Here is a 57,671-nt window from a genome sequence, read left to right as displayed (position 1 = left end):
GCGGCCCAGTTGCACCTTGAGCGTGATATGCGCGCCTTTGGTGCGACGGAACAAGTCCTCAAGCGAAGCGACCAGCTGGTTCGGGTCCAGCGGGCGACGGTCCAGCGACTGGCGCCGCGAGAACGCCAGCAGCCGGTGGGTGAGGGCGGCCGCGCGGTGGGCCGATGAGACGGCGGCGTCGGTAAAGCGGCCGATTTCATCGCTGCGCCCGGCCGCGATGTAGCGCTGCATCAGGTCCAGGCTGCCGATGATGCCGGTGAGCATGTTGTTGAAGTCGTGGGCAATGCCCCCGGTAAGCTGGCCCACCGCTTCCATTTTTTGCGCGTGCCGCAGGGCATCTTCGGCCCGCTCGCGTTCGAACATTTCGTTCTGCAGGCGCTGGTTGGCTTCGGCCAGGGCCTGAGTGCGCTGGGCCACACGTTCTTCGAGGTTTTCGTTGAGGTGCCGCAGGGCTTCTTCGGTGAGCTTGCGTTCGGTTTCGTCGATCACAAAGATGTAGAAACCATTCACCGAGCCGTCATTGCTGAAACGCGGCAGGTACTTCATCAGCGCGTGGCGCGGGCGGCCGTCGCGGTGCGGGGTGATGGTCATGAAGCTGCACGCCTTGCCCTTGAGGGCGGCGGCGATCTTGTCGGCGCGCCCGGCATACACCTCGTCGCCGAGCACTTCGCGGATGGTCTTGCCGTACAGCTCCTGGGGCGTCATGCCATACCACTCCAGGTACGCGCTGTTGTTCAGGCGAAAACGCTGTTCGTGATCCACGTAGCCGATCAACACCGGCATGGCGTTGATGATCAGCTGCAATTCGGTCTGGCTTTGGCGCAGCGCCTGCTCGGTGTGCTTGCGCTCGGTCAGGTCCAGCGCGGCGCCGAGAAAACGCGCTGGGCGACCCTGATGGTCCTGATAGCAGCGACCCCGGGCGAATACCCAGCGCACCTGGCCGTCGGCCTGCAACAGGCGGTATTCCTCGGCGTATTCGGTGCCGAAGGTGATGCAATGCTTGATGCTGCGCGCCACCATCCCACGGTCTTCGGGGTGTACGCCTTGCAGGTAGTCACTGATGGGCAACAGCCCGGCGCTGTTCGGGTCGACACCGTGCAGGTAGGCGAAGTGCGCGTCGGCGATGAAGCGGTCTTCGCCGATGTCCCAATCCCAGGTGCCCACCGCGTCGGTGGCGGCCAGGGCAAGCTGCAGGCGTTGTTCGGTGTTGTGCTGGGCCTTGCGCCGTTCGTTGGTTTCGATGGCGGTGACCAGGATGCCGGCGACGGTGCCGCTTTCGTCGCGGATCGGGCTGTAGGTCAGGTCCAGCCAGATTTCGGTGTCGCGGTTGTTGCGCTGCAGCACGAAGCGCTGCTCGCTGAAGGTGCGCACCTGGCCGCTGAGCACGGCGTCGTAGATCGGCGCTGTAAAGCCCTCGAGTTCTGGCCAGGTCTGGTGCGCCGGCTGGCCCAGGGCCTCGGGGTGCTTGTTGCCCGCCAGTTGGGCGAAGCCGTCGTTGTACAGCTGGGTGAGGTGGCTGCCCCACAGCAGCAACATCGGCATGGGGGAATGCACGACGATATCCACGGCTGTGCGCAGGCTTTGTGGCCAATCGTTGGCCGCACCGAGTGGGCTTTGCGCCCAGTCCAGCCGCGCAATCAATGCAGCGGCCTCGCTACCGGTGGAGGTGTCCTTCATGAAAAAGCCCTGAGCGTAACGCTTTGAAAGATGACAACACCCATTATCCCGTGTGCCGGGCGTGGGTGACTACCCCCGAAAAATAGCATGCATTGGGGGTTTGTCTTCAAATCCGAGCATCAGGGCTGAAACCTTTCATCTTTACGCCAATTCCGGGCGGTCACGAAACTGCTCCAGCGCCTCCGGGTTGGCCAGGGCATCGGTGTTTTTCACCGGCTCGCCGTGTACCACGTTGCGCACCGCCAACTCGACGATCTTGCCGCTGATGGTGCGGGGGATATCCGTGACGGCAACAATCTTTGCCGGTACATGGCGTGGCGTGGTGTTGGCGCGGATCACCTGGCGGATCTGCTGCTCCAGGGCCTCATCCAGCGCGAGGCCGTCGGTGAGGCGCACGAACAACACCACTCGCACATCGTCCTGCCAGCGCTGGCCGATGGCCAGGCTTTCCAGCACCTGGGGCACCTTTTCCACCTGGCGATAAATCTCGGCCGTGCCAATGCGCACGCCACCGGGGTTGAGCACGGCGTCGGAGCGCCCATGGATCAGCAGGCTGCCGTTGGGGCGTTGCTCGGCGTAGTCGCCCTGGGCCCAGACCCCGGGGAACTGGCTGAAGTAGGAGGCGCGCAGCTTCTGCTGGCCGGGGTCGTTCCACAGGCCGATGGGCATGGCGGGGAAATGCCGGGTGCACACCAGTTCGCCTTTTTCACCGACCAAGGCTTGGCCCTGATCGTCCCAGACCTCAATGGCCATCGCCAGGCTCTTGCACTGCATCTCGCCACGGCGCACCGGCAGCACCGGGTTACCGATCACAAAGCAGGAGACGATATCGGTACCGCCGGACATGGATGACAGACACAGCTCACCTTTGATCTCGCGATACACATAGTCGTAGCTCTGGGGCGACAGCGGCGAACCCGTGGAAATCAGGCCCTTGAGGCTGCCCAGGTCATGGCTAAAACGCGGTTGCAGCCCGGCCTTTTCCAGGGTGGCGAGAAACTTGGGGCTGGTGCCGAACACGCTGATCTTTTCTGCGTCAATCAGGTCGATCAGGCGTTCGGGTCCTGGGTGGAAAGGTGAACCGTCATACAGCACGGCGGTGGCGCCGATGGCCAGTACCGACACCAGCCAGTTCCACATCATCCAGCCGCAGGTGGTGTAGTAGAACAGGCAGTCGTCCCGGGACAGGTCGGCGTGCAGGCCGTGTTCCTTGAGGTGGGTGAGCAGCACGCCACCGGTGCCGTGGATGATGCACTTGGGCACGCCGGTGGTGCCGCTGGAATAGAGGATGTACAGCGGGTGATCGAAGGGCACGGCGACGAATTCAGGCACGCCGCCCGGTTGGTAGAAGTTGCTCCACAGCGTCACAGTTGCCTGGGTTTGATAGTCCTCAACCCGCGCCTGAGGCCGGGCATACGGCACGATGATCAGCTGTTCCAGGGACGGCAGTCGTTCGAGGATTTCATTGAGCTTGGCGGTTTGGTCGATCTCCTTGCCGGCGTAACGGTAACCGGCACAGGTGATCAGCACCTTGGGTTCGATCTGGCCGAACCGGTCGATCACGCCTTGGGTGCCAAAATCCGGTGACGAACACGACCAGATCGCCCCGAGGCTGGTGGTGGCGAGCATGCCCACCAGGGTTTGCCAGGTGTTGGGCATGCACGCCGCGACGCGGTCGCCCTGAACCACACCGGCCGCCCGCAGGCGTTGTTGCAGGCCGGCCACGTGGGCGGCCAGTTCGGCGTAGGTCAGTTGTTCGCGTTGGCCGTCTTCGCTGATCGCCACCACGGCGGGGTGATCATCGCGGCGGCGCAGCAGGTGCTCGGCAAAATTCAGGGTGGCCCCGGGGAACCACTGGGCGCTGGGCATCTCGGCGTCTTCGATCAGTACGGCGCTGGGCGGGCTGCGAAATTGCACGTCAAAGAACGCGACGATGGCCCGCCAGAAATCAGGGCGCTGGTCGATGCTCCACTGGTGCAGGGCCGGGTAGTCGTTGAGCTGCACGCCGTGGCGGTCGTTGATGTAGCGACGGAACTGATCCATGCGCGTGGTGGCGATGCGTTCCGGGGAGGGTTGCCAGAGGATGTCGGACATTGCGAGATCTCTTGTTCTTATACAAATCTACGTAACTACACAGTTCTAAATTGTGGGAGCTGGCTTGCCTGCGATGGCGGTGTGTCAGTTGGCTAATTTGTCTCTGTTATACCGCCATCGCAGGCAAGCCGGCTCCCACATTCGATCTCCTGTGTTTGATCTATTGGGCCAACCAGCCCCCATCAATGTTCCACGCCGCACCCCGCACCTGGCTGCCGGCTTCGCTGCACAGGAACAGTACCAGCTCACCCAACTGCGGCGGCGTCACGAACTCCAGCGACGGCTGCTTCTCCGCCAGCAAATCATGCTGCGCCTGCTGTGGGTCGACGCCGTTGGCCGCACGGTCATCGATCTGCTTCTGCACCAGCGGCGTGAGCACCCAGCCCGGGCAGATGGCGTTGCAGGTGACGTTGCTGGTGGCGGTCTCCAGGCCTACCACTTTGGTCAGGCCGATCACGCCATGTTTGGCCGCCACGTAGGCCGCCTTGCCTACCGAGCCGACCTGGCCATGCACCGAGGCGATGTTCACGATGCGCCCCCAACCCTTGGCCTTCATGCCGGGCAGGCTCAAGCGCGTACTGTGAAACACCGACGACAGGTTGATCGCGATGATCGAGTCCCAGCGTTCTGCCGGGAAGTCCTCCACCGCCGCCACATGCTGGATGCCGGCGTTGTTGACCAGGATGTCCACGCCGCCGAACTCACGCTCGGCGTAGGCAATCATGTCGGCGATCTGCGCCGGGTCGCTGACGTCAGCCGGGTGATGCCCGACCTTGCCGCCAAAGGCTTGCACCTGGGCAATCACCGTGCTGGCGTCGCCGAAGCCGTTAAGGATCAGGTTGGCGCCGGCCTTGGCCAGGCTCAGGGCAATCCCCAGGCCGATGCCGCTGGTGGAACCGGTGACCAGGGCGGTCTTGCCATTCAACGTCGTCATACAAACCTCACACAATGCCGGTGGCGTAGAAAGTACCGATCACCACGAACACCGCGAGAGTCTTGATGATCGTGATGCCGAAAATGTCCTTGTAGGCTTCGCGGTGCGTCAGGCCGGTGACCGCCAGCAGCGTGATCACCGCGCCGTTGTGGGGCAGGGTGTCCATGCCGCCGCTGGCCATGGCTGCGACGCGGTGCAGCACTTCAAGGGGGATATTGGCCGCATGGGCCGCCGAAATAAAGCTTTCGGACATGGCCGCCAGGGCGATGCTCATGCCACCCGACGCCGAACCGGTGATACCGGCCAGCAAGGTCACGGTAATCGCCTCGTTGACCAGTGGGTTGGGGATGCCCTTGAGCCAGTCCGCCAGCACCAGGAAGCCCGGCAGCGAGGCGATCACCGCGCCAAAGCCGTATTCCGAGGCGGTGTTCATCGCCGCGAGCAGCGCACCGCTGACCGCGCTTTTGCTGCCCTCGGCGAGCTTGCTCTTGATGGCCGACCAGCCGAACACCAGCACCATCAAGATGCCAACCAGCAGCGCCGCCTGCACCGCCCAGATCGCGGTGAGCTTGGCAATTTCAGTGGTCACCGGCGCGCTCATGCCGGGTAGCGCGAGGCTGTGGGTCTTGCCGTACCACTGCGGGATCCAGTGGGTGAACAGCAGGTTCATCACCCCCACCAGGATCAGCGGCGACAGCGCGATCCACGGGTTGGGCAAGGCCAGGTTGTCGGCGGTTTCCGGTTCGTTGCGCAGTTCGGTGCCATACCCTTCACCGGCGCGCTGCGCCTTGTTGCGCTGGCGCGCCAGGTAGAGCATGCCGGTGCAGAACACGAAGATCGTGCCGATCAGGCCCAGCCATGGCGCGGCCCAGGCGGTGGTGTTGAAGAAGGTGCTGGGGATGATGTTCTGGATCTGCGGCGTGCCGGGCAGGGCGTCCATGGTGAACGAAAATGCACCGAGGGCGATGGTCGCCGGGATCAGGCGCTTGGGGATATTGCTCTGGCGGAACATCTCGGCCGCAAACGGGTACACCGCAAACACCACCACAAACAGCGACACGCCGCCGTAGGTGAGCAGGGCGCACACCAGCACGATCACCAGCATGGCCTGGCGCGTGCCCAGCAGACGGATCGCTGCGGCCACGATGGAACGGGAAAAGCCCGACAGCTCGATCAGCTTGCCGAACACCGCGCCGAGCAGGAACACCGGGAAATACAGTTTGATAAAGCCGACCATCTTCTCCATGAACACCCCGGTAAAGGCGGGCGCCACGGCAGACGGGTCAGTGAGCAGGACAGCGCCAAGGGCGGCGATGGGGGCAAACAGGATAACGCTATAGCCACGGTAGGCTGCCAGCATCAACAGCGCGAGGGCTGCCAGGGCAATGATCACACTCATGGTGTGTCTCCAAATCGGATTGTTATTTTTGTGGGGATGTTGCTGTGGGGAAGGGCTATAGCGAGATGCGTGCCAATAATAATAAGTTATTGAAAGTTAAGGTTTTTTTGTATTTTTTGAATGGCGAATCTGGATGGAGTCTCAAATTGGAGACAGATGAAGTTCAGGGGTGGGAGCTGGCTTGCCTGCGATAGCGGTGGTTCAGTTGACCATTAGCCAACAGATAGGCCGCCATCGCAGGCAAGCCAGCTCCCACATTGGATTGTCTTTAAGTTGAGATTTATGTCTCATTAATGAGATTGAGCGATGCCCAGTGCCACCATCTTCTTGTACAGCGTCGACCGTCCAAGCCCCAAACGCTTGGCCGCATCGACCACATTTCCCTCGCACGCCTGCAACGCTGCCGCAATGACCTGCCGATCAAACCGCTCCCGCGCCGCGTTGAAGCTTTCGCCCTCAACCGGCGCCACCGTCGTACGCTCCACCGGCGTGAATGTGCCGATGGCCGCGTGGATTTCCTTGGCATTCAACACCAGGTCATCACTGAGCAACGCCGCCCGCTCCAGTACATTGCGCAGCTCGCGGATGTTCCCCGGCCATGCGTGTTGTGCCAGCAGCGCCAAGGCCTCGCGGTCCAGTTCATGCTGGCTGCGCAGCTCCTCCAGGATCGCCTCGCTCAGCGCCGGAATATCTTCCAGCCGTTCACGCAAGGGCGGTACGTGGATGGGCAGTACATTCAGCCGGTAATACAGGTCGGCGCGAAACTCGCCGCGCTTGATCGCCGCTTCCAGGTCCATGGACGTGGCGGCAATCACCCGCACGTCACTGTGCAGCATCTCGTTGGAGCCCACGGGCTCGAACTCTTTCTCCTGCAACACCCGCAGCAGTTTGCTTTGCAGCGGCAGGGGCATGTCGCCGATTTCATCGAGGAACAGCGTGCCGCCCTGGGCAATCTGGAACTTGCCGGGACGGCCCTTGCGATCGGCGCCGGTAAACGCGCCGGGCGCGGTGCCGAAGAACTCGGCCTCCAGCAGATCCCCCGGGATGGCGGCGCTGTTGATGCTGACAAAGGCCTTGTGCGCTCGCGGCGAAGCACCATGAATCGCTTGGGCCAGCAACTCCTTGCCGGTGCCGGTTTCCCCCAGCAGCAACACCGGCGATTCGGCACTCGCACTGCGCCGTGCGCGACGCTTGACTTCAAGGCTGGCCGCGCTGGTGCCGATAAAGTGCGCAAAGTTGTACTTGCTCTGCCGTGAGCGCAACAGCGAGCGGGTCGAGGCCAGTTCCTGCTGCATGCTCAGGTAGCGCTCGATCAACGGCGACAGGTTGCGCAGCTCATCAAACAGCGCAAAGCCGATGGCCCCGATCACGGCACCGGCGTCGTCGTGGATCGGCAGGCGCATCACCACCAGCGGGCCTTTGGGCGTGTCCTGGATATCCAGCAGGATCGGCTGGTCATTGCGCACCACCTGGCGCAACAGGCTGTTGGAAATCACCTGCTCGCAAGGTTGGCCAATCGCCTCGTCGGCGCTCTTGAGGCCGAAACGCTTGGCGTAGCGCTCGTTCATCCAGACGATATTGGCGTCGCGGTCGACAATCACCGTGCCTTCGCTGGACTGCTCGATGATCTCGAACAGCGACTGGATGGCCAGGCCGCGAACCTGCTGGTAGTCCTTGAGGCTTTCGGTGATGTTCATAGTCAGGGCGTCAACACAAATTAGGGATGGGGTGTGATCCTGTGGGAGCGGGCTTGCTCGCGAAGGCGGTGTGTCAGCCAGTATATTCGGTACTGATGCACCGCTTTCGCGAGCAAGCCCGCTCCCACAAGGGGGCAAGCGTTTATAAGGGAATGTGCGCGGCAGCCAGCAGCTCTTTGGTGTACGGATGCTGCGGGGCTTCGAACACCGCATGGCTCGCGCCACGCTCCACCACCTTGCCGTCCTTGACCACGATCATGTCGTGGGCCATGGCCCGCACCACCGCCAGGTCATGGCTGATGAACAGGTAGGTCAGGCCATACTTTTCCTGCAGCTCGCGCAGCAACGTCACCACCTGCTTCTGCACCGTGCGGTCGAGGGCCGAAGTGGGCTCGTCCAGCAGCATCAGCGCCGGCTTGAGCACCAGGGCGCGGGCGATGGCGATGCGTTGGCGTTGACCACCGGAAAACTCATGGGGGTAACGATGCCGGCTCTCAGGGTCGAGGCCCACGTCCTTGAGCACCTGGATCACCTGGGCGTCGCGGTCGGCCAGGCTGCACGGCGCATGCACTTCCAGGCCCTCACTGATGATCTGCTGCACTGACATGCGTGGGCTGAGGCTGCCGTAAGGGTCCTGGAACACCACCTGCATCTGTTTGCGCCACGGGCGCATCTGCTGGTGGTTCAGCGGGTCGAGGGCCTCGCCCTGGAAACGGATGCTGCCGGTGGAATCCAGCAGGCGCAGGATCGCTTGGCCGAGGGTGGACTTGCCCGAGCCGGACTCGCCGACAATCCCCAGGGTCTTGCCGCGCTGCACGCTGAGGCTGATGCCGTCCACCGCGCGCAGGTAGGTCTTGCGTTGGAACAGCCCGCCACTCAACGGAAACTGCACGGTGAGGTCGTCCACTTGCAACACCGTCTCGTGGACGTCGCTGCACAACGGTTCGCCTGCCGGTTCAGCGTCCAGCAGCAGGCGGCTGTAAGGGTGTTGCGGCGCGTTGAACAAGGCCTGGCAGTCGGCTTGCTCGACGATTTCGCCTGCGCGCATCACGCACACCCGCTGGGCAATGCTGCGCACCAGGTTGAGGTCATGGCTGATCAGCAGCAGCGACATGCCCAGGCGTTGCTGCAACGACTTGAGCAACAGCAGGATCTTGCGCTGCACCGTCACGTCCAGCGCAGTGGTGGGCTCATCGGCGATCAGCAGCTCCGGCTCGCAGGCCAGGGCCATGGCGATCATCACCCGCTGGCGCTGGCCACCGGAGAGTTGATGCGGGTAAGCCTTGAGCCGTTCCTGGGGTTTTTGAATGCCCACCAGTTCCAGCAGTTCAAGGATGCGTGCCTGCGCCGCCTTGCCCCCCAGGCCTTTGTGCAGCAGCAGGGTTTCGCCGATCTGCTTTTCGATGCTGTGCAAAGGGTTCAGGGACGTCATCGGCTCCTGGAAGATCATCGCAATGCGGTTGCCCCGCAGCTTCTGCAGGGTGGCCGTCGACGCGCCGATCAGCTCCTGGCCGCGGTATTTGATGGAGCCAGTCGTCGTCGTGCCGGCTTCCGGCAGCAATTGCAGGACCGAGTGGGCCGTCACCGACTTGCCCGAGCCGGACTCGCCCACCAGCGCCAGGCATTCGCCGGGGCGCACGTCCAGGCACAGGTCCCGCACCACGGTCTGGCCGCTGAAGGCGACGCTGAGGTCGCGTATTTCGATCAGGTTCATAGGCGGTCACTCATGAGCGGGGGTCGAAGGCATCACGCAATGCCTCGCCGATAAAGACCAGCAGCGACAGGATCAGCGCCAGTGTGAAGAAGGCCGTCAGGCCCAGCCAGGGCGCTTGCAGGTTCTGTTTGCCCTGGGCGATCAGTTCGCCCAGGGACGCGCTGCCGGCGGGCATGCCAAAGCCAAGGAAATCCAGGGCGCTCAGGGTGGAAATCGCCCCGGTCAAGATGAATGGCAGGTAACTCAAGGTGGCGGTCATGGCATTGGGCAGGATGTGCCGGCGGATGATCTTGCCATCGCCCAGGCCCAGGGCCCGCGCTGCCTTGACGTATTCCAGGTTGCGCCCGCGCAGGAACTCGGCGCGCACCACGTCCACCAGGGCCAGCCAGGAAAACAGCGCCATGATCCCCAGCAGCCACCAGAAGTTGGGCTCCACGAACCCCGACAGGATGATCAACAGGTACAGCACCGGCAGCCCTGACCACACTTCCAGCACGCGCTGGCCGAGCAAGTCCACCCAGCCGCCGTAATAGCCTTGCAGCGCACCGGCCGCGATACCGATGGCGGCGCTGATGGCGGTGAGTGCCAGGGCAAACAGAATCGACACCCGCGCACCAAAGATCACCCGCGCCAGCACATCCCGCGACTGGTCATCGGTGCCCAGCCAGTTCACCGCCGACGGCGGGCTGGGGGCAGGGCGGGTCAGTTCGTAGTTGGGCGTGTCTTCACTGAAAGGAATGGGCGGGAACAGCATCCAGCCACCGTCGTGCTCGATCAGCTTTTTCACGTAGTCACTGCGGTAGTCGGCCTGGAACGGCAGCTGCCCGCCGAACTGTTGCTCGGTGTAGCGCTTGAACACCGGGAAATACAGCTCGTTCTTGAAACTCAGCACCAGGGGTTTGTCATTGGCGATCAGCTCGCCGCCCAGGGTCAGGATAAACAGGCCGATGAACAGCCACAGCGACCACCAGCCGCGACGGTTCTTCTTGAACCGCTCGAAACGGCGACGTGCCACAGGAGACAGATTGAGCATCAGGCGTTCCTCGCGGCAAAGTCGATACGCGGGTCCACCAGGGTGTAGCAGAGGTCACCGATGAGTTTGATCAAGAGGCCGAACAACGTGAAGATAAACAGCGAGCCGAACACCACCGGATAGTCCCGGGAGAGGGCGGCCTCGTAGCTCATGCGCCCCAGGCCATCAAGGGAAAAGATCACCTCGATCAGCAAGGAACCGGCGAAGAACACCGCGATAAACGCCTGGGGAATCCCGGAAATCACCAGCAGCATGGCGTTGCGAAACACATGGACATAAAGCACACGGCGTTCACTCAAGCCTTTGGCCCGGGCAGTCACCACGTACTGGCGCGTGATTTCATTGAGGAACGAGTTCTTGGTGAGGATGGTCAAGGTTGCGAACCCGCCGATGACCAGCGACGTTACCGGCAATATCAGGTGCCAGAAGTAGTCGGCGATCTTGCCCACGGTGCTCAGTTCTTCGAAGTTTTCCGAGACCAGCCCGCGCACCGGGAACCAGTTCAGCGAGGTGCCACCGGCGAACACCACAATCAGGAACATCGCAAACAGAAACGCCGGCATCGCGTAGCCGATCACGATGGCGGTGCTGCTCCATACATCAAAGCTGCTGCCATGGCGTACCGCCTTGCGGATACCCAACGGGATCGACACCAGGTAGGTGATCAAGGTGGCCCACAGGCCCAGGGAGATGGTGACGGGCATTTTTTCCAGGATCAGGTTGATCACCGTCTTGCCACGAAAGAAACTGTTGCCGAAATCCAGCTTTGCGTAGCTCTTGAGCATCAGCCACAGGCGTTCCGGTGCCGGCTTGTCGAAGCCGTATTGTTTTTTGATGTCCTCTATCAGTTTCGGGTCCAGGCCACGGCTGGCGCGGGAGCCCGTGCCAGCGCCATCACCCGCGGCACCGCCGACGCCACCGCCGCCGATGCCTTGCAGGTGGGCAATGGCCTGTTCCACCGGGCCGCCGGGGGCGGCCTGCACGATCACGAAATTCACCAGCAGGATGATCACCAGGGTCGGGATGATCAGCAGCAAGCGCCGCACGATATAGGCAAACATCAGCGGGTCCCTCCGCGTTTTTTCAACTCGGCTTGCATTTGTTCATTGGTCAACGGCACGGGACTGATTTCCCACCAGGTTTCCAGGGCCTCGTCGTTCTTGGCTTCAACGGCCGGGCGACCGAAGCGGTTCCACCAGGCGGCGGAGGTGCCGGGCGGGTAGTAGTTGGGAATCCACAGGTAGCTCCATTGCAGCACCCGGTCCAGCGCATGGGCGTAGGTGAGCATCTGCGCCTGGGTGTTGGCCTTGACCAGGCCCTGGATCAAGCTGTCGACGGCCGGATCCTTGAGCACCATGTAGTTGTTGGCACCCGGGTCGTAAGCCGCTGCCGAGCCAAAGTAGTTGTACAGCTCCATGCCCGGCGAGGTGGTGACCGGGAAACCGATGACGATCATGTCGTAGTCACGCGCCATGATCCGGTTTACGTATTGCGACGAGTCGATGCGGCGTATGTTCAGGGTGATGCCGATCTGCGCCAGATTGCGTTTGTACGGCAGCAACAGGCGCTCCATGCCGGCCTGGGCGTTGAGAAAGGTGAATTCCAGCGGCTCGCCGTCGGCGTTCACCAATCTGTCGCCCTTGGGTTTCCAGCCGGCTTGTTCGAGCAGGGCCAGGGCCTGCAATTGTTTGTCGCGAATCATGCCGCTGCCGTCAGTGACGGGCGCCTTGAACACTTGGGTGAACACCTCGTCGGGGATCTTTCCGCGCAGCGGTTCGAGGATGGCCAACTCTTCTTTGGTCGGCAGTTGGCTGGCAGCCAGCGGGCTGTTGGAGAAGAAACTCTGCTGGCGGATGTACATATTGCGCATCATCTGCCGGTTGGCCCACTCGAAGTCCCACAGCATCGCCAAGGCCTGGCGCACACGACGGTCCTTGAACATCGGTTTTTGCACGTTGAACACATAACCCTGGGCCGGCTGCGGCATCTCTTTGGCCAGGTGGTCGCGTTGCAGGCGGCCATCGTCGAGGGCCGGGCCGTTGTAGCCGATGGAATAGCCGGTGGCGGAGAACTCGCGGTTGAAGTCGTAGGCGCCGCCACGGATCACCTGGCGCGCCACTTCGGTGTCGCCGAAGTACTCCAGGCTCAGGTGGTCGAAATTGTACAGGCCACGGCTGACGGGCAGGTCCTTGCCCCACCAGTTGGGGTCGCGGGTGAAGGTGATGGTGCTGCCGGAATCGATCTTGCTGATCGTGTAGGGGCCACTGCCCAGCGGGGCTTCGTAGCCGCCACCGTTGGCGAAGTCGCGGGTTTTCCACCAGTGCTCGGGGAACACTGGCAGGGTGGCGATATCCAGGGGCAGGGTGCGGTTTTCATTGCTGGAAAAATCGAAGCGGACCTGGCGCTCGCCTTCGACTTCGACGTGCTTGACGTCGGCGAACAGGGTGCGAAAACGCAGGCTGCCCTGGGTCATCAGCAGGTCGAAACTGTAGCGCACGTCTTCGGCGGTGATCGGCGTGCCGTCGGCAAAGCGTGCCTTGGGGTTCAGGTAGAAGCGCAGCGACAGGCCGTCGTCGGCGCGCTCCATTTTTTCGGCCACCAGGCCGTACACCGTATAGGGCTCATCCAGGGAGCGCTGGGCCAGGGGCGCATACAGCCAGCCGTCGACCTGGGACACGCCGATGCCTTTGTCGATATATGGCAGCACGTGGTCGAAACGCCCGATCTCGATGGCGGAGCGCTTGAGGCTGCCGCCCTTGGGGGCGTTGGGGTTGGCATAGTCGAAATGGGTGAAACCGGCGGGGTACTTGGCCGGTTCGCCGTAGACCGTGAGGTAAGTCTGCGGGGCCGCGATCACGGCCGAGCTGGCCAACAGCAGGGCCAGGGCAGAGCTGAGCAGGGGGATGGGAAAAGCCAATCGCATTATCAGCCTTGAGCGCCGGGTGAACAGGAATAAGGATTTGTACGCTAACGGCGTGAGCGTCGCCAGTCATCACATGCACAACGGCCCACCAGAGGGCGGGCCGTTGTTTATAGCATCAATGCAGACAGGATCAGTCCTGGCGGCTGGTGACTTCCAGCAGGTGGTAACCGAACTGGGTTTTCACCGGGCCTTGCACGGTGTTGACCGGGGCGCTGAACACGACGGTGTCGAATTCCTTGACCATCTGGCCTGGACCGAACGAACCCAGGTTGCCGCCGTCGCGGCTGGAAGGGCAGCTGGAGTTGGCTTTGGCGATCTCTGCGAAATCGGCGCCGCCTTCGATTTGGGCCTTGAGTTCGTTGCACTTGTCTTCAGTGGAAACGAGGATGTGACGGGCGGTTGCTTTGGCCATGGGGAGTAACTCCTTGAGTAAAAAGGGTGAGCCTACCGGATTCAGGCGGTTATTTCCTGGCAAAGTTCCCATGGATTGTCTCAGCGGCCTTTTGGCCTCTACACAACTTTAGAGTAGTGCAGCGTACCTGTGGGAGGGGGCTTGCTCCCGAAGGCGATAGCATTGCCTCATCAGGATCTGGCTACGAAACTCAATGTAGGAGCTGGCTTGCCGGCGATGGCTATGTGTATGGCTCTGGAGCTTTTTGGTCGGAGTACATATCCGTTTCTTCGGTAATGACTGCTTATGGTTCCGCCCTTACGGCGGCTCACTTTTGAAAAGCCGGAATGCCGGCCCAGCCAAAAGTAAGCAAAAGGCTCTTGCCCCAACACTCGGCACCTCGCTCACGCTCGGTGTGCCCGTAATCCGACAGGTATTTGGAGGGCCGCCGCCACGCGCCATCCATGGCGCGTGGCGGCTAAACCGGCATCCCTGCCGGTTTACCCCCCAAATCCCTGCCGAATTCCGGCCAGCGTGTTTGACGGGGCGCTTTAGATCAAGATCAAAAGCAAAGCAAAGCAAAGCAAAGCAAAAACCTTCACGCGCGGGCCATCGCTCCGCTGCGGGTCAGCCATTCGATGAACAGCGCGAACAGCTCGGCCTGGGAATTGATTGCCAGCTTGGTGTACAGGTTCTTACGGTGCATGCGCACGGTTTCTGGCGAAATGCCCAGCACCTGGGCGGTGGATTTTACCGAGTGCCCGCGCAGGATCAGGTGGGCGATTTCACGCTCGCGTACGGTGAGCACGCCGCTGCCAAAGCCCATGAACGCCGCTTCGATCTGCTGGTGCGCCTGGGTCTGGCTGTACGCCTCGTCACTGATCACCTTGGCCAACCCGCCGGTGGTACCAAACCGGCGCAGTAACTCGCGGACCATCGCCTGGGTCGCCTCCTGCACCGCCAATTGCTCCTCGGTGAACTGCCCGGCACTCAGGCCCTGGAACATGCACAGCGAAATCTTGCTCTGGGGGCACAGGTCAACGATGTAGTAACTCTCTTGGGCACCGCCGCTGCGCAGGTAGTAGGTCTTGTAGTACTCGCTGTTGAAAAAGTCATCTGGAGCAATTTGGGCCAGGTGGTAAAAACCTTCTGCCAGGCCCTTGTCCACCGCCAGGCAAAACGGGTCCAGCAGGTAGCCGCGGGAAAAATAGCGGTGGATGATTTCGTCTTGATACGCCCGAGGAATGCCTTGCTGATACAGCAGGTGCGGTGGCTGGCCCTGGCGCTCCAGGCTGATCATCATCGATTCGATCGGGGTGAGGGTGCACAGCGCGGCGGCTAGGTGTTCGAGGAACGAGGCCTCATCCACATGGACCAACGCCTGGGCCAGGGCGTGGTGCCAGGTTTGCAGTTGCTGCAGGGTTGGGGCAGGGCTGGCTGTGGTCATGGCAGCCAGTCTACCCGGCTGCCAGCGCCCAGGCAAAAACGCCGAGACGGGCTCGGCGTTATGGCTCATCGGCCTTGATACTCGCCGCTTTCACGCAGTTCAGCGGCCGTATCGAGGATGCACTGGCGCAAGGTCTCCACGATTTCGTCGACTTGGGCGTGGGTGATGATCAGCGGCGGTGACATCACGTTCAGGTGTCCAATGGGGCGTACCAACAAACCTTTGGCCTGGGCGCGCAGGTGGATTTTTTCACCGATGTTGACCGCATCCGGCAACAAGGCCTTGGTGCGTTTGTCCGCGACGAATTCAATACAAGCCATCAAGCGCTGGCACCGGATGTCCCCCACCAGCGGCAACTCGGCCAGGGTCTGCAGGCGTTGTTCCAGGTACACGCCGACGTCTTCCACATGGGCCAGCAGTTGTTCGCGCTCAATGATCTCGATGTTTTTCAACGCGGCCACGCAACTGACCGGGTGCCCGCTGTAGGTGAACCCGTGGGTAAAGCAGCGGCCTTTGCCCGGCTCGCCAATCACCTGCCAGATGCGGTCGGAGAAAATGCACGCACCCAGGGGCAGGTAGCCTGAGGTCAGGCCCTTGGCCGTGGTGATGATGTCGGGCTGCATGCCGAACACGTCTTCGGAAGCAAAGAATGCCCCCAGGCGCCCGAACGAAGTGACCACCTCATCGGCGACGTAAAGCAAGTCGTAGCGCTGGCAGATTTCCCACATGCGGCGGTGGTAGCCCTTGGGCGGGATGATCACGCCGCCGGAGCCCATGATCGGTTCGGCGAAGAATGCCGCCACATTGTCGGCGCCGAGGGTCAGGATCTTGTCTTCGAACTCGTTCACCAGGAAGTCGAGGAAGTCCGCCTCGCTCATCCCCTCCGGCGCCCGGTAGTAGTTGGGGCAGGAGATGTGGTGGAACAGGTCGCTCATGAAATCGAACTCGGGCGCGCGGTCGGCGGCCTTGTTGCCGATGGACATGGTCAGGAACGTGGAGCCGTGATACGCACTGAAACGCGAAATGATGTGCTTCTTGGCCGTTTTGCCACGGCTGTTCTGGTAGAACTGCACCAACCGGTAGGCGGTGTCCACGGCGGTAGAGCCACCCGTGGTGAGGAACACGTGGTCGAGGTCACCGGGTGCCAGGCTGGCAAGCTTGGCACACAGTTCGATGGCTGTGGTGTTGGCCATGTCGCAGAACGGATTGGAGTAGGCCAGTTGGCGCACCTGGTTGGCGATGGCCTCGGCCATTTCCTCACGACCCAAGCCGATATTCGTACACCACATGCCGCCCACCGCATCCAGGTAGCGGTTGCCGTGGGTGTCGTAGATGTAGGCGCCGTTACCCACCGCGATATTCAGCGAGCCTTGCTCACGGTGTTCATCGAACATGTGAAAACCGTGCATGTAGTGGGCTTTGTCGGCGGCGTCCAGCTTGTCATGGTCAAACTGGGCGAAAAAAACAGGATTTGGCAGAGTCATGGCATTTACCTTCAAAGGCTGGGGTTCACTTGCCGGTCTTCACGGCATTCCAGGTACGGGTGATCAGGCGCACCGCGGCCTGGGGTTGGCTTTTTTGCGTGAACAAACGCTGCATCGTCGTCGGGTCGGGGTAGATGGCCGGGTTGTCGCGGATATCGGCGTTGACCAGCGGCTTGGACGCCAGGTTGCTGTTGGCGTAATGGATGGTGTTGCTGACGCCGGCCATGGTGCTCGGTTGGAGCAGAAACTCGATGAACTTATGGGCATTGGCCACATGGGGCGCGTCGGCCGGGATGTAGAAATTATCGAACCAGATCAGCGAACCCTCCTTGGGAATGAAGTAGTCCAGCTTGACCTTGGCCCCGGCCTCGGTGGCGCGAGCCTGGGATGTGGCGTAATCGCCAGACCAGGTGGTTGCCAGGCACAGGTCGCCGTTGGCCAGGCCGTTGATGAAACCGCTGGAATCAAATTTGCGAATGTAAGGGCGCACTGCCATCAGCACATCCTGGGCGGCCTTCAGGTCCTTGGGCGCCACACTGTTGGGGTCCAGGCCGAGGTAGGTCAGGGCCAGGGGGATCATGTCGGTGGGTGAGTCCATGAAGGTGATGCCGCAGTCGGCAAACCGGGCGATGACCTTGGGATCGAAGATCATCGCCAGGGAACCGATAGGCGCATCCGGCATGCGCGCCTTGATCATGTCGACGTTATAGGTCACGCCGTTGCTGCCCCAGGTGTACGGTGCCGAATAGGTGACACCCGGGTCATGGGCCTCAAGACTCTTGAGCACCACGGGGTCGAGGTTTTTCCAGTCGGGCAGTTGGGTCTTGTCCAGCGGCTGGAACACCTTGCCCTTGATCAACAGCGGCACGAGGGAGGCGTTGAGCAGCGCCAGGTCGTAGCCGGAACGCCCAGAGAGCAATTTGCCCTGCACGGTTTCGTAGGAGTCGTAGGTGTCGTAGATCACCTTGATCCCCGTGGCCTTCTCGAAGTCGGCCAGGGTGGTGTCGCCGATGTAGTCCGCCCAGTTATAGATGCGCAAGGTATTGCCCGGGTCATCAGCGGCGTGGCTCAGGGTTGAAGTGGCCAACAGGGCGACGCTGAACAGGGCGATTAAGGCTTTATGCATGGGGACCCACCTTGTGTTGTGCTTGTTATCAGGCTGAGGGACTGATTGCACTGTCAGGCAGGTGGCAGGTGTGCGCCATACCCCGTTCGGGTAGGGGGAGGCGGTTCAGGGCAGGACGATATAGTCGTTCTGCTGGATGATCGGCCGGTGCGGGCCCTGCACCAGGTGCAGGTAACGGCCGTCCACCAGGTCGATGGGCAGGCAGTCATCGATGTCCATGACAGCGTCGGTGTGGGCCTGGGACCAATGGCGCAGCATCTGCTGCTTGCCCTTGCTCGTTGCCTCCCGTTTGTTGCGGGCAACCACCAGCAGGTAGTGGTGGGCCTCGCCAAAGCTGTTCGCCTCGTAGCCCCCAAGGTTGATGAAGTACAGGTGATGCGCGTCGGCCTGGGGTGCAAGGTGGCTGAGTTCGACCTTCCAACCGTCGAGGCCATCAATGGCCATCCACGAATCGATATGCACGCCCTTGGGGCTGCCGAACCAAGCATCGCGCAATTGCGGGTACGTGGCTTCCAGCGTATCCGCCGCGGCGAATACCACATCATGCACTTCGATTCTGGCCCGTGGGTGCTTGCCCCCGAGCATCACGACAAACAGCATTGCAGGTTCTTCCTGGCGACTTGACAGGGGGCAACCATACTGCGATTGAACCCTTTTGTCCGGCTAATGCCACATTGTTAATCCGCGAAATCATCAGGAGCTTGTCATGCGAACCATTGATCTGGCGGGCACGCCCGTCCCTGTCATCGGCCAGGGCACCTGGCGCATGGGCGAAAACCCCGGCCAGCGGCGTGCTGAAGTCGCCGCATTGCAACTGGGTATCGACGAGGGCATGACCCTGATCGACACCGCCGAAATGTATGGTGAAGGCGGTGCTGAAACGGTGGTGGGTGAAGCCATTCGCGGCCGCCGCGACCAGGTGTTCCTGGTCAGTAAAATCTACCCGCACAATGCCAGCCACCAGGGCGTGCCCCGTGCCTGCGAGGCCAGTCTCCAGCGCCTGGGCACTGATTGCATCGATCTGTATCTGCTGCACTGGCGTGGTCAATACCCCCTGGAAGAAACGGTCGATGCGTTCGAGCGCTTGCGCGAAGCTGGCAAGATCCGCCGTTGGGGTGTTTCCAATTTCGATGTGGCAGACCTGCAGGAACTCGCCTCTCCTGCCTGCGCGACAAACCAGGTGCTCTACAACATTGAAGAGCGCGGCATCGAATACGACCTGCTGCCGTGGTGGCAACAACATCATTTGCCACTCATGGCCTACTGCCCGATTGCCCAGGGTGGTGAGTTGCTGTCCAGCCCGACACTCAAGCAGATCGCCCGTCGTCACGAAGTCACGCCGGCCCAGGTTTCCCTGGCCTGGGTGCTGCGCCAGGACGGTGTGATCGCCATTCCCAAGGCCGTAACCCCGGAGCATGTGCGGCTGAACGCAGCTGCCGCCAAATTGGTGCTCGATGAGCACGACCTCGATGCCATCGACCGGGTGTTCGGAGCGCCCAAGCGTAAACACCCATTGGCGATGGTGTAGACGAGGGGCGGAGGCGACACCGTCCGTGGTGCCGCCTCTGCTTCACTCAGGTTTAGCCGGCTACCGGGCTACGCCAGTCGTCCGACCCTGAAGTGCCGGAGACCTCGTGGGTCCACACGATTTTGCGATAGGTGAAATACACATCCTCCAGGTGCGTGAAGTGGGCGTTTTCGGGGGCCTGGCAGTTGGGCATGCGCGACTGGATATCCACGATGGCCGCGCCTTCCAGTTCAATGGTGAAGTAGTGCTCCTGGGTGCCCGCCGATGACGTGCGCAGCCACTCCAGCCGGCATTTGACTTCCTCGCCACTGGTCAGCGCGCTGAACAGCAACGGTGATGACTTATCGAACACCTTGCTGATCATCAGCGGTTTATGCACCCGCTGCCCGGTTGGCTGCCCCGATTGTGGGTCACGGGGGATGATCACCTGATGGGCGAACGCCTGGACCAGGATCTGGTCCTCATGACCTTCCTGATAAATATTGCCTACCGAGTCCTGGGTGAATGTGCCTGCCGTAATCAAACCCTGTTTTACACCGGTGATTGAAAGGTATGCGGGTGTTGGCATGAGTGGTTTCCTTGCCTGATTGATAAGGTAGTCCCGTACGGTGAATCCACCGGGCGGGTATTTGCCTATAACAAAAAGCGTGCCTGAAAGTGTGAGGGTCAATGAATACAGGGTGCTGGAGCTGAAGTCGGATTTGTTTTTGCGGTGTTTATATCAGTGTGGGTTGTTTTAGCGGTATTTGTTTGCGCAAAGGTGTGCAGTTAGTTGCTCGGTAGTAAGGGTGGGTAGTTTATTGGGTTGTTGGTTAATTCAGCCTGTGTTGTTTTTTAAACTGCGCAAAATGATGCGCATGTGCCGATTTTTCTGGCGTGTAGGAAATTACTTAAGTGCAGTTCCGTCGCTTGCTGATTGGCGGTGGTGTGGCTAAGGTTTGCGAACTTCGTCAAGGTGTTTGCGAAGTTTAGATGGCGATCTGATTTGCATTGTATGTGTGGTTAGTTCGCTTTTACTTCCTTGGATAGTTACGCGTGATATTGAATGGACTCCTCAAGCAAGCTTTGTGACTACTATGTTGAACTTGCACGTTCGCCATGCTCGCAAACAAGTTTTGCGGGCAGTGATATGCGCTTTTCAAGTGAGTACGAGGCCTTGGAACTGGAGGTCGGAAAGATCCAGTCAATTCATGGTGCCTCCCAGCCAGATTGGAACAAAGTGCTGGAAACCAGCGAGTGCCTGTTGCGCGAGCACTCCAAGGATCTGCGGGTAGCAGTTTGGCTGACATGGGCATTGCACCAGCGCGAAGCCTTTCCTGGGTTGCTGGCCGGCCTTGGGATGCTGCGCTATCTCTGTGAGCACCACTGGGTACAGGTGTTTCCGGAAAAGCCGCGTACCCGTGGTGCGATCTTTGGCTGGCTGGTGTTGCGCCTGGAGCCTTTGTTCGCACAAAACCTGCCGCTTCAGGATCAACGGCCGCTGTTTCAAACCCTACTGGAGCACCTCGCGTGCCTTGACGACCTGTGGGCCTTGCAGTTGGGCGATGACGCACCGCTGTTACTGCCCATGCGCCGGCAGTTGGTGCAGAGGCTTGAACAGGCGGAGCAGGGGGCTTCTCGGCCGGCAAGCCTGGTCTCCCAGGTCAGGCAGGCTGCGACTCAGTTGCTGAGCCCGCAACCTGCTATAGAGAACGAAAAAGACGCCCACAGAGCGCTGCGCACCTTGCAAGAGCAAGCCCGGCCATTGTGCGTGTGGTGGCAGCGCCAGAACGCCACCGACCTGCGTGCCCAGCGCCTCAATCGGACACTGGTCTGGTTGGCGCTGACGCGGTACCCGGACGCTGACAGCGAGCGGGTCACCGTGCTTCGCGGGCCTGCATCCGACAAGCTCAAGAAGTACCAGGAGCGCTTTGCCCAGGGGCATTACGCTGACCTGCTGGTCGAGCTGGAGGCCAGCCTGGCTGGGGCCATGTTCTGGTTCGATGGCTTGCGCCTGGTCTGGGAGTGCCTGCAAGCCTTGCAGGCCGACCAGGCCATGACCGAACTGGAAGTCATGTTCGCCTTGCTGCTGCAACGTTTGCCGAACCTGCCCGAGTTCCGGTTTCACGACGGTGTGCCGTTTGCAGATACCGCCACCCGCGACTGGATCGCGCTCCAGGTCAATCGCCATCTCCAAGCGCCCGAGCTTCCCGGTGTGGTCGACGCCAAGGCTGAACCCTGGGAAGTCGCCCTGAAGGACGTTATGCCTCGGCTACACAAGGATGGCCTCAAAGTTGCCGTGCGCGAATTCAAGCAAGGTTTGGCCGCAGCCCAGGGTGAGCGTGCCCGATTTTATTGGCGGCTGGCGATGGCGCGTCTGTGTGTGCTGGCGGGCAAGCAGGAACTGGCGAAGGTCCAGCTCGAACAGCTGGATGACGAATTGCACCGGGCGGGTCTCGACCGCTGGGAGCCCGAGTTGGCGCTTCAGGTGGCCCAGCTCTTGTACCGATGCTGCGATCAATTGCCGCAAAGCCACGCTGTACGTGAACGCAAGGAAGACACCCATCGAAAACTGTGCCGCTTCGACCTCGAAGCGGTAATTGAATAGGTTTTCGACCCCCTCGAAAAAGGAGAACGACCGTGGCCAAAGAAGGTTCGGTAGCACCCAAGGAACGCATCAACGTCACTTTCAAACCCGCAGTGGGAGGTGCGCAGGAAGAGGTTGAGTTGCCGCTCAAACTGCTGGTGCTGGGGGACTTCAGTCAGCGCGAGGACCTGCGCAAGCTCGAAGACCGCAAGCCCATCGGCATTGATAAGAACACCCTGGATGAGGTACTGGCCAAACAGGCATTGGCCTTGACGCTAAGCGTACCCAATCGGCTCCAGGAGGCGGCAGAGGTTGAAGAACTGGCTGTCCAGGTCCGGATCAACTCCATGAAGGACTTCAACCCTGCGAGCCTGGTGGAGCAGGTACCCGAACTGCAAAAGCTGATGGCGCTGCGTGAAGCGTTGATGGCGCTGAAAGGCCCCCTGGGCAATACCCCGAGTTTTCGCAGAGCCATTGAGCAGGCGCTGGCCGATGACGATGCCCGTGCCCGCGTATTGGCCGAGCTGGGCTTGAACAACCCTGCAGCCTGACATTTTCAGTAAAAGGACACTGACGCAATGACCACCCAGTTAACTCCACAACCGACACAACCTGCGGGCGAATACAGCATTCTCGACCACATCATCGCCCAGACCCTGCTGAGTGCGGACGACGAGGCCTACGGTATCGCCAAGCGTGGTGTGTCGGCGTTCATCGAAGAGCTGGTCAAGCCGCAGAACAAGCATGAGCCGGTCAAGAAGCGCCTGGTAGACCGCATGATCGCCGAGATCGATACCAAGCTCAGCCTCCAGATGGACGAGATCCTTCATCACCCGGATTTTCAGGCTCTCGAAGCCTCCTGGAAGGGGCTGCAACTGCTGGTCGACCGTACTGACTTTCGTGAAAACATCAAGATAGAACTCCTGAATGTCTCGCGGCAGGACCTTCTGGACGACTTTGAAGACTCACCCGAAATTACCCAGTCAGGGCTTTACAAGCATATCTACAGCGCCGAATACGGTCAGTTTGGTGGCCAGCCTGTGGGCGCCGTCATTGCCAATTATTTCCTCTCGCCCAGCGCACCCGATGTGAAGTTGATGCAGTACGCCGCCAGTGTCGCCTGCATGGCCCACGCACCGTTCATTGCGGCGGCAGGGCCTGGCTTCTTCGGCTTGGAAAGCTTCACCGGGTTGCCCGACCTGAAGGACCTCAAGGACCACTTTGAGGGCCCGCAATTTGCCAAGTGGCAGAGCTTTCGCCAAAGCGAGGACTCCCGTTACGTGGGGCTTACCGTACCCCGGTTTTTACTGAGGACGCCCTACGATCCCCTTGAATGCCCGGTCAAGACGTTTGCCTATCAGGAAAACGTGGCGCACAGCCATGAGCACTACCTGTGGGGTAATACGGCCTACGCGTTTGCCACTCGGCTGACTGACAGTTTCGCCAGGTTTCGCTGGTGCCCGAACATCATCGGCCCGCAAAGTGGGGGAGCGGTGGAGGACCTGCCATTGCATCACTTCCAGAGCATGGGGGAAATCGAAACCAAGATACCGACCGAGGTGTTGGTGTCTGATCGTCGTGAATATGAACTGGCGCAAGAGGGGTTCATCGCCCTGACCATGCGCAAGGGCAGTGATAACGCGGCTTTCTTCTCCGCAAGCTCGGTGCAAAAGCCGAAAACATTCGGTATCAGCGCGGAGGGGAAAGAAGCTGAGCTGAATTACCGCCTGGGTACTCAGTTGCCTTACATGATGGTGGTCAACCGCCTGGCTCATTACCTCAAGGTGTTGCAGCGCGAGCAGTTGGGGTCGTGGAAGGAGCGTACCGACCTCGAGTTGGAACTCAATAAATGGATCCGCCAATACGTCGCGGACCAGGAAAACCCCAGCGCAGAAGTCCGTGGGCGGCGTCCGTTGAGGGCGGCGCGTATTGTCGTCAGCGATGTCGAAGGCGAACCGGGCTGGTATCGCGTCAATCTCAGTGTGCGCCCGCACTTCAAGTACATGGGGGCGGATTTCACGCTGTCCCTGGTCGGCAAGCTCGACAAAGAATGAACATGGGCCCAGGACTCTCCGAACATCGCAGCCTCTTCGAACGGCTTGAAGGGCCGACGTCCAACCGCCTCAGTCGCGTGGCGTCTGTTGCTGCGCACCTGGGAAAGATGCTCAGCACTCGCGCCGGCAGTGTGCTTACGCTGCCCGACTATGGGCTGCCGGATCTCAATGACATGCGCTTGAGCCTGCATGAGTCGTTGAGTCAGTCGCGTCTTTCGATCGAACGGTTTATCCAGGCTTATGAACCGCGCCTGGCAAATGTACGGGTCAAGGGGGCGCCCGGTCACCATGATCCCTTGGCCCTGGCATTTTGCATTGAGGCGACGCTGGTTGTTGACGATGTCATGCAACCGGTTGTGTTCAGTGCACGCTTGGTGGGCGCGGGACAGGTGGAGGTATCGCCTGATGTCCCTTAATCGGTTTTACCAAAGTGAGCTCAGTGCCTTGCGTCAATTGGGGCGACGCTTCTCCGAGCGTAACCCGGCCTTGGCACCGTTTCTCGCCGAGGCAGGGCAAGACCCGGATGTTGAACGCTTGCTCGAAGGCTTTGCCTTCCTGACCGGACGCCTGCGTCAGAAACTGGCGGATGAGCTTCCCGAGTTGACCCACTCGTTGATGCACCTGCTTTGGCCCAACTATATGCGGCCATTGCCGTCCTTCAGCATCTTGCAGTTTGAACCGTTGCAGCACGGCTGCACCCCCGTGACGGTCGAGCGTGATACGTCGGTTGAAAGCGTGGCCATCAAGGGTGAGCGTTGCCGTTTTCGGACCTGCTACACCACCCAGGTCCTGCCACTGCAATTGAGTGGCCTGGAGTATCGCTGCTCGGGAAGCCGGGCAGTGCTGAGCCTGCGCCTGGAAATGAGTGCCCAGGGCAGTTTCAGCGAGTGGAGCTTCAGCCAGCTGCGCTTGCACCTGACGGGAGACAAGCCTGTCAGCCAGGGGTTGTACCTGAGCCTGTTGCGTCATCTGGACGGCATCGAGTTGTTGCTTCTGGATCATGAGGGGCAGCTGGTCGATGGGCCTGACGGGCGGGTGCCATCGTTGCGGTTGGGGGCCGGCCAGGTTCAGCCCGTGGGGTTTGACGAGGATCACGCACTGATCCCTTATCCGGCGAACACCTTCGTTGGATACCGCCATCTGCAGGAGTACTTCGCATTTCCGGACAAGTACCTGTTTGTCGATGTCGGCGGTCTGGATGTTTTGCAGACGTTGCCCCGCTCCTGCCTCCAACAGGCGAGGTATGTGGAGTTGCGTTTCGAACTTCACACCCGGGAAACCGAACCGGTGCATCCGAGCCTGGACAACGTGAAGCTGTATTGCACACCCATCGTCAATCTGTTCAAGCATGACGCAGTACCGATTCGGCTGGATGGAAAGCAGGACGAATACCTGCTGATGCCAGCGGAGTTTGCGCGGGGTAATGCGGCTGTATTTTCCGTCGATCATGTCACCGGGTGGCGCCCGGGCGGGTTGGGTTACCGGCCCTATGTACCGTTTGAATCCTTCGAGCATGATCGGGGTGACGGCGCCTCGGCGCCAGCGCCCAGCTACAGCATTCGTCAGCGCACATCGGTGCAGCACGTGCTCGACACCTGGTTGAGTTTTGGTGCCGGCCTGGCTCAGGGTCAGGAGACACTTTCCATCGAATTGACCTGTACCAATCACAACCTGCCAAGGCAGTTGAAAATAGGGGACATCAACCAACCCTGTGAGCAGACGCCGGAGTTTCTGTCATTTCGCAATATCTGCGTACCAACGCCGAGTTTCAACCCACCCCTGGACCAGGACTTTCTCTGGAAGCTGATCAGCAACCTGTCGCTCAACTACCTGTCGTTGACCGACATCAGCGCCTTGAAAGTCATCCTCGAAACCTACGACCTACCGCGGTATCACGACCGACAGGCGCAGAGCGTCAGCCAGCGCAAATTGGGCGCGCTGCGATCTGTCAGTCACGAAGCGGTCGACCGATTGCATCGAGGGTTGCCAATGCGTGGCTTGCGGATCGACCTGAACATTGACCCCCAGGGCTTCACGGGCCAAGGCGATCTGTTTGTATTCGCCTCGGCGCTCAATGAGTTTTTTGCACTTTACGCCAGCCTGAATTCGTTCCACGAACTGCGGGTCATCAGCACACAAGGAGACGTGTACCTATGGCCACCCCGGAAGGGCCAGCAGCCCCTGCTTTAACCGAATTATCCCGAGTTATCCGTGAGTACTCGTTGTTTCAAGCGGTCCTGCAAGTGATCGACCGTTTGCGCGTTGCCCATCCGCAACTGGATGAGGACGCGCTGTATGACCACCTTGAGTTCCAGGCCAACCCGGGGTTCGGGTTTCCAGGGCATGACATTGACCAGGTGGTGTTTTTTGTGGAACGCGATCAGTTACGGGCACGCATACGTCTCAACGTATTGGGCCTGCTCGGCGCCGGTTCGCCATTGCCCGCGTTTTATGCCGAGCAGGCCACTGTTGAACACGCGGCAGGTACTACCACTCGGGATTTCATGGACGTTTTTCATCACCGCCTGCAGCGACTGCTGTTGCCGGTCTGGCGCAAGTACCGCTATCGGACGTGTTTTCGTAGCGGAGCACGCGATGGTTTTTCCGAACAGATGTTCGCGCTGCTCGGCCTGGGCGGGGCGCAGATACGCGGTGCCGCGCAATTGGACTGCAAGCGACTGTTGCCCTACCTGGGGTTGTTGAGCCTGCGGGTGCATTCGGCCGCACTGATCGAGACCGTGCTGCGTTACTACTTCAAGCACCGCGATGTGTACCTCGAGCAGTGTGTAGAGCGCTCGGTGGTCATCACTGCTCGGCAGCGCAATCGACTGGGGGCAGGCAACAACACAGTGGGAGAGGACCTGGTGCTGGGAAGTCGAATTACCGACCGCAGCGGCAAGTTCAGGGTGCATGTACGGGGGCTTTCCTGGTCGCGATTTCACCAATTCCTGCCTGTAGGCGTCGACTACCAACCTTTGTGTTCCCTGGTTCGCTTGACGGCCAGGGACCCTCTGGAATTCGACCTGCGCCTGGCGCTGGCCAAAGGGGAGGCGAGACCGCTGCACATCGGCGACAACAACGTGTGTGGCTTGGGCTGGACCAGTTGGCTGGGACACGAATATGCCGACGGCGTGCTCACGCTCGCCGGCAACGCTCATTAGGGATTGATGATTATGATGAATGTCGATTTGCAACAACTGATCCGAACACTGACTGCCCAGGCTCGTCGCGACCTTGAGCGTTCAGCCGAGCGCTGTGTGATACGCGGTGGCAAGGAGGTCCTGGTAGAAGACCTGCTGGCGACGTTGCTGGAACATCCCGATGGTTTGCTGGTGAATGCGCTGCTGGACGCGTGTATCGAGGTCGGCGAGCTCCAGGCCACCTTGCAGCTCAAGGACCAACAGAGTGCGGCGTGTAACCCGGTGTTCGCCCAGGCCCTGGTGCTTTGGCTACAGCATGCGTTGATGGTCGCCCACCTCGAACTGGGGCAAGTCGAAGTCGACCATGCCGCGCTGCTGTTGGCGCTGCTGCGTCATCCGCTGCAGCATGCCGGCAGTGGCTATCAACAGGTCTTGAGCCGCCTGGATGCGCAGCGCGTGCGTGAGTTTGTTCAGGGCCAGGCAACGCAAAGTGTTCCTCGTCATTGCGACGAGTCGTGGCTGGAACGCTTTACCCATGACCTCACGCGTCAGGCCCGTGAAGGGCGGATTGACCTTGTACTGTGCCGTGATGACGAAATCCGCCAGTTGGTCGACATCCTGGTACGTCGGCGCAAGAACAACCCGATTCTTGTGGGCGAAGCCGGGGTTGGCAAGACGGCCGTGGTCGAAGGCCTGGCCTTGCAAGTGGTCTCGTCACAGGTGCCGGAACCGCTCAAGGGTGTACGCATCCTCACATTGGACATGGGCCTGCTGCTGGCGGGTGCCAGTATCAAGGGCGAGTTCGAGCGGCGGCTCAAAGGTGTGCTCGACGAGGTCAGCGCCTGCGCGCAGCCCGTGGTGCTGTTTATCGATGAGGCGCATACGTTGGTGGGAGCCGGAGCCCAAGTGGGTGGCAGCGATGCGGCCAATCTGCTCAAGCCAGCCCTGGCGCGTGGCCAGTTACGCATGATTGCGGCCACCACGTGGTCAGAGTACAAAAAGTACATTGAAAAAGACCCGGCGCTGGCGCGGCGTTTCCAGCCTGTGGTGGTGGGAGAGCCGAGTGTGGAAGCGGCCGTGTCCATTCTACGTGGCCTGGTTCCAGCCTATGAGGCCAGCCACGGGGTTTATGTGCGTGATGATGCGGTCGTGGCCGCCGTGCAGATGAGTGCTCGCTACCTTGCCGGGCGGCAGTTGCCGGACAAAGCCGTCGACGTACTGGACACGGCCTGTGCCCGGGTACGTATCAGCCTGACGACCGCGCCTGACGCGTTACAACGCCTGCGTGCCGTACTGGCCGAAGGCACGCGGCAGCGCACGGCACTGACGCGCGATCGTGACGCCGGCCTGGCGATTGACGAGCAGGCGTTGCATGCGTTGACCCTGCGGTTGCAAGCCATTGAGCTTGAGTGCCAGCGCCTGGAACATTGCTGGGCCGAGCAACGAGGGGTGGCAGAACGGCTCATCTCCGAGCGTCAGCAGCGGCTTGATGGAAAGGGTGTTCAGGTCACTGCAACGGTGCCGGACGCGAATGAAGAGCGATTGCTCAACCACGAGGTCTGTCCACGGCTGGTGGCGCAGATTATCAGTGCCTGGACCGCGATTCCTGTCGAGCAACTGGCGTACGAAAGCAGCAAGCGAGTCCTGGGTTTTGCCGACGCACTGCGCACACGCATCCTAGGGCAGGAACAGGCAGTGATTGCCCTGGATCGAAACCAGCGCGCCGTTGCTGCAGGCCTAAACGCCCCTGGCGCGCCTATCGGGGTGTTTCTGCTGGTGGGGCCCAGTGGTGTAGGCAAGACCGAAACGGCCCTGGCCCTGGCGGACCTGTTGTACGGCGGTGAGCGGTTTGTGACCACGTTGAACATGTCGGAGTATCAGGAAAAACACTCCCTGTCCCGGCTGATCGGTGCCCCTGCGGGGTACGTGGGGTATGGGGAAGGTGGGGTACTGACCGAAGCGGTGCGCCAGCGTCCCTATTCGGTCGTGCTGCTCGATGAGGTCGAGAAGGCTGACCCGGAAGTATTGAACCTGTTTTACCAGGTCTTTGACCGAGGGTTTGCCAACGACGGTGAAGGCCGGGAAATCGATTTTCGCAATACGTTGATCCTCATGACGTCCAACCTGGGGAGCGACAGCATCACCACCCTGTGCGCGGAGGGCAGGCGACCCGATCCGCAGGTTCTGCAAGAAGCCATCCACCCTGAGTTGCGGGCTCACTTCAAACCGGCGTTGCTCGCCCGGATGCGGGTTGTACCGTACTACCCCCTTGCACGTGAAATGCTGGAAGACGTCGTGCGGCTGAGGCTGGAGCGGCTCGGGCTACGCATGCAACAGCGCAGGCTGGCGCTGAGCTTCACCGATGAGCTGGTGACGCACATGGCCGACCGATGCCTGCACAGCGACAGCGGCGCCAGGTACATCGACCAATGGATCGAGCTGAACCTGCTGCCGCGGATGGTCGACCGACTTCTCGAGGCCATGGCCGTTGGCGAGTCCTTTTCACGGGTCCATGCAACCCTGGACGGTGATGGCTTGCCAACCTGCGAGTTCAGCCAATGATGGACACCTTGTTTGGTCATTTGCCTCAACCGCTGGCGTATGCAGAGCGCCTGCTGGGCTGGTATGCACGTTTGGGGGCTGACAGTGATGCATCGATGTTGCCTCAACTGTGCGTGACGGCTGTAGCTCAGTTGAGTGATTGCGAGCTTTGCCAGCTGTACGAGCGAGATGAAACGACCGGCCGGCTCTGGCTGATCGCTCAGCATCTGCCTTGTTCAACGCCTGTTGGCGAACGGGCGGCGGACGAGGATTTCCAGAACGAACCGCTGTTGCATTACGTGTTGAGTCAACGTTGCGCCCTGAACCTTGACGACGTGTGCGGCAGTGTCCATGACAGTGGTTTCCTGCCCGCGACCACGACGCCTTGGCGCTCGCTGTCATGCCTGCCATTGTTCAACCGGCACAACGTGATCTGTGGTGTGGTGTTGTACGCAAGCGCGCACGCAGTGTGCTTGCAGGGCTATGCCGCTTCAGTGGCCCAACTGGCCGGCTTTGCGCTGAGTCAATGGGGCAGGTGGCGCAGTGTTCAGCGGGGGGCGTGCACAACGGTTCGCCAACGCAACACCCCAGTCGCAGGGGGCTATGGCTTGATCGGCAGCAGCACGGCGATGGAAGCAACCTGTCGCTTGATAGACAAGGTTCTGCGGGCACCGTTTACCGTACTGCTGCGCGGTGAAACCGGCACCGGCAAGGAGGTGGTGGCACGCGCAATCCATAACGCGGGCCCGCGCAGTGCCCGGCCGTTTGTGGTGCAGAACTGCGCGGCCTTCCCCGAAGGCTTGCTGGAGAGTGAACTGTTCGGCTATCGCAAAGGTGCGTTCACCGGTGCCGAGCGCAACCATGCGGGCCTGTTTGATGCCGCCCAGGGAGGCACGCTGCTGCTGGATGAAATTGGCGACATGCCGCTGTCCCTGCAGGCGAAACTGCTGAGGGTGTTGCAGGAGGGGGAGGTTCGCCCGCTGGGTGCCAGTGCTTCCCACAAGGTCGATGTGCGGATCATCGCCGCGACTCACCGTGACCTGGCGGCGATGGTCGCGCAGGGCCAGTTTCGCGAGGACCTCTACTACCGCCTGGCGCAATTTCCCATCGAGCTGCCTGCCTTGCGCGACAGGGGCGCAGATGTGCTGCTACTGGCTCGTCACTTCGCCGAGCAGGCGTGTTCTTCCCTCGAAAAGCCCACGCTGAGCTGGTCCGGCGCCGCGCTTGATCAACTCTCCAGCCATGGCTTCCCGGGCAACGTGCGCGAACTCAAATGCCTGGTGGAGCGAGCGGTGTTGATGTGCGATGACGGTGTGATCCTGCCGGAGCATCTGTCGCTGTCACCTGCGCCAGAGCTTGCCAATGCCGCCGCCGAGTCGACGTTACGCCAGCGACTGGAACGCGTAGAGCGCGTGTTCCTGATTGATTGCCTGCACAAGAATCGTGGCAATCGTACGCGCACTGCCCGGGAGCTTGGGGTTGCTCGTCGCACACTGCTCTATCGGCTTGCACGCTTGAACATTCCTGTTGGTGACGCCCGGGGGGAGTGCTGAATGGACTGCCTGTGTTTGTCGCGCGCTGACGCCCTACCTTCCCTGGAGAAACCTGATGTTTGATCGCCTGTGGCAAGCCTTGATGCTTGTGCTGTGTCTGTTGGCCGGTTGTAACGCCAATTATGTGTTTGATGATGCTGACTATCGTCCTTTGGGTGACCCCCAGGCGACTCGTCGTGGCCAATGATGGGGGAGACCTGCCATGCAACTCGTGTTTGAACTGTGTGATGCCGCTACCGGCGAGCCCCCCTTGCGCAAGGTGTTTGAGAGCACCGGCGGGGTGATCGGTCGTGGTGCCGGTTGCGACTGGGTTATCCCTGACGCCAGCCGGCTTCTGTCCAGTCACCATGCGCTGATCAGCTACCGTGACGGGCAGTATTTCCTGACCGATATCAGCCGCAACGGCATCCGGTTGATCGGTACCGATACACCGCTGCACAAAGGCCAGGCCCACCTGATCGTCGAAGGTGAAGTCTTCCTGCTGGGGTCGTTATCGATACGCGCCAGTCTGGTCGTGCAGGCTGCGCGGACTGGCCCGCAATTGCCCGCCTTCAGAGGCATCATCCCGGACGATGCCTACCTGGATCCGCTCGATGCTTTGGTGCATGGGCAGTCGCCTGAGGCAACGTTGGAACGACCGTCTGTGTTCAAAGACCCTGCGGGTGTGCCTGATCCGTGGGCATGCCGTGACTCAGTGGAGCGAGACCATCTGGTTGTGCCAAGCCGGGCTGCGCCCTGTGCAGAGGCCCTCCCTGTGAAGCCCGTTGCATGCACGGCTTCGGACGACTCGGCGTTCTGGGCACGCTTCGGCGAGGCGCTGGGTATCTGCCTGGATACGCTCGATGCGTCGGGTCGCGAAGCGTTGGCGATCAAGGTCGCAGATCTACTCAGGCAGTCGGTGGATGGGCTACAGCAAAGCCTGCGCACCCACGATGAACTCAAACATGAGTTCAACCTGGGGGAGGCCGGTCGCTTGGTCAAAAGCCAGAACCCGTTGAAAGACAGTGTGGACGTTCAAGGTGCTATCAGCGCTTTGCTGGGAGCAGGTGAGTTGGGCCAGTTGCCGGCTGAATTGGCCATTGCTCAAGTGTATCGGGACATACAGGTGCATCAGGTCGCTATGCTGGTGGCCTGTCGAACAGTGGCGCGCAACACGCTGGCGGCATTCTCACCGGGGCATTTGCTGCTCTGCTTCGAGCGCGTGGGCAAGTCTCCCAGGTTTGCTGTTGACGGAGCGCATTGGCGTGCCTATCGACGTCATTATCAACAGCGTATGGAAGACGACGCCCAGGGCGAACATCAACTGCGAGCGGATTTCGCTCGGGCCTACGACGAGCAGGTGCGCCTGGTTTCAACGCTTTATGCGGGGTACCCGGGATGATGATCACAACACGTGTCACGGCCATTTCAATACCGCTTGTACTGGGCTTGCTCGTAGGCTGCAGCAGCGTTTCGCCGTTGTCGACGGTGACCAAGCTGGACCTGGTATTGACGGCCAGTGAACAGCTCAACCCCGATCTTCATGGGCGCCCCTCCCCTGTGGTGGTGCAACTGCTTGAACTGACCCATCCGGTGGCATTCGAGCACGCGGATTTTTTCAGCCTCTACGGTCGTGGCGAGCGCGCGTTATCCAAGGATTGGGTGAGCAGCGAGGAGCTGGAACTGCGCCCTGGGGAACGTCAGGTATTAAAACTCAAGGTCGAGCCACAGAGCCGGTACGTAGGGGTGCTGGCGGCCTACCGTGACCTGCCCCATGTGCAATGGCGGTTTGTGGTGCCCCTGGCTCCGCGACAATTGACCCGTAGCCATCTGTTACTTGACCAGGCCGGAATACGCGCCGTCAGCCCGCACCCTAGCCAGGGGGAGAACTGACATGCAGGTTCATAAGGTTATCTGGCGTGAAGGCATGCTGCTGCGGCCCCAGCACTTGCAACACAACGATCGTTATTATGACCAACAGCTCAACCGTACGCGCTTGCTTGACAGCAACGCATGGGGGTTCCTGAGCCTGGACGTCGACTTGCAGTACCTCAATCTGGGCAAATTCGTGGTTAACGGGGCCCGCGGGGTATTACCGGATGGCAGCCTGTTCGAGTTGGGTGGGCCCATGGAACCGCTCGTACTGGAAGTCCCCGTCAACGCCGCCAGCCAGGGCATCTACCTCGCACTCAGGCTCGCCGCCAGCAGTCAGGTTGAGACCCGCACACGGGAGCAGCCCGAGGTGCAGGCACGTTACGTCGCCTGCGAAGCGGAAGTAGGGGATTCGAATGCCGGTGCAGACTCCCGCTGCCAGATCCATTGCGCCCGGCCGGACCTGCGCCTGGTGCTCGGTGAGCAACGCAGCGAAAACACCTACGTGACGCTCCAGATTGCTCAGTTGCTGAGTTCAAGTATCGAAGGGGGCATTACCCTGGATACCGATTTCTCGCCGACCTTCATCTACCTGCAGGAGGCGGGCTACGTGGCGTCCTGCCTCAAGGAGGTGATCAGCTTGCTGGCGAGTCGGGGCGATGCGATTGCCGAAAGAATCCGTGGGAACGATGGCGCAACCGGTGCACAAGTGGGGGATTTCCTGATGCTGCAGTTGATCAACCGCAGCGAGCCGGTGTTGCGTCACTACCTGGCCCAAGCGCAAGTACGCCCGGAGGGGGTGTACCGTGAACTGTTGTCGGTCCTGGGCGAGTTGTCGACCTTTGCCAGCGAGAGCAAGCGCGCGCACCTCGACATGCGCTACCAGCACAGCGACCAGGGGGCGAGCTTTCGTGCGGTGATGGGCGGCCTGCGTGCCGCGCTGTCGATAGTGCTGGAGCAGCACGCGATCGAGTTGGCGCTGCAGCAGCGTCAATACGGTGTGATGGTGTGCCCGATCAGCGACATCACGCTACTGGGCACTGCGACGTTCATCCTGGTGGCGGCGGCCCCGTGTGATGGAGACGTGCTCCGGTATCGTTTACCGGCCCACCTGAAGATCGGCCCCGTGGAGCGGATACGCGAGCTGGTCAACTTGCAACTGGCGGGCATCAAGGTGCGGCCACTGCCGGTGGCGCCACGCCAGATGCCGTTTCATGCAGGCAAAACCTATTTCATGCTTGAACTTAGCGCGTCTGACGTCACGCGATTGGAACAGTCGGGTGGCTTTGCCTTCCACGTGAGTGGCGAGTTCACTGAGTTGGAGCTCAGCTTCTGGGCTATCAGGAATTGAATACGATGAACAAGGACAGTGAATACCCCTCCGACGAAAAAACCGTGCTGCTTGACCGCGAGGTGGACGGGCCGCCACAGGGGCCGGTGACAGACTTCGTTTCCACCCCCCGGTTCGAGCAGTTGGAAGACCGGATGATCTATGCCGCCACTTGGCAGGGTGCACGGCCTTGCAAAGTGGGGCCTAACACGTTGGTATCAGCCGCCTGGGAGGTGCTGTGTGAAGTGATCCGGCTCAAGCTCAGTACCGGTCGGGAAAACCTGCTGTCCCTCAATGACCGCCTGGGTGCATGCATTGCCCGCTTCGAAACCTGTGCTTTGAATGAGGGCATCGAGAGCAGCCAGGTGATGTGCGCACGTTACGTGTTATGCAGCGTGCTGGATGAGGGGGTGGTCACCACGGCATGGGGCAATCACAGCGACTGGTCGAAGGTCAGCCTGCTGAGCCGGTTTCACCACGAGACGTTTGGTGGAGAAAAGTTTTTCGAGGTACTGGATCGCCTGTCACGGGATCCGGTCAAGCACCTGGCAACCCTGGAGCTTCTGTACCTGTGCCTGGCGTTGGGGTTCGAAGGCAAATACAGGGTGATGACGCGAGGAGGGGAGCAGCTTGAGGCGATTCGGGATGCCTTGTATCGACAGATCAGGCATGTGCGTGGCGACCCGCCGCCTCTCTTCACGGCGCCACCCTCGGCAGGCGCGCCGCGCCGCAGGCGACTGCCTGTTGTTTCGGCCACCGGGTGCGCCGTGTGTGGCCTGGTCGTAGTGCTGGCGATGTATTCGGGAGCCGCCTGGGTATTGGGGCAACAGCGCGACGACATACTGCAACGCTATCAATCTTCAGCGCCGGTTTTGACGCGCGCGACTCAGTAACGCAGGGAATATTCAATGAACGCATTCTTCAAGGGCGCGGGCACCGTGCTGCGCAAGCGTTGGGCATGGAGCCTGCTGCTGGTGCTTTCGATGGCCTGTATGGTCTGGTTCCTCGGGCCACTGCTGGCCGTGGATGACCACCGGTTCTGGAAAAGCCCAACGGCCCGACTGTCGACGATCAGCCTGTTGTTTCTGCTGTGGGGCCTGGCGATGGTGATTGCCAGCGCGCGTCACACCGTTCGGCAGGGTAAACCTGAGCACCAGGCGCGAAACAGGCATCAAGGTCTTGTGGAGAACGAACGCAGGCACGTACGCGGGCGTTTCAAGGAGGCCCTGCATACCCTGAAAACCACTCACCGTTATGCGGGTCGAGGCACAGGATGGCGTCGCGATTTGCCCTGGTACTTGCTGATCGGCCAGCAGGGGAGTGGCAAGTCCAGCCTGTTGGCCGCCAGCGGCTTGCAATCACCGCTGGATCGCAGAGAGCCGGCAACCCCTCAGGGTACGGCCTTCTGTGACTGGTATTTCGCCGACCAGGGTGTGCTGGTGGAAACCGCTGGACGTTACTTGAGCCAGCTCGACAGCCCGGTAGATGCTGCGGGCTGGGCGACCTTGCTGGGCCTGTGCAAGGCCAGGCGCCGGACTCGACCGCTCAATGGCGTGGTTGTGACAGTGTCGATCGAGACCTTGCTGGGCAGCAACGCGCACGACCTGAACCTGCATGCCCGGCAGGTTCATTCCCGACTACAGGACATCCAGCAGGTGTTGCATGTCGACGTACCGATCTATCTGGTCCTGACCCAGGCAGACCACCTGCCGGGATACGCCGAATTCTTCGATACGCCTGTGAACGAGGGGGCCGACGGCGTATTGGGTGCGCCTGTGGTGATCGGCAAGGCTGGGGCCGACGTCGGTGTGGTGCGCCAGGCATTCGAGGCGTTGGTGCAGCGCTTGAGCGGTGAATTGATCACGCGTTTGCACCAGGAGCGCAGCACGGAGCGTCGCGCTCGGATTCTGGATTTCCCACTACAGTTGGCGCAAATCGGTGAGCGTTTGTGCCAGTTCATCGAATTGGCGTTCTGCGCCCATCGTTATCAGCGCATCAACGGGCTGCGCGGTTTTTACCTGAGCAGCGCTGCTGAACGTCGCCCTCCCTTCGGGCAGGGCCTGTTCGCCCGGGTGATTTTTGCCGAGGCGGATCTTGCGGGGCTTCAGAGGCCAGAGTTGCGCCGCCTGCGCCGACGCCAGGGAGCCCTGGCGATTACGGCTGTCCTCGTCGTGGGCCTCGCCGCCGGGCTGTGGTGGCACAGCTACTCGGCCAATCATCAGCGGCTTGAACAGCTGGCCTTTCTGGCCGAGGCTTCGACTCCGGCGCAACCCGGTGCGGACGAAACCCTGGCGCTGCTGCCCTTGCTGGACAACCGCCTGGCATCCACGCGGGTGTTTGCGCTTGCGGCGGACACGCACTGGATTGAACGGGCTGGCTTGTACCAGGGAGAGGCCACGCGGGCGCCGTTGGTCAGGGCCTATGAAGAGGCGTTGCTGCAACTGTTTTTGTCCCAGGTGACCCGTCTCCTCGAAGCCCAGGTGCGCACGAGCCTTGGCAACCGCGAACACTTGCTGGACAACCTGCGTGCGTACCTGATGCTCAGCCTGCCCGCACGCCGTGATACGGGATGGTTGGCGCAACGCATGGCGGGGCATTGGTCCTTGCGCCATGCGGGTGAGCCGGCGGTACAGGCGCGTTTGAATGAACATTTCAGTCGCCTGCTCGAGCATCCTTTCGCTGCCCGGTTGGATGAAGACCTGATAGCTCAAGCACGCCAAGCGCTGCGGGGCGAGTCGCTGGCGGAGGTGGTCTATCGCGTGCTGCGCGAACAATCGCGCAACCTGGAGCCGTATCGCCTCGCAGATGGCCGTGTGTTCGAGGGGCTCGATCCCCCCATTCCCGGGTTCTACGGCAAACGGTACCTGCAGTATTTCGAGAAGCAAGGTCCCCGGCTGGTCAATGCGATTGCTCAGGACAATTGGGTATTGGGAGAGGCCACCGATCTCAGTGCGATGGACCTGCGCCGCTTGATGGTCGAGTTACAGCAACGCTACTTCAGTGAATATGCCGACGCCTGGGCCAATGCCCTGGGCGGTATCCGCTTGCGCAGCACCGAGGACCTCAAGCAGGGCGCCGAGCAGTTGGCGAACCTGACCTCGGCGCAGTCACCGCTGGTGCTGATGTTGCAGCAGACTCTTGAAAATACGCGTTTGCTGCCTGGCAACGCCACGCTGGAGACCTTGACCCACGACGCGGGCGGGGCGCTCGGCACGGCGATACAGTCGAGGGTACCCGAGGCGCTGCTTGGTCAGTTGCCCTTGGCCGGCCCTGATGATGCCGCGCGGCGGGCATTGCAGCGCCGTTTCGAACCTCTGCATCAGTTGCTGGATGACCAGCAGAACCCGGGTGCCGAGTTGACCCAGGTGCTACGCCAGCTCGACGCTTTGCACCTGCAGCTGGCAGCCCTGGACAGAGAGGGATCACCCGAGCAGGCTGCCTTCCAGCTTGCCAAACGGCGCATGGAGGGGCAGCAGGACGCATTGAGTCAGTTGCGTAACGCTACGACACGCCTGCCGCTTCCGATCAAGGGTTGGCTCGAAGGCATTGCCGACGACAGTTGGCGCCATCTGCTCGATGACGCCTATGTGTATGTAAACCAGCGCTATCAAGGCGAGGTGTACGGCCTTTATGCCAAGGCAATCCGGCAGCGATACCCGTTTAATGCCCACGCCGCCAGTGACGTGGCACTGAGCGATTTTCAGGAGTTTTTCAAACCCCAGGGCGTTCTGGCGCGGTTCCACGACGCTTACTTGAAGCCATTTGTAGGCATCGACGCCAACCGCTATCGCTTGCGCGGGCTGGAGGGCCGCAGCCTGCCGATGTCGCGCTCGCTGCTGGAACAGTTGACCAAGGCACATACCGTCCGCCGCAGCTTTTTCAGCGGGGACCAGGGGGAGTGGGCGGTTCGTTTCACACTGGCGCCCTACAGCCTGGACCAGGCTGTCAGCCGTGCGACCCTGCGGGTTGGCGACCAGCAACTGGAGTACCGTCATGGGCCAATCATGCCATTGGCACTGACCTGGCCCTATGAGGCTGAAAATGGCCGCAGCAGCCTGGTGCTTGAGCGGGAAGCCGAGCAACCCCTGGGCATCGAGAAAAACAGCGGCGCCTGGTCGTTGTTTCGATTCTTTGAATTGATGCAGAGCGAGCCGGCGAACGGTCGGGATACGCAAATACTCAAGGCGGACCTTGCCGGTTTGCGCGCCAACTACCTATTGGTCAGCCAGCGCACGCCCAGCCCATTCCAGATGGATGCCTGGCGCACCTTCCGTTTGCCGGAGCAACTATGAATGCGCACGAACAGGCCTGGCACAGTGCTGCACGCACTGAGCAAGGCAAGGGGCGGGCGCGCAACGAAGATGCGTTCCTTGACCGTGGGCAAAGCGGTTGTTGGGCGGTGGCGGATGGAATGGGAGGGCATGGGGCCGGGCATGTGGCCAGTCGCTCGGTGGTCGACAGCCTTGCTGCGCTGCCCGGCGAGGGCAATCTTGACCAACGGATAGACGCTGTCCGACGGTGTTTGCAACGGTTGAACCGGCGCCTGAGCGACTGCGACGCACACGATGTCATGGGCAGCACCGTGATGGTGTTGTTGCTCGATGACCGTCGTGCGGCGTGCCTGTGGGCGGGGGATAGCCGTTGCTACCTGTGGCGTGGGCAACGCCTGTACCAGTTGTCGCAGGACCACTCCCTGCTGCGCCAATTGATGGAAGAGCAACGGATGAGCCAAGAGCAGGCCCAGGCCCATCCAGATGCCAGGGCCCTGACCCGCGCTGTGGGGGCAGGGCACTCGCTGCGTCTTGAGGTGCTGGAGCTCAGCACCCGGCCGGGTGATGTGTTTCTACTGTGCAGCGATGGCGTTTACCAGGGGCTTAGCCATGCTGAACTGGGCAACGCCCTGGGCAGGGGCACGCCGCACCAGGTGCTGGATCAGTTGTTTGCAGCCGCCTTGCGCGGGCCTTGTCGGGACGACCTGACGGCCGTGGTGGTGCAGCCGCGATGACGGCTGCCGAGACACCGGCGCTGCTGGCTGGGCGTTACTACCTGGAACGTGTATTGGGTTCGGGCGGGATGGGGGTGGTTTACCGCGCGCGCGATCTGTTGCACGAACAGTTTGGTGAGCCAAACTCGGCGGTGGCCCTCAAGGTGTTGGGCGAGCCCCTCTCCCAGGTGCCCGACGCACCTGCATTGCTCTACAGTGAATTTGCCCTGACGCGTGGGTTGCTGCACCCGCATGTCGTGCGAGTGTTTTCGTTTGAAGTCGACACCCGCAACCAAACCGCATTTTTCACCATGGAATTGATGCACGGGCTCACACTCGACCAACTGTTGAAGGAACGTTCAGGCGGCCTGCCCTGGCAAGCCTTGCAACCGATCGCAGTGCAATTGCTCGATGCGTTGGCCTATGTCCATCGACAAGGCGTACTGCATGGCGATGTAAAACCGGTGAACATCATGATGGGCGAAGGCGGGGTGCGTTTGTTCGATTTTGGCCTCGGCCATTGCCAGGCGCAGGCCGAGGCCGGGTTGCCGTGTTTGAGTCGCGACCGCCTCAATGCCTGGACCCCGGCCTACGCAGCCCCGGAGTTGCTGGTCGGGAGTGCCTTGACGGCCAGTGCCGACCTGTACGCCGTCGCCTGTGTGTTGTTCGAGTTGGCCCATGGCAAGCGCCTGGGCGAGCGTCACGCGGCCGAGCGGCTGCCTCGGCCCCGGCAATTGCCCAGGCATTGTTGGGCTGCGTTACGTTCGGCATTGGCCGTGGACCCCGGGCAGCGAACCCTCTGTGTGGCGGAGCTGGGAGAGGCCATGGCGCGTTCCGGGCGGCGCTGGTTCAGGTAGCGGGCAGGTCATGCAATTGGCAGTATTCGGCCCAACTCAAGCCGGCCATCTGTGCGACTTCCCTGTGCACTTCAAGGCGTTGGGCCTCGAAGGCGTGTGGCGATTCCGCGGTGAGCTTGAGAGTCAGCTCCCAGGCGAACAACCCCTGGCTCTCGGCTTCGGCTTCAAAGGCTTCATGCAGGTGTTCGGCACGGTAGTGTGCCAGGGTTTCGCCTTTGGCCTGGGCGGCCAAGGGGTTCAGCGAGTCCAGTTCGGTGGCAACGTCCGGGTGCTCTTTAAGGAATCTGTCGAGGGCCAGTTGGTGGTTATCGCCAGGTGGGGTCAAAGGTAGGCTCCAAGTAGTGTTAAGGGCATTGTTTAAGCGCTGGATGATGCCTGTTGAGGTTAGCCCACGAAGCGCCGCGAATCACGAAATCTGAAGAGGGGCAGCCCCCAGGCCCTGAGGCGGGCAACCAAACAGGCGCCGGCTATTGAAAAATTGCCTGTGGCGCGGCAAAAGCCTTTCGCTCCTGGTGCCAGGACGTGTAGCGTTACCCAGGATTTGCGGGGGGAGTGCCTGATGGGGCACAGAGCGATGGGCAGAGGGATGGGTCATGGCGAAAACGCTGTTCAAACTGTTCCTGACTCAGCGCCTGGCGGCCTTGGCCAGCACGGAGTCGCTGCGCGCTATCCGTGAGGGGCTGTTGTGGATCTTGCCCTGCCTACTGGTGTCGGCCGGTTTTCTGATCCTGTCCGAGTGCGCCAAGGTCCTGGGTTTCGACCCGCAGGTGGTGGCGTTCCTGGCCGGGTTGCACAACCAGATCAGTTCGGTGATTCCGCTGCTGGTGGCGGCTTCGATTGGCTACATGCTCGCGATTCAACACCGCCTGCCGCAGTTGCCGGTCGCCTTTCTGTGCCTGGCCCATGTGGTGGTCGCCACCTTTGTATTGCGTGAATACCCCCGGGCCTCGGCCACCTTCGTGTTGTTTATCGCCATTGCCTCGCCGCTGATCAATGTGCCGGCGGTTGCCTGGCTGCACCGCTTTCGCTGGACTCGCCTGGTCAACGAAGACCTGGTAGGGCACAACTTGCGGGGCACCATCAACATGGTGGTGCCGGGTGCGATCACCGCGTTGTGCCTGGTGATGGTGTTGTCGATGCTGTTGCAGATTCCGTATGTGGCGCAACTGCAGGGGCCGCAGGTGCTTGATGCGCTGCAAGCGCCCTATGGCAGTGGTTTGTTCGTGACCCTGATGAACTCGCTGCTGTGGTTTTTTGGCATCCACGGCGTGTATGCCATGCAGCCGTTGTTCGATGTGCTGGACCAGGCCGTGGTGCTCAACGGTGCGTCGTTGGCGGCGGGTGAGCCGATCAAGTACCTGCTCAACAGTGGCCTGCTGGGCTGTTTCGCCTTCATTGGTGGCTCGGGCGGCGCGTTGTGCCTGTTGCTGGCGATTCTGCTGTTTTCAAAGAGCCAATCCATGCGCCTGATGGCGATGGCCAGCCTGCCGCTGTCGTTGTTCAACGTCAGCGAAGTGCTGCTGTTTGGCTTGCCGATCATCCTGAACCCGCGGTTGTTCATCCCGTTTCTGTTGGTGCCGGCGATCAACGCCATGGTGGCGCTGACGGTGGTGCAACTGGGATGGGTGTCGCCAGCGGTGGCGAGTGTGCCTTTCACGGCTCCCGTGCTGCTCAACGCCTACTTGAGCACCCACGGGGACCTGGCGGCGGTCGTGCTGCAAATGGCGCTCCTGGGCGTCGGCACGTTGGTTTACGCCCCCTACGTTAGAGCGATTCACCGCCAATCCACCGAAGGCGGCACGGTGTACCTCAAGTCACTGGACATGACCTTCCGCGGTCTCGAAGAGAAAGGTCGCCTGTTGGAATTGGACCCGGTGTTGGCGTCCCACAAGACCCTGGCGCGCCAGGCGGTGGAGCTGAGCCGCATCCAGCAGATCAGCGATTACGAGTTCTACCTCGAATTCCAGCCTCAGGTTTCCACGCGTACTGGCCTGTGCACCGGCTGCGAAGCGTTGATGCGTGCCCGTGACAACCAGGGCACGGTGCACTCACCCTGGGAGTTCCTGCAATGGCTGGCCCAGGCCCGGTTGATGCCCGATGTGGATGTGTGGGTGGCGTCACAGGCGGTGCGCCAATACCAGAAGTGGCAGAAGATCGGCTTTGCCTTGCCGATGACCATCAATATCTCCAGCGCCACCCTGACGGACGCCGCTTATGGGGATCGCCTGGTGGAAATCCTCACCCAGGCCCACGGCCAAGTGTCGGTAGAAATCACCGAAGACGCGCTGGTCAGCGACATCCAGGTCACGCGCCGGACCATCCAGAAACTGCAGGCGATTGGCGCCAAGGTGTATATCGATGACTTTGGCACTGGGTTCTCCGCCTTGAGCTACTTGCACCAGTTTCCGGTGGACTTCATCAAGATCGACCGCAGCTTTGTGGTGGCCCAGCACGACCCCAAGGGCGCCCAGGTGCTCACCGGCATGCTGCGCTTTTGTGAGGCGCTGAACCTGGGCGTGGTGGTCGAGGGCGTGGAGACGGCCGAGCAGTTGGCGTTCCTCAATACCGGCACTGAGCTCTTCATCCAGGGCTGGTATTTCAGCAAGGCACTGCCCGGCGATCAGTTGCAGGGGTTTGTGCGTGCGCGTGCGGCGGCGCAGGCTTAGGCCTGGGCCGCCGCGTAGTCGCGCTGGGTCTGTTCGATTTCTTCGACCAGCCCATCGATGCGCGCCAGGCGTGCGCGGTTGTCGTGGTCCCACGGGTGAAAGCCCGGTTTGAAGTAGTGCAGCCAGGGGCGCAGCATGCGTGGGAACACGCCTTTGGGGCCATACAGGAACTTGAGCATGCGCCAGAAGCCCTTCAGAAACCCGACCGATTTGCGGTCGGCAATCAACAAACGCACGTGAAAGTCGAACACCACCAGCCAGAAGAACACCGTGGTGGTCAGCATGGTGCCGGTGCGCAGCAGATAGCGCTTTGGCCCGGGCGCGATCACCGTGTTCCACACATCGAAGGCCACGGCTTTGTGTTCGGTTTCTTCGAGGGCATGCCAGTACCACATTTGCTGGTAGCCCTTGAGCGAATCGCCGAAACGCGACGGGTCGCTGAGCAGGATTTCCGCGAGCATGGCGGTGTAGTGCTCAAGGGCGATGGTCACCGCCAGGTTGAACGACGGCGGCAGGTGTTTTTTCTGCAGGTCGAGGATGAACTTGAGGCGCCGGTCCAGGGTGTGCGCCGGCAAGCCCGCCGCTTGCAGCAGGTCGTTGTAGGCCACGTGTTCGCGGCTGTGCATGGCCTCCTGGCCGATGAAACCCTGAATCTCCTTTTTCAATTGCGGGTCGTCGATGCGCTGGCGGTAGTGGCGCACGCTGTCCATGAAAAACAGCTCGCCCTGGGGAAACAACAGTGACAGGGCGTTGAAGAAATGCGTGATGAACGGGCCCTGTTCGTGCCAGTTCTTGATGCGCTCGGCGGGCAAGGCAAAACGAATATCGCGACGGATCGGCAGCATGGCGCGTGCTCCTGTTCAGAGACGGGGTTCGTCGTTGGTTTCAAACACCGGCGTGCGTTGTTTGGGCGCCATGCGCTTGCTGGCGAACACCACCAGGGCTTGATACGCAGCGGGCAGGCAACGGGCGAGCAGGTCGAGGAAATAGGCATCGCGGCCGATCAACACGCGGCGTTTGTTTTTGCGCACGCCTTGCAGGATGACCTTGGCGGCTCTGTCGGCATCGGTGATGAACAGCTTTTCGAAGTCGGCGCGGGCCTGTTGCTCGCTGTGGATCAGAAATCCGGTCATGTTCGCGTCGATACGGCTGCTGCGACAGATATCGGTGCGAATGCCACCGGGGTGTACGCAGGTGGCCGAGACACCGCTGCGTTGCAGGTCGAGTTCCTGGCGCAGGGATTCGGTGAAGCCGCGCACGGCAAACTTGGTGGCGTTGTAGCCGCTCATGCCCGGTTGGGCGAACAGCCCGAACACGCTGGAGGTGTTGACCACATGGCCTTCGCCACTGGCTTTAAGGTAGGGCAGGAACGCCTTGGTACCGTGCACCACCCCCCAGAAATTGATGCCGACGATCCATTCGAGGTCGGCGTACTCCACACCTTCCACGGTACTCGACAGCGCCACGCCAGCATTGTTGAAGATCAGGTTGACGCGACCGTGGTCGGCCACACAGCGTGCGGCCCAGGCTTCCATGGCCTGGCGATCGGACACGTCCAGCACCTGGGTGGTGATGGTGACCGGCGACAGCGTCGAGGTCTTGATCAAGTCGAGTGTCTGCTCCAGCCCCTGGCTGTTCTTGTCGGCCAGGGCCAGGTGGCAACCTTCCCGCGCCAGGGCCAATGCCAGTGCACGGCCCATGCCGGACGCCGCACCGGTAATCGCCGCCACGCGGCCGTTGAATGACTTCATGACAGGCTGCCTTCTGTGGTGGAGTGGGGCGCCGGGGCAGGGCGTGGGGCTGGGCTGACGGGCAGCAGGTCTGCCACATAGTCTTTGAGCGCGAACTGCCGGGTGACCTGTTTGAAGCGCCAGGTGGAGCCGGGCCACAGGGTGGTGTTCTTGCCGGTGCGCGGGTCGAGGTACCAGCTCTGGCAACCCCCGGTGTTCCAGATGGTGCGCTTGAGTTTGTCTTGCAGTTGCCGGTTGTAGGCCAGCTCAACGGCCGGTTTTACATCCACGGTGGCGATGCGGTGCCGCTGCATCTGCTGCAGTGCATCGAGGATGTAGGTGACCTGGGCTTCGATCATCAAGATCATCGAGTTGTGCCCCAGGCCCGTGTTGGGGCCGACGATCAGGAACAGGTTCGGGTACCCCGGCACCGTGGTGCCTTTGTAGGCATGGGCGCCGTCGTGCCAGGTGTCCATCAGGTCGATACCGTCGCGCCCGATGATGCAGTCCCGGGGTAGTGGGTCGGTGGCCTGGAAGCCGGTGCCGAAGATCAGGCAATCGGCCGGGTGCTTGATGCCATCGGCGGTAATCACGCCATCGGCCTCGATGCGCAGTACCTTGTCGGTCACCACCTCCACATTGCTGCGCGAGAGGGCCGGGTAATAGTCGTTGGAGATCAGCACGCGTTTGCAGCCGATGGTGTAGTCCGGCGTCAGGGTCTTGCGCAGGGAAGGGCGGGCCACCTGTTTATGCAGATGGCGTTGGGCAATCTTTTGCACCATTTTCATCAGGCGAGGGTGCAGGGCAAAGCCCACCACACGGCCTTCCAACGCCCAATAGAAAGCGCCGCGCACCAGGCGCTGGGTGAACGGCAGGTGTTTGAAAGCCCAGCGTTCAAAAGGCGAAATCGGCCGGTCGGGCTTGGGCATGATCCAAGGCGGCGTGCGCTGGAACAGATCCAGGTGCGCCACCTGCGGTGCAATCTGCGGCACGAACTGGATGGCGCTGGCACCGGTGCCGATCACCGCCACGCGTTTGCCTTTCAGTGAATAGTCATGGTCCCACTGCTGGGAATGGAAGCGCTTGCCCTTGAAGGTGTCGAGCCCCGGAATATTCGGCAGTGCCGGGCGCGACAGCCCGCCCATGCCCGACACCAGCACCCGCGCACTGACCTGGCGGCCATTGTTGAAGGTCAGTTGCCAACGCTGTTGCAGCTCATCGAACACCGCACGCTGCAAGCCCATGCCGAAGCGAAGGAAGGGTGCCAGCCCGAAACGCGCCGCACATTGCTCAAGGTAGGCGCGGATCTCCGCCTGCGGTGCGAACTGCCGGGTCCAGTTCGGGTTGGGCGCAAACGAAAACGAATACACGTGGGATTGCACGTCGCAGGCACAACCTGGGTAGTGGTTGTCTCGCCACGTGCCGCCGAGGCTGTCGGCCTGTTCGGCAATGAAGAAGTCGGTGAGGCCGGCTTCCTTGAGTTTGATCGCCATGCACAGGCCGGCAAAGCCTGAGCCGATGATGGCGATGTCGATTGAATCACTGTGGGCATTCATAGGCTGTCCTTCGTGGGCATCAGATGTGCTCCTGTTTTTTGTTTTGTCTTTTAGATAGAACACCATTGCAAAGAAAAATTGAATTATTTATTTTAAAAAAGATTTTAAATAATCTACCTGAAAATATCGCCTACGCTAGGACCTTGTTCCGCATGTGCGACTTGTCCGACGGACGAGCACGGTATGCATGAAGTTTAGGTCCAGGGTGTGGACGATGGCTGAGGCCTTGATCAATACCGATCAGGTCGCCAGCAGCAGGGAAGCAGAGGACCGAGCTATGGCTGTTGAATGGGTTATTGCTGCGGCTGTGTTGATAGGCGCGAGCGCCGTGTTGTGGGGCTTCAGTGCCTGGATGACACGGCGCATCGAAGCGGCTGTTGCGATCAACGGGCGTTTCGTCGAGGTCGATGGCGAGCGTTTTCATTATGTAGAAGAGGGCAAGGGCCCACCGCTGGTGATGATCCACGGGCTGATGGGCAGCAGTCGCAACCTGACGTATGCCTTGTCTGCCCAATTGCGCGAGCACTTCCGGGTGATCACGCTGGATCGTCCGGGCTCCGGCTATTCCACCCGGCATGCCGGCACGGCGGCGGACCTGCCCGCCCAGGCCCGGCAAATCGCCGCGTTCATCAAGACACTGGACCTGGACAAACCGCTGGTATTGGGACACTCCCTCGGTGGGGCAATCTCCCTGGCGCTGGCGCTTGATCACCCGCACGCCGTTTCCGGGTTGGTCCTGGTGGCGCCGCTGACTCACCCCCAGCGCATGCTCCCGCTGGTGTTCCTGTCTCTGGCGGTGCGCCCGGCCTGGCTACGGCGCTGGATGTCCCACACCTTGACCATGCCCGTCGGGCTGCTGACTAAAGGTTCGGTGGTCAAGGGCGTGTTCGCCCCCGATGCCGCGCCCGCCGACTTCGCCACCCGGGGTGGCGGGTTGCTCGGAATGCGGCCTGACAACTTCTATGCCGCCTCCACCGAGATCAACCTGGTCAACGATGCCTTGCCCGAGATGGTCAAGCGCTACCCCCAATTGACCCTGCCGATCGGCCTGATCTATGGGGCAAAAGACCGGGTGCTGGATTTCCAGAAACACGGCCAGGCCCTGGCCAGCAAGGTGCCAGGGTTGAAGATGCAGGTGGTGGAAGGGCGTGGGCATATGTTGCCGATCACTGCCACAGAGCGCGTCGCCGCGCTGGTGCAGCAGGTGGCCAAGCGTGCTCGGCCGCCTGAAAGCGCCACGGTGTTGCACCCGCCGTTTGCGTTGGCGAGTAAATAATTTTGTGGTTCGGTTCGCGGTTCAACGGCGTCGATGCCTGCTTTAGACACCTGACCAAACGGCTGAAAAAGAGACTGCTCGGTCACGTGAAAAAGGCTCCGAAAAAGTAGTTGACGACCTAACGATTCCGCGCTATTTATTTAAAAAAATTATTTGAATGTCTTATTTGAAATAATTTTTGAAATGCCTAAGAGCGAATAAAATAATGAAAAAAACGTCTTTTATCGCATGGTTGATTTCTCGGGGCAGTCAGCGCTCCGTGTACCTGTTTACTGCTCACATTCATTCCCTGCCAACCCGCTGCGTACGGTGGCTGCCATGAACCAGACCCTGGCCGCACCGCACGTCTGGACCGACGGCAAACGTCACCTCTGGTGGCTTGGCATCATGCCCCTGGCAACCCCGTTGCTCTCCGGCGCTCTGGCAATCACCACCGGCGTACAGCAACTGTGGTGGGTTGGTGTGCTGGTGATCTTCGGCTTGATCCCCTTGATCGATGGCCTGCTGGGCGAAGACGTCAGCAACCCGCCCGAGTCCGCTGTCAGCAACCTCGAATCCCAACGCTACTACCGCTGGATCGTCTACACCGGTGTGCTGTTCGTCATCTCTTCGGTGGTGATCACTGGCTGGTTGGCGGCAGGCGGCATCGACTGGATCATCAACGGTGGCCTGCTGCACGCCACGGCTGCGCTCGATCCTGCCAGCTGGGGGGCGAAAACCGCCGCCTTCATTACCGCCCGCACCGAACTGCACGGCGAAATCAGTTGGTTCACCTATCTGGGCATGGCCATGTCCACCGGAGCGGCTACGGGGATTGCCATCAACACTGCCCATGAACTGGGCCACAAGCCCAACCCGCTGGAAGTGTTCCTGGCCAAGGTCACCCTGGCGCCTACTTTCTACGGACACTTCTACACCGAACACAACCGGGGTCATCACGTACGTGTGGCCACGCCGGAAGATCCTGCCAGCTCGCGCCTGGGTGAGAGTTTCTGGGCGTTCCTGCCACGCTCGGTATGGTTCAGCGCACGCTCGGCCTGGAACCTGGAGCGCGAACGCCTGCGCAAACTCGGCCTGCCGGCCCTGCACTGGAAGAACGCCGTGCTCACCGCCTGGATGTACAGCGTGGTGTTGTGGGGCGCGATGATCCTGTGGCTTGGGGCGGCGGTGATTCCGTTCCTGATCATCCAAGGCATCTACGGTTTCTCGCTGCTGGAAGTGGTCAACTATGTCGAGCACTACGGTCTCAAACGCCAGAAGTTGCCCAACGGTCGTTATGAACGTTGTTCGCCACGGCACTCCTGGAACAGCAACCGTATTGTCACCAATATCTTCCTGTTCCAACTGCAGCGGCACTCTGATCACCACGCAAACCCGACACGCAGTTATCAGTCGCTGCGTCACTTTGATGAATCGCCACAACTGCCGTATGGCTACGCGAGCATGATTGTCTGGGCCTATGTGCCGTACTTGTGGCGACGTCGCATGGACCACCGGGTGCTTAACCATTATGCCGGCGATATCACCCTGACCAATCTTCAGCCGTCACAACGTTTGAAGTACCTGGAGAAATACGGCAACAGCGCCAGGCCGTTCTGATGTGAATTTAAAAGTTGTGGGCGTACTCGGGGTCTGTGTATCGCGCAGGTCTCTTACGCCCAAGGTTTACCGGTTTCGTGGCAAGCAAGTTGTTTGACCCTACAACAATAATTTCAAGGGAAGGACGTACACCATGCAAAACCCTGCCAAGTTCACCACGCACATTGTATTGGCCGCCCTGGGCCTGATCGTTTACCACCAGGCCCAGGCTGCCCGTATCGAACCGGCCGGCAGTGCCTTCACCGCCCAGGGGCCGATCAGCTTTTCCAAGGGTGCCCTGATCAGCGCCGACTGCACCATCAAAGTGGCCGGCAAAGTGGCGGCCGATGGCTCATCGGTCAATGTCGATAAAGTTGAATTCGACGGTGGCCTTAAGTGCAGCCGGGTCGAAGCCACCAACTTGCCGTGGATATTAGTGGCCAAAGATACCAAGAGCGGTTCCATGTCGAAGATCAGCGTAGATGTTCACGCCTTTGGCCTGGGCGGCAAGTGCGGCCCTTCCACCGCTGACGGTACGTGGGATAACGCCACCGGCAAGTTGGAAGCGGCCAATGTACCGATTGGCGAAGACTGCAAGATCAAGACGGTGTCGATCAAGATGCCGCCTAACTTCAAAGTTGTCGAATAAGACTGTCCGACTGTTGTAAGCGGTAATTGAATTGAGATTTGGCTGGAAAGGGAAGTTCTGCAGTTTCACCGTGACCTCTCGATCATGGCCATTACCCCTGGCGAAATGAATTCGCCATAACATGTGAGGAAAAACAATGAAAAGCTTGAAAACTCTCGTGTCGTTGACTGCTTTGGCTGTTTGCATGGGCGCTGCTTCCATGGCTTCCGCACAAAGTTTCAGCCCCGCTAACCAGTCGTTTACGACTAACTCGGGTGGCACGATTACAGTCAAGTCACCTTCTTCATTTGGTGCAGCGGTAACTTGTAATATCTCGTTCACCGGTAAAGTGCGTGCCGATGGTTCGGCGGCAGATATTACTGCTGCTACTGTCAGCGGCTCTAACCAACTCTGCTCCCTGCCTCACCTGACCAACTTGCCATGGGTGCTGTCGCCAGCCGGCACCGTGACCAATGTGGGTTACACCATTGCAGCCATTCCGCCACTGATCCCTGCCACCAACTGCGGTCCATCCACTATTGCCGTGGCGCTGTCCAACGTGACCGGTGGCGCAGCACTGAGCGCTACCAACCAACCGCTCTCGGGTAGCTGCACCGTGGTGACCCTGAGTGTCACCGCTCCAGGCGTCAGCATCGTTCCTTGATAGACGTACTCCGTAAAAAGGGCTGATCACCCGTTGCAGGGCAGGCGCCTCTGATGAGGCGCCTGTTTACGGCAGATGAGTTGGGCCTACGAGCTGAGGCTCCTGGCGAAATGGATCGCCATGAATGTGAGGAAGGAATAATGAAGCGCTTGAACGCCTTCGTTTTTATCGGCTCATTGGCGCTGTGCTTCGGTACTGCATCGATGGCCCATGCTGGAGTTTTCAGCCCTGGGGGAGTGGCATTTACCTCCAGTCCGGGCGGCACCGTGACGATCAAATCGCCCAGTACGTTTGGTGCGCCGATTACCTGCAATATTCAATTGTCCGGCCTGGTGCGCGGTGATGGTTCAGCTGCCGACGTTCTCAGCGCAACCCTTTCGGGCAGCAATGCTTTGTGCAGGCTGCCAACCCTGAATAACTTGCCTTGGGTGCTGACGCCTCCCGCTTCATCGGGTGGCACCGGAGGCCTGGCTAACGTGGGTTACACCATTGCGGCCAGTTCTCTTCCTGCTACGAATTGCGGCCCTTCATCGATTGTCGGTGTGTTGGCCAATGGCGCAGGCGGCGTTGACCTCTCTGCAGCAAACCAGCCGCTTTCCGGCTTTTGCACGGTGGTTTCGCTGAGTGCTCATATTCCCAACATCACCATTGTTCCTTGAGGTGCGTGTCGCACGGTAAGGAGTGTTTTTGCCTTTTAAAAGGCAAGCCAAGTCGCAAGACGAGCCGGCTGGGGCCGGTTCAGTGAGATAACAATAAGGAGTGCCGCATGAATAATAAAAAACAACAGGTACAGGTTCTGCTGGGCTTGGCATTAATGGGGGGGGTGATGATTGCCGCGCCGGTCCAGGCCGGTGGTTTTTCCACACCGACCTATGGCGCCCCGGGCTGGGGTCGTGCTTTTGGTGGTGGTTCGCTGTTCAAGAATGACCCCAGTTCGGCGTACAACAACCCGGCAGCGATGGCATTCGTAGAACACAATGTGGCGCAATTTACGGTCGACTATGCCCGTATCAAGATCAAGTACAAAGGCGAGGCGAACGATTATCTCGGGCAGCCGATTACCAATACACCGGTAGCGCCCGATGGGAGTTTCGATCCGGGTAACCGCATTGCCAACAACAATGACGGCGGCCAAGGTGGCTTCACGGCGTGGTTGCCGACGGGGTTCATGGTGATGCCACTGGGCGACAGGTTTGCTTTCGGGTTGTCGCAGGTTGTGCCACAGGGCATGCGCTCAACCTGGAATGAAGACTCCAAGCTGCGGGATTTTGCCGTCGATACCAAAATTGAAACCGTGGGGCTGACAGGGTCGCTTTCGTTCAAGGTCCGCGACGACTTCTCCATTGGTGGCGGGATCATCGTTCAGCACAGTAAGGGTTTTGTCAGCCAGAACATCGATTTGCTGTCTGCCGCGTCCAACTCGCAATCGCCGCTGCTGGGGAGCATCGATTTTCCATCGGGGGTGGGTGGCGCGCTGATGCGGGTCAAGGTCGACAATATCTCCACGGGCTGGTTTACCGGTGTCGTCTGGAAACCGACCGCGCAAGACAGTCTTGGCCTCAACTACCACGCCAAGATCAAAAACAAAATGACCGGCAAGTACAACATCCGTGCCGATCAGTTCTCCTACAACCTGATGACTCAGCCCAGCCCATTCGGTGGCAGCGGGACCCTTGTAGAAGAAGCCTACCCTGGACTGAAACTGTTCCCGGACGGAGCACATGCCAGCACCCAATTGGATATCCCGGCCACTGCGGCCTTTGACTGGGTCCACCAGTTCAATGACCGTTTCACACTCGGTGTCAGTGCTGTGTGGACTCAATGGTCATCCTTCAAGGACCTGACGCTCAAGTCCGGTGACATTCAGATCGTCTCCATTCCCTACAACTATCGTGATTCCTGGATGTATTCGGTGGGCGGTGACTTCAAAGCCACCGACGAGTTGACGTTGCGAGCCGGTGTCGCTTCCGACCAGACGCCAACCCGTAACTCCACCCGGGATCCACGGATTCCGGACGGTGATCGCTACTTCCTGTCGCTGGGTGCAGGTTATGAGGTCAAGGCCATTCCTGGCTTGTCGCTCGATCTCGCGTACTCCCATCAATTTGTGCAGGAGGTCAACTTGAAGACCAAGAACGTGGATCGACTCGGTGGCGCCAGCCTGAACGGCAAAGCTGAGTCGTCGGGGGATGTGGTGGCTGTTTCGGCGACCTACGCGTTCTGAACCAATAACGCACTATCGAGGATGAAGCGCTAAGCGCATCTTGGCGCTTTTATCCGCGTTTACCTGCGCCGACGGGGCGCTCCGCGTCCCGTCATTCTCCTTTTCAACGTGATGAGCAAGGCTGACCGGGTCGGCCAACTTTTTTGCCTACGCATTAAATAAAAATTTCAAAACAAAATTTGAATTTAGTTTTCCAAGTTTGTAGTGTGGCTTTACACCGCAGCGCATTTCGATCTGCCTGCGCATTGGCCGTACCCTGAATCGAGTAGAGGTATCCCCATGGTTATCTGGTTATTGGTGGGTTTCGCAGCCGCGATTGCCCTGGCGTATCGACAAGCAGCCGCCACCCTGTGGCTGGGCGCTGGCCTGATCTGGCTGGCGGTGGGCTATCTGTTCAATGTGATCGCCACGCTTGGCATCACGCTAACGGCGGTGCTGGTCATCGCACCGGCGTTGTTGATGGCCATCAAGCCCCTGCGCCGTGCGTTGGTGACGAGCAAGGCGTTGGGCCTGTTTCGCACCATCATGCCGGCCATGTCCGACACCGAACGCGCGGCCATCGAGTCCGGCACCGTGTGGTGGGACGCCGAGCTGTTCAGCGGCAAGCCCGATTGGCAGCGCCTGTTGCAAGCGGCTCCGGCCAGCCTCAGCGCCGAAGAGCAAGCCTTCCTCGACAACGAAGTGGAAACCCTGTGCGACATCGCCAACGACTGGGAAACCACCCAGGTCTGGCAGGACATGTCCCCGGAGGGCTGGCAGTACACCAAGGATGCCGGTTTCCTCGGCATGATCATTCCCAAGCAGTACGGCGGCAAAGGCTTCTCCCACTACGCGCACTCCCAAGTGGTGATGAAGCTGTCGACGCGCTGCTCGGCGGCGGCGATTTCGGTGATGGTGCCCAACTCTCTGGGCCCGGCCGAGTTGCTGTTGCACTACGGCACCGATGCCCAGCGTAACTATTACTTGCCGCGCCTGGCCCGGGGTGAAGACATCCCGTGCTTTGCCTTGACCAGCCCGTATGCCGGCTCGGATGCGGGCGCGATCCCGGACCTGGGCATCGTCTGCAAAGGCACCCACGAAGGCGAAGAAGTGCTGGGCTTCAAGGTGACCTGGGACAAGCGCTACATCACCCTTGGTCCGATTGCCACGGTGCTCGGCCTGGCCTTCCGTGCCGAAGACCCGGACGGTTTGCTTGGCGCACCCGGTTCACTGGGCATCACCTGCGCGCTGATTCCAACGTCCCATCCGGGCGTCAACAGCGGCCGTCGCCATTGGCCACTGAATGCGGTGTTCCAGAACGGCCCGACCACCGGCAAGGATGTGTTCATTCCGTTGGAATGGGTGATCGGCGGCCGCGAACAGGTGGGCAACGGCTGGCGCATGCTGATGGAATGCCTGGCGGCGGGCCGTGCGATTTCCCTGCCATCGGCCAACGTCGGCCTGGGCAAGGTGGCGGTACGCGGGACCACGGCCTACGCAGCGATGCGTAAGCAGTTCGGCCTGCCCATCGGCAAGTTCGAAGGGGTACAGGCGCCGCTGGCGCGCATGGCCGGGCATTTGTACGCCTGCGACGCGGTGCGCAAGGTGTCGGTGGCGTCCCTGGATGCCGGTGAAAAACCGTCGGTGATCTCGGCGATCGCCAAGTACCACGTCACGGAACGCGCGCGCATCATCGTCAATGACGGCATGGACATCGTTGCCGGCAAAGGCATTTGCATGGGGCCCAACAACTTCCTGGCCCGTGCCTACCAGCAAAGCCCCATCGCGATCACGGTGGAAGGCGCGAACATCATGACCCGCTGCCTGATCATCTTTGGCCAGGGCCTGATCCGTTGCCATCCCTATGTGTTCCGCGAAATGGAAGCGGCGCGCAACCCGGATCGGCGCAAGGCGCTGGAAGCCTTCGACAGTGCGATGTTCGGCCACGTGAGCTTTGTGCTGGCCAATACCGTCCGCGCTGCGGTGCATTCGCTGACCGGTGGGCGGCTGATTTCGGCACCGGCCAAGACCGACCCGGCGCTGGCGTCCTACTACCGCCAGGCCAATCGGCTGTCGGTGGTGCTGGCATTGATCTCGGACGTGTCCATGGGCGTGCTGGGCGGTGCGCTTAAGCGCAAGGAAAGTATCACCGGACGGCTGGGGGACATTCTGTCACAGCTGTACATTGTGTCCTGCGTGCTCAAGCGTTTTGAAGATGACGGCCGGCCCCAGGCCGACCTGCCGCTGGTGCACTGGTCGGCCCAGGATGCGCTGTTGCGTGCCCATGAAGCCTTGGCCGAAGTACTCGACAACTACCCTTCGAAAGCCGCAGCAGCGGTGGTGCGCGGCTTGAGCTTCCCGCTGGGTATTCCCCTGCGCAAACCGTCGGACCGCTTGCTGGCCCAGGTGGCGGACGTGGTGCAGACCCCGGGTGAGACCCGCGACCGCCTGCTGGCCAATTCCTACATCCCGCGTCCGGAAATCGACAAGCTGGCTTACGGCGAATTGGGTTTCCGCCTGCTGCCGCAGGTGGAACTGATCGACGCGCGGCTCAAGTCTGCCGTGAAGCAGGGCCTGATCGAACCGATGCCGATTTCCGCCACTGCGTTTACCGCCTGGCGCGTCAAGGCGCGGGCGCTGGACCTGATCAGCGACGACGAAGACGCCTTGCTGGGGCGCTACGTGGAGTACGCCGACCATGGCATCCAGGTCGACGACTTTCCGCAGGATTTCGGTTTGCTGGAAGCGTTGCAGCAGCGCAAGCAAGCCTTGGAACCAGCGGTAAAACGTCGCAACAGCCAGAGCGAAAATGCCTCGGTCAATTGAGTGGTACTGAATGAACACGGTCACTGTGGGACCGGGTTTACATGGTCAGCATGCGTTGTGAGTGAATGTCTTTATGAGTGACAGCTACCTTTCCTTCGTCAATTCCCCCTGGGGCCGACGCCTGGCCCAGGCCGTGGGCCTGCCGCAACCGCTGCCGCTGCAACGCCATCGCAGCGGCCAGCAAGGGCTGGTCAACCCGGTGATCATCGCCGGGGCAGGGCGCCTGGTCGATCAGGTGCAACAGGTGTTCAAGGCCACCGACACCGTGGCCGCCACCCCGGCGACCCTCAAGGCGCCGTCCACGGTCAAGGTGCAGGGCGCGGTGTTCGATGCCAGTGGCGTCACCGATTTGCAGCAACTCGACGAGCTCTACGTGTTCTTCCACGCCAACGCCAAGCGAATTGGCCACCATGGACGTGTGGTAGTGCTCGGCACGGCGCCGGAACAGTGCAAGGATTTGCCCCAAGCCATCGCACAGCGCGCCCTGGAAGGCTTGGTGCGGTCGCTGGCCAAGGAACTGCGCCGGGCGATCACCGTGCAATTGATCTACGTGGCGCCGGGCGCCGAATCAGCGCTGGACAGCAGCCTGCGCTTCTTCCTGTCGCGCCGTTCGGCCTACGTGTCCGGGCAAGTGGTGCGCCTGGAAAAAGCCGTGGACGGCAACAGCGCGATCAACTGGGAAAAACCCTTTGTCGGTCGCCGTGCCTTGGTCACGGGTGCGTCCCGTGGCATCGGCCTGGCCATCGCCCAGGTGCTGGCACGCGAGGGTGCCCACGTGGTCTGTGTGGACGTGCCCCAAGCCCAGGAGGCCTTGCAGCAGGCGGCCAGCAGTGTCGGCGGTTCGGCGTTGCCGCTGGACATCACCGCCGCCGACGCGGCTTCGCTGCTGCAAGCCCATGTCAGCCAATACGGCGCGTTTGATGTGGTGGTGCACAATGCGGGTATCACCCGTGACAAGACCATCGCCAAAATGACCGAAGCGGCCTGGCGCAGCGTGCTGGCGGTGAACCTGGAGGCGCCGCTGCACTTGAGCAACGCCTTGCTGGACAGCCAGGGGCTGAACCCGGGTGGGCGCATCGTGTGCGTATCGTCGATTTCCGGTATCGCCGGCAACCTGGGGCAAAGCAACTACGCCACCTCCAAGGCCGGCGTGATCGGCCTGGTGCAAGGCCTGGCGCCGAAGGCGGCCGCGCAGCAGGTGACGGTCAACGCGGTGGCGCCCGGGTTTATCGAGACCCAGATGACCGCGAAGATCCCGCTGATGATCCGCGAGGCGGGGCGGCGCATGAACTCGCTGTCCCAGGGTGGCCAGCCGATCGACGTGGCCGAGACCATCGCCTGGTTGGCGCACCCGGCGTCCGGCGGGGTCAATGGCCAAGTCGTACGCGTGTGCGGCCAAAGCCTGCTGGGAGCCTGAGCCATGGACTACGTGACCCAGATCATCGACCCACCGCCGTCGCGAACGCGCTTGCTGCTTGATGGTGTACGCGCCCTGCGCAAGCCCAAGCTCGACGGCGAACCGGTATTGCCCAGGGAACGTCTGGTGCGTTCGGCGGTGGAGCTGTCGCCCAGCGGTATCGCGGCCTACGGCCGTGCGTGCGGGTTTCGCCGCGAGCAGGGCGTGCCGCTGTCCTATCCCCATGTGCTGGCGTTCCCGCTGCACCTGATGCTGCTCACTCGCCCGAGCTTTCCGTACCCGGCCAGCGGCATGGTGCACCTGGCCAATCGGATTCGGCAGCACCAGCGTTTGCACGAAGGCCAGACGTTGCGCCTGGAGGTGTATTGCGAGCGCTGGGTTGCCCATCCGAAGGGGCAGGCATTGAGCATCGCCACCCGAGCCTACGGCGCTGACGCCTTGGTGTGGGAAAGCGACAGCCTGTACCTGCGCCGTGACGTCAAGGCGCCGGTCGGCGAACCGTGGGACGACGTGTTGCCGTTGCAGGAGGAGGGCCTGTTGCGCACCCAGCGCTGGGTGCTGCCGGCCGACCTGGGCCGGCGCTTTGCCAAGGTGTCGGGGGATTTTAACCCGATCCACACCTCGGTGATCGGCGCGAAGATCTTCGGCTTTCGCCGCGCCATCGCCCACGGCATGTGGACCCTGGGCCGCGCACTCGCCGCCCAGCAACCCCCCGGCGGGCTGGAGCAGGCCGAGGCCCATTGCGACTTCAAGCTGCCGATCTTCCTGCCCGGCCAGGTGGCGCTCTGGAGCCGCCCCGTGACG

The 57,671-nt window shown here is 61.0% G+C and carries 46 protein-coding genes (2 of these 46 cut by a window edge); 27 read left to right on the top strand and 19 right to left on the bottom strand.

Translation table 11 applies throughout. The features are described from left to right. The 14 genes from M2394_RS03725 to M2394_RS03660 form a co-directional block, all read right to left on the bottom strand. Nucleotides 1-1,677: the 5' portion of a PAS domain-containing sensor histidine kinase gene (locus M2394_RS03725; RefSeq protein WP_178922349.1), read on the bottom strand. It extends 819 nt beyond the left edge of the window; only the first 1,677 of its 2,496 coding nucleotides appear in the window; it begins with the start codon at nucleotides 1,675-1,677; its stop codon lies off the left edge, out of view. Nucleotides 1,678-1,818: 141 nt separating this feature from the next. Further along, on the bottom strand, nucleotides 1,819-3,771 hold the full coding sequence (locus M2394_RS03720) for an acetoacetate--CoA ligase (protein WP_259171672.1): 1,953 nt from the start codon (nucleotides 3,769-3,771) through the stop codon (nucleotides 1,819-1,821). A gap of 160 nt (nucleotides 3,772-3,931) precedes the next feature. Next, nucleotides 3,932-4,705, bottom strand: coding sequence for a 3-hydroxybutyrate dehydrogenase (locus tag M2394_RS03715; protein ID WP_178922353.1), 774 nt, complete (start codon nucleotides 4,703-4,705; stop codon nucleotides 3,932-3,934). A 7-nt stretch (nucleotides 4,706-4,712) separates the two neighbouring features. After that, nucleotides 4,713-6,104 (bottom strand): GntP family permease, encoded by a 1,392-nt coding sequence (locus M2394_RS03710; RefSeq protein WP_178922355.1) that lies wholly within the window; start codon nucleotides 6,102-6,104, stop codon nucleotides 4,713-4,715. Nucleotides 6,105-6,394: 290 nt separating this feature from the next. Further along, nucleotides 6,395-7,801: a sigma-54-dependent Fis family transcriptional regulator gene (locus M2394_RS03705; RefSeq protein ID WP_259171671.1), complete on the bottom strand. Its 1,407-nt coding sequence runs from the start codon at nucleotides 7,799-7,801 to the stop codon at nucleotides 6,395-6,397. Nucleotides 7,802-7,943: 142 nt separating this feature from the next. Beyond that, the gene (locus M2394_RS03700) at nucleotides 7,944-9,515 is read right to left on the bottom strand and encodes an ABC transporter ATP-binding protein (protein WP_259171670.1); all 1,572 of its coding nucleotides are present in this window, start codon (nucleotides 9,513-9,515) and stop codon (nucleotides 7,944-7,946) included. A gap of 10 nt (nucleotides 9,516-9,525) precedes the next feature. After that, nucleotides 9,526-10,548 carry an ABC transporter permease gene (locus M2394_RS03695; protein WP_178922361.1) on the bottom strand — a complete coding sequence of 341 codons (1,023 nt, stop codon included), beginning with the start codon at nucleotides 10,546-10,548 and terminating at the stop codon, nucleotides 9,526-9,528. Then, entirely contained in the window at nucleotides 10,548-11,609 is a 1,062-nt protein-coding gene (locus M2394_RS03690) for a microcin C ABC transporter permease YejB (RefSeq protein ID WP_259171669.1), read from the bottom strand. Before M2394_RS03690 ends, M2394_RS03695 begins: the two co-directional genes overlap by 1 nt. Continuing rightward, on the bottom strand, nucleotides 11,609-13,471 hold the full coding sequence (locus tag M2394_RS03685) for an extracellular solute-binding protein (protein WP_259171668.1): 1,863 nt from the start codon (nucleotides 13,469-13,471) through the stop codon (nucleotides 11,609-11,611). The genes M2394_RS03690 and M2394_RS03685 overlap by 1 nt, the downstream gene beginning before the upstream one ends. A gap of 130 nt (nucleotides 13,472-13,601) precedes the next feature. Next, nucleotides 13,602-13,883, bottom strand: a complete 282-nt coding sequence (locus M2394_RS03680; RefSeq protein WP_010210937.1) for a peptidylprolyl isomerase — start codon at nucleotides 13,881-13,883, stop codon at nucleotides 13,602-13,604. A gap of 577 nt (nucleotides 13,884-14,460) precedes the next feature. Then, nucleotides 14,461-15,309 carry a response regulator transcription factor gene (locus tag M2394_RS03675; RefSeq protein ID WP_259171666.1) on the bottom strand — a complete coding sequence of 283 codons (849 nt, stop codon included), beginning with the start codon at nucleotides 15,307-15,309 and terminating at the stop codon, nucleotides 14,461-14,463. Between the two features lie 65 nt (nucleotides 15,310-15,374). Beyond that, nucleotides 15,375-16,793 (bottom strand): aminotransferase, encoded by a 1,419-nt coding sequence (locus M2394_RS03670; RefSeq protein WP_259171665.1) that lies wholly within the window; start codon nucleotides 16,791-16,793, stop codon nucleotides 15,375-15,377. A 25-nt stretch (nucleotides 16,794-16,818) separates the two neighbouring features. Beyond that, entirely contained in the window at nucleotides 16,819-17,919 is a 1,101-nt protein-coding gene (locus M2394_RS03665) for a polyamine ABC transporter substrate-binding protein (RefSeq protein WP_259171664.1), read from the bottom strand. Between the two features lie 105 nt (nucleotides 17,920-18,024). Further along, entirely contained in the window at nucleotides 18,025-18,519 is a 495-nt protein-coding gene (locus M2394_RS03660; protein WP_259171663.1) for a DUF1543 domain-containing protein, read from the bottom strand. 106 nt (nucleotides 18,520-18,625) lie between these two features. On the opposite strand from M2394_RS03660, the gene M2394_RS03655 reads away from it, so the two are divergent. Further along, on the top strand, nucleotides 18,626-19,447 hold the full coding sequence (locus M2394_RS03655) for an aldo/keto reductase (RefSeq protein WP_178922375.1): 822 nt from the start codon (nucleotides 18,626-18,628) through the stop codon (nucleotides 19,445-19,447). A 52-nt stretch (nucleotides 19,448-19,499) separates the two neighbouring features. Here M2394_RS03655 and M2394_RS03650 read toward each other — a convergent pair whose 3' ends face one another. Further along, complete coding sequence (locus M2394_RS03650) at nucleotides 19,500-20,015, bottom strand: Hcp family type VI secretion system effector (RefSeq protein WP_178922377.1); 516 nt, start codon at nucleotides 20,013-20,015, stop codon at nucleotides 19,500-19,502. A gap of 477 nt (nucleotides 20,016-20,492) precedes the next feature. On the opposite strand from M2394_RS03650, the gene tssA reads away from it, so the two are divergent. From tssA to M2394_RS03570, 16 genes are read left to right on the top strand one after another with little or no spacing between them, the layout of a single operon-like run. After that, nucleotides 20,493-22,034 carry a type VI secretion system protein TssA gene (tssA, locus tag M2394_RS03645; protein WP_259171662.1) on the top strand — a complete coding sequence of 514 codons (1,542 nt, stop codon included), beginning with the start codon at nucleotides 20,493-20,495 and terminating at the stop codon, nucleotides 22,032-22,034. A gap of 32 nt (nucleotides 22,035-22,066) precedes the next feature. Beyond that, entirely contained in the window at nucleotides 22,067-22,564 is a 498-nt protein-coding gene (gene tssB / locus M2394_RS03640; protein ID WP_178922381.1) for a type VI secretion system contractile sheath small subunit, read from the top strand. A 27-nt stretch (nucleotides 22,565-22,591) separates the two neighbouring features. Further along, a complete protein-coding gene (gene tssC / locus M2394_RS03635) occupies nucleotides 22,592-24,067 on the top strand; it encodes a type VI secretion system contractile sheath large subunit (protein WP_259171660.1) in 1,476 nt (491 codons plus the stop codon). Further along, a complete protein-coding gene (gene tssE / locus M2394_RS03630; RefSeq protein WP_259171659.1) occupies nucleotides 24,064-24,483 on the top strand; it encodes a type VI secretion system baseplate subunit TssE in 420 nt (139 codons plus the stop codon). Before tssC ends, tssE begins: the two co-directional genes overlap by 4 nt. Continuing rightward, a complete protein-coding gene (gene tssF / locus M2394_RS03625) occupies nucleotides 24,473-26,257 on the top strand; it encodes a type VI secretion system baseplate subunit TssF (RefSeq protein WP_259171658.1) in 1,785 nt (594 codons plus the stop codon). Before tssE ends, tssF begins: the two co-directional genes overlap by 11 nt. Beyond that, on the top strand, nucleotides 26,221-27,228 hold the full coding sequence (gene tssG / locus M2394_RS03620) for a type VI secretion system baseplate subunit TssG (RefSeq protein ID WP_259171657.1): 1,008 nt from the start codon (nucleotides 26,221-26,223) through the stop codon (nucleotides 27,226-27,228). Before tssF ends, tssG begins: the two co-directional genes overlap by 37 nt. Nucleotides 27,229-27,240: 12 nt before the next feature. Further along, complete coding sequence (gene tssH, locus M2394_RS03615) at nucleotides 27,241-29,769, top strand: type VI secretion system ATPase TssH (RefSeq protein WP_259171656.1); 2,529 nt, start codon at nucleotides 27,241-27,243, stop codon at nucleotides 29,767-29,769. Further along, entirely contained in the window at nucleotides 29,766-31,301 is a 1,536-nt protein-coding gene (locus M2394_RS03610; protein WP_259171655.1) for a sigma-54-dependent Fis family transcriptional regulator, read from the top strand. Before tssH ends, M2394_RS03610 begins: the two co-directional genes overlap by 4 nt. A 55-nt stretch (nucleotides 31,302-31,356) precedes the next feature. Continuing rightward, nucleotides 31,357-31,488 carry a type VI secretion protein gene (locus M2394_RS03605; RefSeq protein ID WP_178922396.1) on the top strand — a complete coding sequence of 44 codons (132 nt, stop codon included), beginning with the start codon at nucleotides 31,357-31,359 and terminating at the stop codon, nucleotides 31,486-31,488. A gap of 15 nt (nucleotides 31,489-31,503) precedes the next feature. After that, entirely contained in the window at nucleotides 31,504-32,682 is a 1,179-nt protein-coding gene (tagH, locus tag M2394_RS03600) for a type VI secretion system-associated FHA domain protein TagH (RefSeq protein WP_259171654.1), read from the top strand. Continuing rightward, nucleotides 32,679-33,173, top strand: a complete 495-nt coding sequence (gene tssJ / locus M2394_RS03595) for a type VI secretion system lipoprotein TssJ (protein WP_405046546.1) — start codon at nucleotides 32,679-32,681, stop codon at nucleotides 33,171-33,173. Before tagH ends, tssJ begins: the two co-directional genes overlap by 4 nt. Before the next feature lies 1 nt (nucleotide 33,174). Continuing rightward, nucleotides 33,175-34,503, top strand: a complete 1,329-nt coding sequence (tssK, locus tag M2394_RS03590; protein ID WP_259171652.1) for a type VI secretion system baseplate subunit TssK — start codon at nucleotides 33,175-33,177, stop codon at nucleotides 34,501-34,503. Nucleotides 34,504-34,508: 5 nt separating this feature from the next. Beyond that, the gene (gene icmH, locus M2394_RS03585; protein ID WP_259171651.1) at nucleotides 34,509-35,375 is read left to right on the top strand and encodes a type IVB secretion system protein IcmH/DotU; all 867 of its coding nucleotides are present in this window, start codon (nucleotides 34,509-34,511) and stop codon (nucleotides 35,373-35,375) included. A 15-nt stretch (nucleotides 35,376-35,390) separates the two neighbouring features. Next, nucleotides 35,391-38,774, top strand: coding sequence for a type VI secretion system membrane subunit TssM (gene tssM, locus M2394_RS03580; RefSeq protein ID WP_259171650.1), 3,384 nt, complete (start codon nucleotides 35,391-35,393; stop codon nucleotides 38,772-38,774). Beyond that, entirely contained in the window at nucleotides 38,771-39,487 is a 717-nt protein-coding gene (locus M2394_RS03575) for a PP2C family serine/threonine-protein phosphatase (protein WP_178922408.1), read from the top strand. Before tssM ends, M2394_RS03575 begins: the two co-directional genes overlap by 4 nt. After that, nucleotides 39,484-40,323 (top strand): serine/threonine-protein kinase, encoded by an 840-nt coding sequence (locus tag M2394_RS03570; protein ID WP_259171649.1) that lies wholly within the window; start codon nucleotides 39,484-39,486, stop codon nucleotides 40,321-40,323. The genes M2394_RS03575 and M2394_RS03570 overlap by 4 nt, the downstream gene beginning before the upstream one ends. Here M2394_RS03570 and M2394_RS03565 read toward each other — a convergent pair. Continuing rightward, a complete protein-coding gene (locus M2394_RS03565; protein WP_259171648.1) occupies nucleotides 40,316-40,648 on the bottom strand; it encodes a DUF6388 family protein in 333 nt (110 codons plus the stop codon). The genes M2394_RS03570 and M2394_RS03565 overlap by 8 nt on opposite strands. 268 nt (nucleotides 40,649-40,916) lie before the next feature. On the opposite strand from M2394_RS03565, the gene M2394_RS03560 reads away from it, so the two are divergent. Beyond that, nucleotides 40,917-42,989 carry a PTS sugar transporter subunit IIC/EAL domain-containing protein gene (locus M2394_RS03560; RefSeq protein ID WP_259171647.1) on the top strand — a complete coding sequence of 691 codons (2,073 nt, stop codon included), beginning with the start codon at nucleotides 40,917-40,919 and terminating at the stop codon, nucleotides 42,987-42,989. On the opposite strand, the gene M2394_RS03555 is transcribed toward M2394_RS03560, so the two are convergent. Genes M2394_RS03555 through M2394_RS03545 form a run of 3 tightly spaced genes read right to left on the bottom strand, consistent with a single transcriptional unit; the run spans nucleotide 42,986 to nucleotide 46,275 of the window. Next, entirely contained in the window at nucleotides 42,986-43,834 is an 849-nt protein-coding gene (locus M2394_RS03555; RefSeq protein WP_178922422.1) for a metal-dependent hydrolase, read from the bottom strand. The genes M2394_RS03560 and M2394_RS03555 overlap by 4 nt on opposite strands. 15 nt (nucleotides 43,835-43,849) lie before the next feature. Continuing rightward, nucleotides 43,850-44,740, bottom strand: coding sequence for an SDR family oxidoreductase (locus tag M2394_RS03550; RefSeq protein WP_259171646.1), 891 nt, complete (start codon nucleotides 44,738-44,740; stop codon nucleotides 43,850-43,852). After that, the gene (locus M2394_RS03545) at nucleotides 44,737-46,275 is read right to left on the bottom strand and encodes an NAD(P)/FAD-dependent oxidoreductase (protein ID WP_259171645.1); all 1,539 of its coding nucleotides are present in this window, start codon (nucleotides 46,273-46,275) and stop codon (nucleotides 44,737-44,739) included. The genes M2394_RS03550 and M2394_RS03545 overlap by 4 nt, the downstream gene beginning before the upstream one ends. A gap of 277 nt (nucleotides 46,276-46,552) precedes the next feature. Between M2394_RS03545 and M2394_RS03540 the strand changes: the two genes are divergently transcribed. From M2394_RS03540 to M2394_RS03500, 9 genes are all read left to right on the top strand, one after another. Further along, complete coding sequence (locus tag M2394_RS03540; RefSeq protein ID WP_178922428.1) at nucleotides 46,553-47,551, top strand: alpha/beta fold hydrolase; 999 nt, start codon at nucleotides 46,553-46,555, stop codon at nucleotides 47,549-47,551. Between the two features lie 318 nt (nucleotides 47,552-47,869). Further along, nucleotides 47,870-49,150 (top strand): alkane 1-monooxygenase, encoded by a 1,281-nt coding sequence (locus M2394_RS03535; RefSeq protein ID WP_178922430.1) that lies wholly within the window; start codon nucleotides 47,870-47,872, stop codon nucleotides 49,148-49,150. A gap of 133 nt (nucleotides 49,151-49,283) precedes the next feature. After that, nucleotides 49,284-49,778 carry an alkane oxidation protein activator PraA gene (gene praA / locus M2394_RS03530; protein WP_176995769.1) on the top strand — a complete coding sequence of 165 codons (495 nt, stop codon included), beginning with the start codon at nucleotides 49,284-49,286 and terminating at the stop codon, nucleotides 49,776-49,778. Between the two features lie 136 nt (nucleotides 49,779-49,914). Then, nucleotides 49,915-50,421, top strand: coding sequence for an alkane oxidation protein activator PraB (gene praB, locus M2394_RS03525; RefSeq protein ID WP_178922432.1), 507 nt, complete (start codon nucleotides 49,915-49,917; stop codon nucleotides 50,419-50,421). A 140-nt stretch (nucleotides 50,422-50,561) separates the two neighbouring features. Next, entirely contained in the window at nucleotides 50,562-51,080 is a 519-nt protein-coding gene (praB, locus tag M2394_RS03520; protein ID WP_178922434.1) for an alkane oxidation protein activator PraB, read from the top strand. A 107-nt stretch (nucleotides 51,081-51,187) separates the two neighbouring features. Then, entirely contained in the window at nucleotides 51,188-52,645 is a 1,458-nt protein-coding gene (locus M2394_RS03515; RefSeq protein ID WP_178922436.1) for an outer membrane protein transport protein, read from the top strand. A 279-nt stretch (nucleotides 52,646-52,924) separates the two neighbouring features. Beyond that, nucleotides 52,925-55,450, top strand: coding sequence for an acyl-CoA dehydrogenase (locus M2394_RS03510; RefSeq protein ID WP_259171644.1), 2,526 nt, complete (start codon nucleotides 52,925-52,927; stop codon nucleotides 55,448-55,450). A gap of 73 nt (nucleotides 55,451-55,523) precedes the next feature. Beyond that, on the top strand, nucleotides 55,524-56,867 hold the full coding sequence (locus tag M2394_RS03505; protein WP_259171643.1) for a 3-oxoacyl-ACP reductase: 1,344 nt from the start codon (nucleotides 55,524-55,526) through the stop codon (nucleotides 56,865-56,867). Nucleotides 56,868-56,870: 3 nt separating this feature from the next. Beyond that, nucleotides 56,871-57,671 carry the 5' portion of a MaoC/PaaZ C-terminal domain-containing protein gene (locus M2394_RS03500; RefSeq protein WP_259171642.1) on the top strand. It continues 90 nt past the right edge of the window, so only the first 801 of its 891 coding nucleotides appear in the window; it begins with the start codon at nucleotides 56,871-56,873; the stop codon falls past the right edge of the window.

The sequence above is a fragment of the Pseudomonas sp. BIGb0164 genome (assembly GCF_024810135.1).
Lineage (GTDB): Bacteria > Pseudomonadota > Gammaproteobacteria > Pseudomonadales > Pseudomonadaceae > Aquipseudomonas.
Note: the sequence above shows the minus strand (reverse complement) of the source record. Positions and strands in the feature narration are given on the sequence as shown.

Excerpts from the sequence above, each read along its gene's own strand:
- tssM (WP_259171650.1), top strand. The coding sequence starts at position 35,391 with ATGAACGCATTCTTCAAGGGCGCGGGCACCGTGCTGCGCAAGCGTTGG.
- M2394_RS03720 (WP_259171672.1), bottom strand. The coding sequence starts at position 3,771 with ATGTCCGACATCCTCTGGCAACCCTCCCCGGAACGCATCGCCACCACG.
- tssJ (WP_405046546.1), top strand. The coding sequence starts at position 32,679 with ATGATGATCACAACACGTGTCACGGCCATTTCAATACCGCTTGTACTG.
- tagH (WP_259171654.1), top strand. The coding sequence starts at position 31,504 with ATGCAACTCGTGTTTGAACTGTGTGATGCCGCTACCGGCGAGCCCCCC.
- M2394_RS03560 (WP_259171647.1), top strand. The coding sequence starts at position 40,917 with ATGGCGAAAACGCTGTTCAAACTGTTCCTGACTCAGCGCCTGGCGGCC.
- M2394_RS03665 (WP_259171664.1), bottom strand. The coding sequence starts at position 17,919 with ATGCATAAAGCCTTAATCGCCCTGTTCAGCGTCGCCCTGTTGGCCACT.
- M2394_RS03650 (WP_178922377.1), bottom strand. The coding sequence starts at position 20,015 with ATGCCAACACCCGCATACCTTTCAATCACCGGTGTAAAACAGGGTTTG.
- M2394_RS03505 (WP_259171643.1), top strand. The coding sequence starts at position 55,524 with ATGAGTGACAGCTACCTTTCCTTCGTCAATTCCCCCTGGGGCCGACGC.
- M2394_RS03670 (WP_259171665.1), bottom strand. The coding sequence starts at position 16,793 with ATGACTCTGCCAAATCCTGTTTTTTTCGCCCAGTTTGACCATGACAAG.
- M2394_RS03685 (WP_259171668.1), bottom strand. The coding sequence starts at position 13,471 with ATGCGATTGGCTTTTCCCATCCCCCTGCTCAGCTCTGCCCTGGCCCTG.
- tssF (WP_259171658.1), top strand. The coding sequence starts at position 24,473 with ATGTCCCTTAATCGGTTTTACCAAAGTGAGCTCAGTGCCTTGCGTCAA.
- tssC (WP_259171660.1), top strand. The coding sequence starts at position 22,592 with ATGACCACCCAGTTAACTCCACAACCGACACAACCTGCGGGCGAATAC.
- M2394_RS03545 (WP_259171645.1), bottom strand. The coding sequence starts at position 46,275 with ATGAATGCCCACAGTGATTCAATCGACATCGCCATCATCGGCTCAGGC.
- M2394_RS03660 (WP_259171663.1), bottom strand. The coding sequence starts at position 18,519 with ATGCTGTTTGTCGTGATGCTCGGGGGCAAGCACCCACGGGCCAGAATC.
- M2394_RS03710 (WP_178922355.1), bottom strand. The coding sequence starts at position 6,104 with ATGAGTGTGATCATTGCCCTGGCAGCCCTCGCGCTGTTGATGCTGGCA.
- M2394_RS03675 (WP_259171666.1), bottom strand. The coding sequence starts at position 15,309 with ATGACCACAGCCAGCCCTGCCCCAACCCTGCAGCAACTGCAAACCTGG.
- M2394_RS03550 (WP_259171646.1), bottom strand. The coding sequence starts at position 44,740 with ATGAAGTCATTCAACGGCCGCGTGGCGGCGATTACCGGTGCGGCGTCC.
- tssH (WP_259171656.1), top strand. The coding sequence starts at position 27,241 with ATGATGAATGTCGATTTGCAACAACTGATCCGAACACTGACTGCCCAG.
- M2394_RS03555 (WP_178922422.1), bottom strand. The coding sequence starts at position 43,834 with ATGCTGCCGATCCGTCGCGATATTCGTTTTGCCTTGCCCGCCGAGCGC.
- tssA (WP_259171662.1), top strand. The coding sequence starts at position 20,493 with ATGGACTCCTCAAGCAAGCTTTGTGACTACTATGTTGAACTTGCACGT.
- tssE (WP_259171659.1), top strand. The coding sequence starts at position 24,064 with ATGAACATGGGCCCAGGACTCTCCGAACATCGCAGCCTCTTCGAACGG.
- M2394_RS03515 (WP_178922436.1), top strand. The coding sequence starts at position 51,188 with ATGAATAATAAAAAACAACAGGTACAGGTTCTGCTGGGCTTGGCATTA.
- praB (WP_178922432.1), top strand. The coding sequence starts at position 49,915 with ATGAAAAGCTTGAAAACTCTCGTGTCGTTGACTGCTTTGGCTGTTTGC.
- M2394_RS03610 (WP_259171655.1), top strand. The coding sequence starts at position 29,766 with ATGATGGACACCTTGTTTGGTCATTTGCCTCAACCGCTGGCGTATGCA.
- tssK (WP_259171652.1), top strand. The coding sequence starts at position 33,175 with ATGCAGGTTCATAAGGTTATCTGGCGTGAAGGCATGCTGCTGCGGCCC.
- M2394_RS03680 (WP_010210937.1), bottom strand. The coding sequence starts at position 13,883 with ATGGCCAAAGCAACCGCCCGTCACATCCTCGTTTCCACTGAAGACAAG.
- icmH (WP_259171651.1), top strand. The coding sequence starts at position 34,509 with ATGAACAAGGACAGTGAATACCCCTCCGACGAAAAAACCGTGCTGCTT.
- M2394_RS03540 (WP_178922428.1), top strand. The coding sequence starts at position 46,553 with ATGGCTGTTGAATGGGTTATTGCTGCGGCTGTGTTGATAGGCGCGAGC.
- M2394_RS03655 (WP_178922375.1), top strand. The coding sequence starts at position 18,626 with ATGCGAACCATTGATCTGGCGGGCACGCCCGTCCCTGTCATCGGCCAG.
- tssG (WP_259171657.1), top strand. The coding sequence starts at position 26,221 with ATGGCCACCCCGGAAGGGCCAGCAGCCCCTGCTTTAACCGAATTATCC.
- M2394_RS03695 (WP_178922361.1), bottom strand. The coding sequence starts at position 10,548 with ATGCTCAATCTGTCTCCTGTGGCACGTCGCCGTTTCGAGCGGTTCAAG.
- M2394_RS03575 (WP_178922408.1), top strand. The coding sequence starts at position 38,771 with ATGAATGCGCACGAACAGGCCTGGCACAGTGCTGCACGCACTGAGCAA.
- M2394_RS03715 (WP_178922353.1), bottom strand. The coding sequence starts at position 4,705 with ATGACGACGTTGAATGGCAAGACCGCCCTGGTCACCGGTTCCACCAGC.
- M2394_RS03690 (WP_259171669.1), bottom strand. The coding sequence starts at position 11,609 with ATGTTTGCCTATATCGTGCGGCGCTTGCTGCTGATCATCCCGACCCTG.
- M2394_RS03605 (WP_178922396.1), top strand. The coding sequence starts at position 31,357 with ATGTTTGATCGCCTGTGGCAAGCCTTGATGCTTGTGCTGTGTCTGTTG.
- M2394_RS03570 (WP_259171649.1), top strand. The coding sequence starts at position 39,484 with ATGACGGCTGCCGAGACACCGGCGCTGCTGGCTGGGCGTTACTACCTG.
- M2394_RS03510 (WP_259171644.1), top strand. The coding sequence starts at position 52,925 with ATGGTTATCTGGTTATTGGTGGGTTTCGCAGCCGCGATTGCCCTGGCG.
- praB (WP_178922434.1), top strand. The coding sequence starts at position 50,562 with ATGAAGCGCTTGAACGCCTTCGTTTTTATCGGCTCATTGGCGCTGTGC.
- praA (WP_176995769.1), top strand. The coding sequence starts at position 49,284 with ATGCAAAACCCTGCCAAGTTCACCACGCACATTGTATTGGCCGCCCTG.
- M2394_RS03700 (WP_259171670.1), bottom strand. The coding sequence starts at position 9,515 with ATGAACCTGATCGAAATACGCGACCTCAGCGTCGCCTTCAGCGGCCAG.
- M2394_RS03535 (WP_178922430.1), top strand. The coding sequence starts at position 47,870 with ATGAACCAGACCCTGGCCGCACCGCACGTCTGGACCGACGGCAAACGT.
- M2394_RS03705 (WP_259171671.1), bottom strand. The coding sequence starts at position 7,801 with ATGAACATCACCGAAAGCCTCAAGGACTACCAGCAGGTTCGCGGCCTG.